Origin of the sequence: Novosphingobium sp. HR1a (genome assembly GCF_015594425.1) — a bacterium.
Classification (GTDB): Bacteria; Pseudomonadota; Alphaproteobacteria; order Sphingomonadales; family Sphingomonadaceae; genus Novosphingobium; species Novosphingobium resinovorum_A.
On sequence record NZ_JABXWS010000059.1, the window covers coordinates 164281 to 211199 of the forward strand.

Sequence of the window (46919 nt, forward strand, 5' to 3'; positions counted from 1 at the left end):
GCTCGAGCGTCGCGTACTCGTGGCTCCGCTCAGACGCGTGAGACAGAGCCGAGTGCAGGGTCTTTTCAAGGCTTTGGGCGAAACTTGGCATTTAGGCGACCTTCATCGTGAGGGACGGCTCTCCCGGGAGGTTCCCGGCCCGCAGGGGAGATTGGCGGGTCAGGGTTACGAGGTTGATATAGGGACGTTCAGGATGGTTGCGAGGGTGGCCATGGGGGTAAGCGCCCGAGGTCGCCCGAAGGCTGCCAGAGGAGGCTGCGATTCTCAAGATGATCGCGGCCTGAACAGGGCGTCCGCCGCGAGGCGGTGGGCCGATGATGCGTTCCGGTGCGCGCGGATGCGGGCGATCTCGATTTCGAGAAGCGCAACCCGCGCGTCGAGTTCGTCCAGCGAATAGCGATCGAGGCTTTCACCGGCGAGGTGGCTGGCGGCTCCGAAGTCGCCCTCGGATGACCGCCGCAGAGGTCGGTCTTCTTCGTCCATTGCGGTGCAGCATCGGACTGGAATGCGAGGCTGTCAATGGGTCCTTCGACTGGCCGGAGGATATGTGTTCCGGCGCGAGGCCGGGTTAAAACTCTGTCGTCATCCCAGCGAAGGCTGGGACCGCTGGCCGTCTGCTCTACGCTGCCGTGATGCCTGGCTGGACATACATCCTCACCAACAAGCCCCATGGCGTGCTGTACATCGGCGTCACGGCTGACCTGCCCGCGCGCATGATGCAGCATCGCGGCGGTGCGGGGTCGGCGTTCTGTCGGAAATACGGGCTCAAGCGGCTGGTGCTGATCGAGCCGCACGGCCGGATCGAGGATGCGATTCGGCGCGAAAAGGCGATGAAGGCGTGGAAGCGGGAATGGAAGATCCGGCTGGTCGAGGAAGCCAATCCGGAATGGGCGGATCTGTTCGAGCGTTTGTTGTGAGCGGGGGCGCCGTTCAAAGCGCCCGTTATCGTACAACCGCCCGCTACCCTACAGACACTCGCCATCCTAAAAACACCCGTCATCCCAGCGAAGGCTGGGACCGCTATGACCCTGTTGCGCACTGTCGTTCGCAAACCACTTGCCACAAAAGCCCCGCACGCCAGCGTTCAGCACGGCGGCCAGCGGTCCCAGCCTTCGCTGGGATGACGGGCGTGTTTGAGCGGGCGTTGCGTGTTTGCGCCCCGCTCTCCACCTACTACTTGCCGTCCACCCCCGGCTCCGCAATGCCCTTGCGCGCGCGGTATTCCGGGCTGTGCAGTGCATCCACTTCGGCCTGGCGACGCTTGAGGTAGAAATCGCGCGTGGCCACGTAAGGGTCGGCAGCGGCGCGGTTGGCCTTGATCTGCTCGTCGAAGGCGACTCGGTCGTTCATCGACTTCACGATGCCGGTGGAAAGCCCGTAGACCGGCTTGTTGAACGGCTTGCCGAACAGCGTGGGCAAGATCGACAGGTCGAGGACGCGTCCGACCAGATCGCGCGCCGTCGTCGGACCCAACACGGGCACGAACAGGTACGGCCCGTTGCCGATGCCGTGATAGGCGAAAGTGTTGGCGAATCCGTTCTCGCGGTAGGGCAGGCGGAACGGCTTGCGCTTGGCCATGTCGAACAGCCCGGCGACGCCGACCCGTACTGTTGATGACGAAGCGGCCTGCCGTCTCCATCGCCTTGCCCGGCTTGAACTGCAGCAGGTAGTTCACGAAGACGATCGGCTCCGCGAGGTTGATAAGGAAGTTGCGCAGGCCGTTGCGGATCGGCTTGGGCACGATCCGCTCGTACGTTCCCGCGACCGGGGCGACGACCACCTTGTCCACCGCCTCAACCACCGCGAAGCTGGCCGCATTGACGCCCGAGAACGGGTCGGCCTCTATCTGGCGGGGGCTGGAACTGACGATGATGACGTTCTCGTCCTCCGCCGCAGGCACGCTGCCGGGCGGGGGCGTTCCCGCAGGCGGGGCAGGAGCGTGAATGGTCGGCGCCACGTCCGGCCGAGGCTGCGCCGCCACTTCCGGCACGGGAGTCGTCACCGCACCTGGCGTCCCGATCGCCGGGTGATCCTGAAGGTTGGCTCCGCCGCCCGCCAACAGGACGGACAGAGCTATAGTCGACACGCCCACTTCCGTACTTCCTCTGATGAACCCATCCGCACGGTACGGCTGCGACCCGAAGTGGAGTGAACACCACTATCATCATAAAATCGAGAGACTTTGTCAGTGCGGCCGCAGGCACCGTCCCGCTTCGGGAGGCAGGGCCAAGAAAGGGAGTTCCCCACCCCCCGCATCCTGTGGCACAGGGAGGTTCATGTTAGCTGACCTTCCTGTCACCATGACCGCCGTTGGCTACGATGCACCCGGCGGCCCCGAAGTCCTGCGCCCTGAAACCGTCACGGTGCCCCGGCCCGGCCCCGGCGAGGTGCTGGTCAAGGTCGCCTTCGCGGGCGTCAATCGCCCCGACGTGGTGCAGCGGCTTGGCAATTATCCGCCGCCGCCGGGCGCCTCGCCGATTCCGGGGCTGGAGGTTTCCGGCACCATCGCGGCATTGGGCGAAGGTGTGAGTCAGTTTCTCCCCGGTCAGGAAGTCTGCGCGCTCGTTTCGGGCGGCGGCTATGCGCAGTACTGCATCGCCAAGGCCGGGCACTGCCTGCCGGTGCCCGAGGGCTTGTCCCTTGCGGAAGCCGCGGCGCTGCCGGAAACTCTTTTCACCGTTTGGCACAACGTCTTCGAGCGCGGCCTGGCGCGTGAGGGCGAGTGGCTGCTCGTCCACGGCGGCACCAGCGGCATCGGCACGATGGCGGCGATGCTGGGGCGGCACTTCGGGCTGACGGTGATCGTCACCTGCGGCTCGCCCGACAAGTGCGCGGCGGCACTGAAGATCGGCGCGCATCACGCGATCGACTACAAGGCCACCGATTTCGTCGAGGAAGTCGCGCGGATTACCGGAGGGCGCGGCGTCGACGTGGTGCTCGACATGGTCGCGGGCAGCTACGTCGCGCGCAACCTCAAGTGCCTCGCGCCCGATGGCCGCCACGTCACCATCGCGGTGCAGGGCGGCGCGAAGGCGGAGATCAACATGGCGGTGGTCATGACCCGGCGCTACACGCTGACCGGCTCGACCCTGCGCCCGCGCACGGACGCGTTCAAGGAAGCGGTTGCGCAGGAGATCCTCGAATGCGCCTGGCCGCTGGTCGAGGAAGGCCTGCTGCGCCCGGTGATGGACACGCGCTTCCCGCTCGCCGAAGCCGCCGCCGCGCATGCGCGGATGGAGGCCGGAGACCACGTCGGGAAGATCGTGCTGGAGGTGTGAAGGTGCACTTATGGTACCCTTGGGTGCCTTTGAGTGCCGTCAAATCATGACGAAATGCGCGTTTCACGTGAAACGCATCGACGGAATGACGCAATTTTCGGCCCCTTTTGCTTGCTCCTTCGGCAAAAATTCCCTAAATCGAAACCGTGAGGCCGCTCCGCGAAGGGGCGGCCCTTATTGTTTCCGCCGGAGATAGAGAATGAGCCAGCCCACTCCGCTGATGCCGCACGCGACCGCCTCGTGGCTGGTCGATGTTACCTCGCTGACTTTCGAGCAGATCGCAGAATTCTGCGGCCTGCACATGCTCGAAGTCCAGGCGATGGCCGACGATCTGGCATCCAGCAAGTATACCGGCCGCGACCCCGTTCGCTCGGGCGAGCTGACGATGGAAGAGATCGAGAAGGGGCAGGCCAACCCCGAGTACAAGCTGCGCATGCACAAGGTGCCGCTCGCGCAGAACCGTACCAAGGGCCCGCGCTACACCCCGGTGTCGAAGCGCCAGGACAAGCCGGACGGCATCGCCTGGATCCTGCGCAACCACCCCGAGGTTTCGGACGCGCAGATCGGCAAGCTGATCGGCACCACGCGCAACACCATCGCGGCGATCCGCGACCGTTCGCACTGGAACATCGCCAACATCACGCCCAAGGACCCGGTCACGCTGGGCCTGTGCTCGCAGCGCGAGCTGGACGCCCTCGTCGCCAAGGCCGCGAAGAAGGCGGGCATCCAGGATACTGGCGAGGGTGACGAGCGCCTGGTCGATGATCGCCAGGCCCTGATCGACGAACTGCGCGCAGAGCGTCAGGCGCAGGTCCAGGCCGCGTCGGAAGCCGCGCAGGAAGCCGAAGTTGCCGCCTGGCTCGAAGCCAAGCGCGCTGCCGAAGCCGCCGAGGCTCGCGGCGAGTAACTTCGCTTTGGCCTGACGGCTGAATCGAAAAGGGGACATGGGAGTCGATCCCATGTCCCCTTTTTCGTGTCCGCTCTCGGGGGGCTTCGACAAGCTCAGCCTGAGCGGGGTTTGAGGTTTACACTACTTCCGCTCACCCTGAGCTTGTCGAAGGGTCACGGCTGAGCCCTCACTCCGCCGCTGCGGAAAGCTCCTCTTCGTCTTCCTCGGCGATGACCTCGATCGGCGCCGAAGCGGGCAGGCGAGCGATTGACGGCGGCATCTGTCCGCCATTGGGCGACAGGCGCCCTTCGAGGCGCGCGCCCTGCTCGATGGTCAGCGTGTCGTAGGAAACATCGCCCTCGATCCGCGCGGTCTTGAGGATCACGACCTCGCGCGCCGAAACCGATCCGCGCACGAGTCCTGCGACGCGTACCGATTCGGCCCGCACCGCGCCGTTGATCTCGCTGCCTTCGCCCTGGATCAGGGCCTTGCAGGAAATGTCGCCGTTGACGCTGCCGTCGACATGCAGGTCGGCGCTTGCCGAAATGTCTCCGCTGATGACGGTGTCGCCGCCCAGCATCGAGAAGCTCGAACTGTTGATGCTCGCACGCGAGCTTATGAAGGCCTTGGCCATGTCAGTGGTTCTCCTCCTGGCCCCTGTTGCTGCTGTTGTTCGCCCCCTGAAGACGGGCCGCCTCGAGGAACGGACGCGGGTTGACCGGATGGTCGTTCACGCGAACCTCGAAGTGGAGATGCGGGCCGGTCGAGCGCCCGGTGCTGCCCATTGCACCGATCAGCGCCCCGGCGTCGACGTCCTGACCCACACGGGTGCGGAAGCCGGAAAGGTGCCCGTAGCGGGTCATCAGCCCGTTGCCGTGCGTCACCTCGATGCAGTTGCCGTAACCGGACTTCTGCCCGACGAACGTGACGCGCCCCTTGGCGGCGGCATAGATCGGCGAGCCCATCGGCCCCGGGAAGTCGAGGCCCGCGTGGAACGCGGCGCCGCCGGTGAAGGGGTCCGAACGATAGCCGTAGCTGGACGAGACGTAGGCGACATGCGCTGGGCTCACCTGCGGGATCGAGGCGAGGCCGTTCTCCAGCGCGTCCATGCGGGCAAGGCTCTTGCCCATCGTCAGGAAGCGCGGATCGACGCTGCCGTCGGCCCCGGTCGCCAGCTTCACCAGCGGACCACCCTCGGCCATGCGCGCGCGCGAAATCATCGCATTGGGATTGAGCCCCAGCTTGCGGATCGAGGCCATCGCGGCGTCCGAACGCTGGTCGGCGTAGCGGGTGAGACGATCGACCAGCGCCAGTTGCTTCGCCTTGATGTCGGCAAGGTTGCCGACGCCGGGAACGGCGGCGCTGACTTTCTTCGCGGTCGCTTCGGTCTGCGCGGTAGGTCGGGTATCTCCGGACTCCTCGGGAAGTTCCTGGATATGCGCATCGACCATCTGTTCGATGAACTGCTGTCGGCGGGCGAGGTCGGACGCGACCGAATCGACGTTGCGGCGGTACTGCGCGACGCTCTTCTCGGCCTTGGCGACATTGGCCGCGCGCTCGGCGAGGGCAGCGCTTTCGCTGCCGACGGATGCCTGCGAGAGCGCCAGAGCGCCGACCGATGCGGCCCACATGCCGAGCACGCCGACGGCCGCACCTGCGGCGATCTTCTGTGCCCGCGCGGAAACGCGGATGAAACGGACCTGTCCCTGCGACCGCATGATGAACTCGCGGTCGGGGAACGCCGTCCTGAGGCGCTGGATGAACGCCCCGGTTGACTTGGAAAGCAAAACGACCCCGCTTGAAATCTATGTCTCAGTCCCGGATCGCGCCGGTAGCAGGCGGTAGTTACCAAAGCGAATCGGCTTGGCCCGAACCTCTGCGGAATCGGGGCGAGTCGAAAACAGATAGCGGTGAGCCGAGGAACCTTACCTTGGCGCGACCGTGAGACGACATACGAATCGATTGCATGCGTGCATTTTGGCGGCTGCATTCCGGTGACAACTGCACGCTGGAATGATAGGCCGCGCCCATGACTTTGCAGAGCACTCTGATCGCCGAACCTGCAGCGCTTTCGCCCGAGGCGCTTGTCGAGCAACTGGCCCGCGACGGCCGGGCCGCGCAGCGCGTGCTGGCGAAGCTGACGGACGCCGATAAGGCCGCCGCCCTGCGCGCCGCCGCCACGGCGCTGCGCGAGGCGGAAGGGGAAATTCTCGAAGCCAACGCGAAGGACATCGCGGCTGGCGAGGCTAAGGGACTGTCAGGTGCGATGCTCGACCGCCTGCGGCTCGATGCGGCGCGGCTGGCAGGGATCGCCGATGCGGTCGATCAGGTCGCGGGCCTGCCCGACCCGGTGGGCGAGGTGATCGCTTCCAGCGAACGCCCCAACGGCCTCAAGCTGTCGCGCGTGCGCATTCCCATCGGCCTGATCGGCATCATCTACGAAAGCCGCCCGAACGTCACCGCCGACGCTGCCGCGCTGTGCCTGCGCTCGGGCAACGCGGTGCTGCTGCGCGGCGGCAGCGAGGCGATCCATTCCAACCATGCGATCCGTGCCGCCTTCGCCAAGGGTCTCGCCACCGTGGGTCTGCCCGAGGCGGCGATCCAGCTGGTCCCGACGCAGGACCGCGCGGTGGTCGGCGCGATGCTGACGGCGGCGGGCCTCATCGACATGATCGTGCCGCGCGGGGGCAAGAGCCTCGTCGCGCGGGTGCAGGCCGATGCGCGGGTGCCCGTGCTCGCCCACCTCGACGGCATCTGCCACACGTATGTCCATGCCTCGGCCGATGCCGGGATGGCGCGCGACCTGACGCTCAACGCCAAGATGCGCCGCACCGGCATCTGCGGGGCGATGGAGACGCTGCTGCTCGACACCCAGTTCCCCGAGAGCGAATCGGTCGTTGCCGGCCTGCTCGACGCAGGCTGCGAACTGCGCGGCGACGCCCGCGCGCAGGCGCTCGATCCGCGCGTGCTGCCTGCCAGCGAGGAGGACTGGGACACCGAATACCTCGACGCCGTTCTGGCGGTGGCCGTGGTCGACGGCATCGAACCGGCGCTTGAGCACATCGCTGCGCATTCTTCGCACCACACCGATGCGATCGTTACCGAAGACGCGGAATCGGCCGAGCGCTTCCTTGCCGAAGTCGACAGCGCGATCGTGATGGTCAATGCCTCCAGCCAGTTCGCCGACGGTGGCGAATTCGGCCTCGGCGCGGAGATCGGTATCGCCACCGGCCGCCTGCACGCGCGCGGTCCCGTGGCGCTGGAGGGCCTGACCACCTACAAGTGGCAGGTGCGCGGAACCGGGCAGGCCCGGCCCTGAATCTGGTTCTGAGGCGGACCCGAACCCGCCCCGGCCCCGTCACGGGCCTGCTCGGCGGCAGTTTCAACCCGGCCCACGGTGGACACCGCCGCGTCACCCTGTTCACCATCGAGGCACTGGCGCTCGACGAAGTGTGGTGGCTGGTCTCGCCAGGCAATCCGCTCAAGCCCAAGGCCGAGATGGCGCCGTTGGCCGCGCGGATGCGCTCGGCGCAGCAGCAGGCGCGGGGCGCCCGCATCCGGGCCACCGCGATCGAGCGCGAACTGGGCACCCGATACACCGTCGACACCCTCCGCGCACTCCTTCACCGTTACCCGAAACGGCGCTTCGTATGGCTGATGGGGGCGGACAACCTCGCCCAGTTGCACCGCTGGAAGGACTGGCGGACACTGTGCCGACTCATGCCGATTGCGGTAATCGCGCGTCCGGGGTATGATGGCGCTGCCCTCGCGAGCCCCGCGATGGCCTGGCTGGGGAAATTCCGGAGACCCCTGACCAGTCTTCGCGGTCCGGAAGAGTGGAGCGCACCCGCGCTGGTGACATTGCGATTCGACCCCGATACGCGGTCGGCAACGGCGATACGCCAGGCCGATCCGGACTGGGCACGAAGGTTCTCAGATCGACCTTCGCGTGACGCGGTCACGTACCACTTGATCCCCGGAACGGCGGAATGATCGGCTTTCAGGCCATCTTCCCGCATACCCGGCTTACACGGCAAACGATCGAACGCGGCAGGATGGCCTTCATCCTGCCCGGTCGGTTTTGAAAGGAGCAGAACCCAACCAAGATGCCACAGGCAGAACTACAGCCGGAATCAACCGGCGCCACCCCGCTTCCGGTCACGATCGAAAGCGATGATCCGTTGCTGAACCTCGTGCTCTCGTCGCTGGACGACGATCAGGCGCAGGAGCTGGTGACGATCGACCTCGACGGCAAATCGAGCATCGCCGACTTCATGGTGATCGCCTCGGGCCGTTCGACCCGCCAGGTTGCGTCCATGGCGCAGAAACTTGGCGAGCGACTGAAGCAGAACGGCTTCGGTCATCCGCGTATCGAGGGCCTTCCGGCGGCCGACTGGGTGCTCGTCGATGCGGGCAGCGTGGTCGTCCACCTGTTCCGTCCCGAAGTGCGCACGTTCTACAACCTCGAGCGGATGTGGGGCTTCGACGGCCCGTCCGGGGCAGCCTGACCGCTGCCTAGAGGATGATCCTCCGGTCGCGACGGTGACCGGAAAATCGCAAGGAAATCACGCGGGGGTCCTGCTCCGTCCCCGCGTTCCGGCCTGATTGCACCCTGAACCCATGCTGCTGCACATCATCGCTCGCGGAAAGATCGCCCGCTCGCCCGAGGGTGAGATGCTGGATCGCTACGCGAAGCGCATCACCTGGCCGTTCAGGCACAGCGAGCTGCCCGATGTCGGCGGCAAGGTGCCTCCTCCCGCCCATACCCCGGTCCGTGAAGTCCTGCTCGACGAGCGGGGCAAGCTGATGAGCTCGGAAGAGTTCGCCGCGCTGCTCGGCCGCTGGCGCGACGAGGGCGTGCGCGAATGCCGCTTCCTGATCGGCACCGCCGACGGCCACGGTGACGAGGCGCGGGCGCAGGCCGACCACCTTCTGTGCTTCGGCCGCATGACCTGGCCTCACCTGATGGTCCGCGCGATGCTCGCCGAACAGCTGTGGCGCGCCACCGCGATCCTGGCCGGGCATCCCTACCACCGCTCGGGCTGATGAAGCGCCTGAAGGTCTTCTTCGACGGCGGCTGCCGTCCGAATCCCGGCACCATCGAAGTCGCCGTGGTGATACGCGGGGTGGCGCATGTCTTTGAGGATTGCGGCTGCGGCACCAACAGCGATGCCGAGTGGCTGGCGCTGATCCATGCACTGGAACTCTGCCGGGAGCAGGGGCTGGAACAGGTCGAGCTGATCGGCGATGCGGTGGAGGTTGTGCGTCAGGCCAACCGGGCCTTGCGCGACGGGCATGGCCCGGGGCGGCACGCGGCGCGCTTCCTTGCGCTGGCGGCTCAGGTTCGTCCTGCGCGCATACGGTGGATCAAGCGTGAGCAGAACCTTGCCGGAATTGCGCTGGCCGCGCGCCATCCAAGGTGAAGGCATTTTATCCTCCCTGTTCCGCAGGAATGGGGAGGTGGCAGCGCGAAGCGCTGACGGAGGGGTCTTCTCCCCCTCCACCACCGACTTCGTCGGCGGTCCCCTCCCCATTCCTGCGGAACAGGGAGGATAAAGGCGCATTTCGTCTCTTCCCGCGTGACTCCGGCTGTCCTAACACGGCGCCGTGAAGCCCGCCCACCGCATTCTCCTGACCGTCGCCGCGCTCGGCTCCGTCGCGTTTGCCACGCAGGCGCTGACGCAGCAGGGCGGGCTTGCGGTGCTCGACCCGGCGGTCGATGCGCGGCAGGCGCAGGCGGACATGATCGCCGCCCGGCGCGAAGGTACAGCGGCTCGCAAGCGGGCGGAAAAGCTGGAGGCACGTGCCCGCGAAGTCACCGAGCAGGCCGAAACCACTGCGCGTGAGGCCGCCGCTATCGCCGCGCGGATTCAGGAAACCGATGCGCAGATCGCCGGGCAGCGCGCGCAGATCCGGCTGATCGCTTCGCAGCGGCAGGGCCTGAGGGCGCAGTTAGCGCAGAAGCAGGGGCCTCTGGCGCGACTCACCGGGTCGCTGCAGCGGCTGTCGCGGCGGCCTCCGTTGCTGGCCCTGCTGCGGCCGGGTTCGGTACGCGATGCGGTTTACATGCGGGCATTGCTCGACACGATGCTGCCCGAGGTGGAGGCGCGCACGGCGGGCCTGCGGGTAGCGATCGAGCGTGGGCGGGCGCTGGAGCAGCAGGCCAAGGCCGCTGCCGCCGGGCTCTCGCAGGCACAGGCGCAGATGCGCGAGCGACGCGGGCAACTCGCCGCCATCGAATCGCGCCAGCGGCTGGCCGGGCGCGAAGCCAGCGGTATCGCCGCGCGGGAAAGCGACCGGGCATTGGCGCTGGCGGAGAAGGCGCGCGATCTGGGCGATCTGGTGGTGCAGGTCGGCCGGCAAGGGGAACTGCGGGCGAGCCTCGCGGCGCTGCCGGGGCCGATCATGCGGCCCGCCCGGCCGGAGGATGCGCAAGTCATCGGCGCCGGGCAGTTCACGCCGCTGCCCGAGGGATTGTCCAGCTACATGCTGCCGGTGACCGGGCGACTGGTGACCGGATTCGGCGAGGATGCGCCGGGGCAGGCGCGCTCCAACGGGCTGGTCATGGCCCCGCGCGCGCATGCGCAGGCGGTCTCTCCGGCGCCGGGGCGAGTGGCTTTCGCCGGGCCGTATCGCGGCTTCCAGAGCATCGTCATCATCGAGCACGACGGCGGCTGGACCTCGCTTGTCACGGGCCTGGCGCGGCTGGACGTGGCAGTGGGCGCGCAAGTGGTCGCCGGGTCTCCCATCGGCGTGACCGGGCCGGGCGATCCGCGCGTGATGGTCGAGCTGCGGCAGGGCGGGGCGCCGGTCAATCCGCTTCAGTATATCCGGGCATTGTAAGGCGTCGTCCCGCATCAGGGCTGATCGTAGCCTTGTGCGCGGAAGGATTCGTCATTGCGAGCGAAGCGAAGCAATCCAGGGCGACGCGAGACTGCCCTGGATTGCTTCGCTTCGCTCGCAACGACGAAAGTAGAGGGTGGAGGACGACGATGCCGCTTTTTCGGGCAATTAGCCTGATGCCTCCTATATGAACGCAAATCCTGCCGTTCCGCTGGCGTTCACGGTCATCGGACGATAGGATGACGGTCATGAACCCCCGCCGGCCACCGCGCCGGACCGACGCATTGAAGAGGCATCACGCCCGATGAAGATTGCCCCGCTAATCCCCCAGCTGTTCAGGGCTACCCTGCTGGTTTCCGCCGTGGCCGTGCTGCCTGTGGCGACCTCTGGCCTGTCGGCGGTGGACACGCGCACCAGTCACGAGTTCGACAAGCTCTTCACGATCTACCAGATCGTGAAGGACAACTATGTCGACCAGGTGAGCGACGACAAGCTGCTCAAGGGCGCCATCGACGGCATGCTGGCCAGCCTCGACCCGCATTCGAACTACCTCGACGGCCAGTCGCTGCAGCGGCTGGAGACGATGATCGACGGCAAGTACACCGGCCTCGGCCTCTCGGTGGTCGAGGATGACGGCGCGGTGAAGATCGTCTCGCCGTTCAAGGGCAGCCCGGCGGAGAAGGCGGGGCTGAAAGCGGGCGACTACATCACCCACCTCGATGGCGTGCTCTATTACGAGCGCGATCTGGACGAGGCGGTATCGAAGATGCGCGGCGAGGCGGGCTCCTCGATCCGCCTGACGATCTTCCGTCCGGGCCGCGACGCGCCGTTCGACGTCACCGTGACCCGCGGCGTGATCGAGCTTGAGCCGGTCACCTGGGAATTCAAGGACAACGTCGGCGTGATCTCGGTCAACGAGTTCTCGCGCGATGTCGGCAACGACGTGAACAACGCCATCTCCGACCTCAAGAAGCAGGCGGCGGTGAAGGGCGGCAAGCTGACCGGCCTCGTGCTCGATCTGCGCTCCAACCCCGGCGGTTCGCTGGACGAGGCGGTGGCGCTGTCCGACCTGTTCCTCGACCATGGCGACATCGTCTCGCAGCGCGGGCGCAACGCGAACGAGAACCAGTTCTACCGCGCCGAATCGGTGTTCAAGGGCGACGTCGCCAAGGGCCTGCCGGTCGTCGTGCTGGTGGACGCGGGTTCGGCCTCGGCTTCGGAGATCGTCGCTGGCGCACTGCAGGACCAGCACCGCGCGGTGATCATGGGCGAGCGCACGTTCGGCAAGGGCTCTGTCCAGTCGTTCCTGCCGCTCGACCAGAACAGCGCGATCAAGATCACGACGGCGCGCTACTACACGCCTTCCGGCCACTCGGTGCAGGAGGGCGGCATCGCCCCCGACATCAAGGTTCCGCAGCTGTCCGATCCCGACGCCCGTGCCCGCGCCGAACGTGCGGTGCGCGAGTCCGACTTGCGCGGCCACCTCATCAACGAGGCGGCGCTCAAGGACAAGGATCTGGAAACCGACAAGCAGGATGATCCGCGCTTCAAGGTGACCGCCGCCGAACTGGAAAAGCAGGGCATCAAGGACTTCCAGCTGCACTACGCAATCTCCACGCTGCAGCGTACGGCGGGCAAGCCCGCGCTTGCCGCCGTTTCCAAGAACTGACGGCAGGGGCACGAAGGGCATGGCCGTTTCCGCCGCACCGTCTGTGCGCGCCGCGCGTATGCTGGCGCTTGGCATTCCCGTCATCGCCCTCGGCGGGGCGCTGGTGAGCCAGTACGTGTTCGGACTCAACCCTTGCGAGATGTGCTGGTGGCAGCGCTATCCGCACATGCTGGCCATCGTCTTCGCGCTGCTGGCGTTCTTCTGGCGGCCGGTGCGCCCGCTGGTGGCCGTCGCGGCGCTGGCGGTGCTGGTGTCCGGGCTGATCGGCGGCTTCCACGCCGGGGTCGAATATAAGTGGTGGGAAGGCGTGACCGCCTGCACCGCCAGCCCCTTCGCGGCAGGCGGCGATCCGCTCGACGCGATCATGAAGGAGCCGGTGATCCGCTGCGACGTGGCGCCGTGGAGCCTCTTCGGCATTTCGCTGGCGGGCTTCAACTTCCTGTTCTCGACGCTGGGCGCGCTGGCGGTCTTCGCCCTCATCGCCCGCAGCGACCGAAAGGCTTGAGATGAACGCGATGAGTAAGCGCAGCGAACGGATGTTGCGGGTCGATCAGGCGGGCGAATTCGGCGCCAACCGAATTTACGCGGGCCAACTGGCGGTGATGGGCACGCGCGGTCCGCACTCGACCGAGATCGCCGGCATGGCCGCGCAGGAGGCCGAGCATCAGGCGAAGTTCGACGCGATGATCGCGCAGCGCGGCGTGCGTCCGACGCTGCTGCAGCCGGTGTGGTCGGCCGCGGGCTTTGCGCTGGGCGCGGCGACGGCACTGATCGGGCCGGAGGCGGCGATGGCCTGCACCGCCGCGATCGAGACCGAGATCGACCGCCACTATACCGAGCAGCTCGAGGAACTGGGCGACGAAGACCCCGAACTTGGCGCCGCGATCCTGAAGTTCCGCGACGAGGAGCGCGAGCACCGTGATGCCGCGCTGGCGGCGGGCGCGGAGAAGGCCCCGGCCTATCCGCTGCTGTTCCACGCGATCCGCATGGGCTGCCGCGTGGCCATCAAGCTGTCGGAACGGATCTGACCTCTCGCGGGTTGTCTGGTTGTATTTGCCGCGTTTTCCGAGTCATCGGGCGTTTCCACCCGATTAGAAAACGCTCTTAAGCTGTCATTCAACCCGTAGCCTGCCTATATCGGGTGCGACCCGATCATGACGCCTCCGGGCCGATACCTGCTGGAGCCACCGATGACCCGCCTTCTCCTCACTGCTGCAGCTGCCGCTCTTTCGCTGGCCGTCGCGCCCGCCGCATTTGCACAGGACGCCGGGCTTACCGATCCGGGCGGGGAGAAGGTCAACCAGCTGATCATCTACGGCGACGATCCGTGCCCGCAATCGGCCTCGGGCGACATCACCGTCTGCGCGCGCAAGCCCGAGGAAGAACGCTACCGCATCCCCGAGCCGCTGCGCGGCATCGACCAGCCCCAGTCCGAGGCATGGGCGAACAAGGTCCAGGCATACGAAACCGTGGGTCGCTTCGGCACGCAGAGCTGTTCGCCGGCGGGTTCGGGCGGCTGGCTGGGCTGCACGCAGCAGCTCATCAACAGTGCCTATGCGGAAAAGGCGAACGGTTCCGAGGTCCGCTTCAGCGAACTGATTCAGGCCGAGCGTGAGAAGCGCCTCTCCACGATCGATGCCGATGCAGCCGCCGACCAGGCGCGGGTCGAGGAAGCGGAGAAGGCCTACTTCGAGCAGCGCCAGCGCCAGGAGGCGCAGCAGGATGCGGCTGCCGGCGCTACCCCGCCGCCGCCAAGCGTCAAGTAAAGCGCCACACCTTCGTCATTGCGAGCGTAGCGAAGCAATCCAGAGCGGTTTCATACTCCCCTGGTTTGCTTCGCTACGCTCGCAATGACGAGTTGAGGAGGGTTCCGGTTTTGCTGGGGCAGACGCCTCACAAGCCCCTCTTCACCCCCTGAAACCCGAATTCCGCTTGTCTTGGGCGGGCAAACCGGCTGGAACGGCGCCCGACAACATAAGCCAGGCAAGGATACGGGTTCGCGATGGGCGTGACGGGTTCGATCGATTTTTTCCATGCCATCGCGGGGCTGCTCGTCGGTCTGCTGGTCGGACTGACCGGGGTGGGCGGCGGCTCGCTGATGACGCCGCTGCTGGTGCTGCTGTTCGGCGTCAGCGCCAAGACGGCGGTGGGCACCGACCTGCTGTTCGCCGCCGTGACCAAGATCGCCGGATCGGCGGTCCACGGCTCGCGCGAGAGCGTGGAGTGGAAGATCGTGCGCCGCATGGCCATGGGCAGCGTGCCCGCCGCCGTGGTGACATTGCTGGTGATGGCCCGGATGGGTTCGGTCGGCAAGTCCACGGAGCACGTCATTCTCCTCTCGCTGGCCTGCCTTCTGGCGCTGACTTCGCTCGCGGTCATCGGGCGCAAGTGGCTGTTCCGCCATGCCCATGACGGTGCCGCGCAGCGTTCGCCGATGGTGGAACTTGGCGGCACGATCGCGCTGGGTGCGCTGATCGGTGTGGCCGTTTCGGTGTCCTCGGTGGGGGCGGGAGCGATCGGGGTCACCGTGCTCTTCGTCCTCTATCCCCGCCTGCCGGTGGCACGCATCGTCGGGTCGGACATTGCCCATGCCGTGCCGCTGACGCTGATCGCGGGCACCGGGCACTGGATCATGGGTGACGTCAACGGAACGCTGCTGACCAACCTGCTGATCGGCTCGATTCCGGGCGTGGTGGTGGGCAGCTACCTGTCCTCCCGCGCGCCGGACAAAGTGCTGCAGCCGCTGCTGGCGGCGGTGCTGGCGGTCTCGTCATGGCAACTGTTCGTGAAAGCCAACGCGCCGGAGAAGGTGAAGGTGGACGTCATTGCTCCGGCCAAGGCGGCGGAGGTTCGCTGAGACTTCGTCGTCCCGGACTTGATCCGGGACCGCTGGCCGAGACCGACCCGGCCCACGGCAGGGTGCCTTGCCTATCGCTTACTTCTAAAGACAGCCACCGGTCCCGGATCAAGTCCGGGACGACGAAAATGGAAAAGGCCGGAGCATCAGCTCCGGCCTTTTGTACTTCGGCAGTTCGAGAAGGCCCTCAGACCAGCGCGATATCCGGCGCGTCTTCCTGCTTCATGCCGACGAGGTGGTAACCCGAGTCCACATGATGCGTCTCGCCGGTCACGCCCGAGGACAAGTCCGACAGGAAGTACAGGCCCGAGCCGCCCACGTCCTCGATCGTGGTGTTGCGGCGCAGCGGCGAGTTCAGCTCGTTCCACTTGAGGATGTAGCGGAAGTCGCCGATGCCGCTGGCGGCCAGCGTCTTGATCGGGCCGGCCGAGATCGCATTGACGCGGATGCCTTGCGGGCCGAGGTCGTTGGCGAGGTACTTCACCGAGGCCTCGAGCGCCGCCTTGGCCACGCCCATGACGTTGTAGTGCGGCACGACCTTCTCGGCGCCGTAGTACGTCAGCGTCAGGATCGAGCCGCCATTCGGCATCATCGCCATCGCGCGCTTGGTCACGGCGACCAGCGAGTAGGCCGAGATGTTCATCGTCATCAGGAAGTTGTCGAGGCTGGTGTCGACATACTTGCCGCGCAGCTCGTTCTTGTCCGAGAAGCCGATGGCGTGGACCACGAAGTCGATCGTCTCCCAGCGCTCCGCCAGAGTGGCGAAGGCGGTGTCGATCGCGTCCATGTTCGACACGTCGCAGTCGATGAGGAAATCGGAGCCGAGGCTTTCCGCCAGCGGCCTCACCCGCTTGGCCAGCGCCTCGCCCTGATAGGCGAAGGCCAGTTCGGCCCCCTGTTCGTGCAGCTTCTTCGCGATACCCCAGGCCAGCGACTTGTCGTTGGCGAGGCCCATGATGAGCCCCCTCTTGCCGTGCATCAGACCGGTCATTCGTTTCTTCCTGTAACCACTTTAATCGTTGGGCCCGTTCGCCGGGCCGGAACCCGCGCCGAATTCCACGGGGACACCTGTACCCTCGTTCGCCTGCGCGAGCGCCGCGTTCAACTCCGCGCCTATGACCATCCCTAAGCCGACAAGCCAGAAAAAGAAAAGCGCGATCATCACTCCGGCGAGGCTTCCGTACGTCAAATCGTACATGAGGAAACTCTGCAACACTTTCGGCAGCGCCCAGGCGACCAGCAGCCACCATAGCGTGACGAACGCCGCTCCGGGCCATTTGCGGTAGCGCCGCTTCTGGTATGCCGAAGGGGTGAGCAGATAGAACAGCAGATAGATCGAGACGAAAATGCCGCCTCCGCTCATCGCCGTAGTGAGCGCCATTTGCTCGGAAAGCGTATCGAGCCGGGGGAACAGCGTCGCCAGCACCGTCTCGGCGGTCGAGAGCAGCACTTGCGAGGACAGCGAGATCAGCAGCAGCAGCACCGAGCCGAAGATCACCGCGCTCGACACCAGCCGGGATCGCCAGAAGCGGTGGCGCTTCTTCGCGTCGTAGGCGCGGTGGAGAATGTCGCGGATGGTCTCGATCAGGCTGCCAGAGGTCCACATGCCCAGGAACCCGCCGATCCACAGCAGCCAGCCGTGCCGGGCGGCGGCGACGTCGTGGGCCACCGGGCGCAGCACGTCGCCCACGCGCGGAGGCAGGGCGCGCAGGATGGTGTCGATCGAGGCGCCCATCTGGTCCTGCTCGCCCAGCGCCGAGAGGATCGCGGCCAGCGCGATGAAGAAGGGGAACAGCGACAGCAGGCTCATGTAGGCAAGGTTGCCCGCATGGATGAACCCGTCGTCCCAGGTGCCCGAGACGACGCGGCCCATTACGCGGAAGGTCCGGGTGCCCGGTCCCGCCTTGCGCCGCAGCTTCCTGCTCAGCGCTTCATGGTCAGGATCAGACGCCAAACTTCCCGCGCACGTCGCGGCTGTCATGCCAGCCTTCGAGGCGGGCGGCGAGGTCTGCATCGCCCTCGGGCAGCGTGATCTGCAGGGTGATCAACTGGTCGCCGCGCGTGCCGTCCTTGCGCGTCATCCCGCGTCCCTTGAGACGCAGCGCCTTGCCCGAGCTGGAGCCCGCCGGAACCGAGAGCATCACCGCTCCCGAAGGCGTCGGCGCCTTGACCTTGGCGCCGAGCAGCGCTTCGTCCAGCGTGATCGGCAGGTCGAGGCGCAAGTCGTCACCGTCGCGCCGGAAGAAGGCGTGCGGCTGGATGTGGACGGTGACGGTGGCATCGCCATTGCCGCCGGGGCCGGGCTCGCCCTTGCCCGCAAGGCGCATCTGGGTGCCGTCCTCGACGCCCGCGGGCAGCTTGAGGTCGATGGTCTTGCCGTCGGACAGGGTGATGCGCTGGGGCTTCAGTTCCGCCGCGTCGGTCAGCGGCACGGCAAGGCGGTAGTTCACGTTGGCGCCCTTGGGCGCGGCGCGGCCCCGGCCGCCTCCCATGCCGCCCATCCCGGCGCGGCCGCCGCCACCGAAGATGCCGCCGAAGATGTCTTCGAGGTCGATCCCTTCCTCGGCGCCGAAACCGCCGCCGAAGCCGCGCTGGCCGCCGGGTCCGCCGCCATAGCCGCCTCCGCCGAAGCCGCCGCCGAAGGGGCTGGCCGGGTTGCCCTCGGCGTCGATCTCGCCCCGGTCGAACTGGGCGCGCTTGGTCTTGTCGGACAGCAGGTCGTAGGCGCGCGTCACGTCGTTGAAGCGCGCGGCCGCCGCCGGGTTGTCCTTGTTGGTGTCGGGGTGGAGTTCCTTCGCCAGCTTGCGGTAGGCGGACTTGATGTCCTTTTCGCTCGCACCGCGGGGCACGCCAAGGGTGGTATAGGGATCTGCTGCCATGATGCCCCTAGCTAGGTTGCGTGGCGGGTTTGGACAAGCGCTCTCGCAGGTTGCGCGGAACGTTTGCGTTCCCTAGTTCGCACAGGAGACTTGTCCGCGATCAAGGCCATCTCCCGTGCAACCGGGCATCCGCGCAAGGGTTCCCATCTCGAAACGCAGGAATTCGCACAGTGACCATAGCGCATCCTTCCGAAACCGACGCCCGCGAGGTTATCCCGCATGGCGATCCCTTCGCGCTGTTCACGCAGTGGTACGATGAAGCGCGCGAAACGGAACCCAACGATTCCAACGCAATGGCACTCGCCACCGCGACGCCGGACGGCCAGCCCTCGGTGCGCATGGTGCTGCTCAAGGGCTACGACAGCTCCGGCTTCGTGTTCTACACCAATGGCCACAGCCGCAAGGGGCAGGAGATCGCCGCCAACCCCCATGTCGCGCTGCTGTTCCACTGGAAGAGCCTGCGCCGCCAGATCCGCATCGAAGGCACCCTTTCGCCCGTCAGCGAGGCCGAGGCCGAGGCCTATTTCCATTCGCGCGCCCGCGATTCGCAGCTGGGCGCCGTGGCGTCCGACCAGTCCGCCCCGCTCGATTCGCGTGAAACCTTCCTCGCTCGTTATGAGGACGTGCGTGCCCGCTTCGAGGGCGGCGAGGTCGAGCGTCCCGCGCACTGGGGCGGCTGGCGCGTGCGCCCGCAGGCGATGGAGTTCTGGCACGACCGCCCCTATCGCCTCCACGAGCGCCGCCGCTTCGCGCACGGCCCGGAAGGCTGGGCCAGTTCGCTGCTCTATCCGTGAGCGACGCCTCGGCCTCTTGGGGCGCTCTGAACCGCAGCGCAGCCTTCGCCAGCATCGGCGCGGCAACGTTGCTGATCGCGATCAAGGGCTGGGCGGCATGGTCCACCGGCTCCACCGCGATGCTGGGGAGCCTGGCCGACACCGCGCTCGACCTTGTCGCCAGCGTGGCGACCTTGCTGGGCGTGTGGATCGCCGCGCACCCGCCCGACGACAAGCACCGCTTCGGTCATGGCAAGGCAGAAGCGATCGCGGCGCTGTTCCAGATCGTGCTGATCTCGATCTCGGCGCTGGGCATCGCCGCGCGCGCGGTGGAGGATTTCTTCGCGGGCGCAAGGGTCGAGGCGGCGGGCACCGGCATCGGCGTCTCGCTAGCGGCGATCGTTGTGACGTTCGCGCTGATCGCCTGGCAGCGCCATGTGATCCGCCGGACCGGCAGCCTCGCGATCGCGACCGACAGCGTGCATTACCAGTCGGACCTGCTGCTCAACGTCGCGGTGATCGCGGCGCTGGTGATCGACCAGTACCTCGGCGTTTCGGGCGCGGACCCATTGTTCGGCCTCGGCATCGCGCTGTGGCTGGCCTGGGGCGCCTGGAAGGCGTCCGAGGAGGTGCTCGACCAACTGATGGACCACGAGTGGCCTGCCGAAAAGAAGCAGCGCTTCCTCGAAGTGCTCGCCCGCAATCCCGACATCACCGGCGTCCACGACTTGCGCACGCGCACGTCGGGTAACCGCGATTTCGTGCAGTTCCACGTCTGGGTCGACGCGAACATGACCGTGCGCGAGGCGCATAAGGTGATGGATGCGCTGGAAGCGCGGCTGAAGGCGGAATTTCCCGGCACCGAGATCCTGATCCACCCGGACCCCGAAGGACTGGTCGACGAGGCCGGCGATGCGGGTCTGGACGTGCTGCCGCCGATCCGGGTGGGGTGAGGAGCACAGGAACGGGAGGTTTTTGCGTCTGTCCCGCCTGTTATTACAACTCGTTCATTACCTTGTATTTTCGGATTTTCTGATGCACCCGATGACCGCCTGCAACCCGCAGGCGGACGGGGGATTTCATGAAGATCGTGTACTGGGGCGCGGCGATTGCTGCGGCCGCCATGGTGGGTGCGTGCGGCGGTGACGATGGCAATGGCAACGGAGGCCCTCCGCCCCTGGCGACGTTGAACGTCACGATGGCAGCCCCGACGCTGAACGTCAGCTCCGCCGAAGGCCAGACCGGCCATTTCGAGATCGGCGCCAGCTACACCGGATCGTCTTCGGGCAATGTCGTGGCCGACGTGAAGTTCTCCGACCGGCGCTTCGCCCTCGATGGTGCGCCGGTCGCCGCGGGGCAGGGCTACACCGTGAAGTTCGCCACCGTCGATCTTCCGGCGGGCGGCAAGACCTCTACCGAGGTGACCTTCCGCCTCTGCACCGATGCGACATGCGGGACCGTCTATCCGGGTTCTACTCAGACCTTCACCGTCAACCTCGACGTGCCGCTGCAGGCGTGGGGCACCTTCCAGCGCAACGGTGCGCATACCGGCTATGTGCCGGTGAATTACAAGGTCGCGGACTTCGTGAAGGCCTGGGAATACGCGGGGCAGTCGATCCAGGCCCCGGCCGCGACGGCCGACATGGTGGCTATTACGACCGTCGAGCCGTCGACCGGCGGGACCTGGCAGTATCGGGGCACGGTGCGCGGCCTCAATGCTGCGGACGGCGCCGAGAAGTGGAACTACGATCTGGGCTCGCAGATCTACGCCTCCGGCTATCTCAGCGGGCCTGCGATCTCCGACGGGCTGGTGCACGTGACCTCAATGGAGAGTTCGAGCGGCACGAACCCGCAATGGGTGTTCGACCTCGCTACCGGCGCGTTCAAGCAGCAGATGCACTTCGCGTCGCAATGGTCGACATTCAACCAGCCGGTCGCTTCGGCGGGCTCCGTCTACATGTCGGCGGGGTACTACGGCAACGTCGTCTACGGCTTCGATGCCTTGTCCGGCGCCAAGCGCTGGGAGACGTTCGGGAGCTACGGCGTGTGGGCGGGAGAAAGCCCGGCGGTCGATGACAACTATGTCTATTACTATTCGGGCCGCGCGCTGGACGTCATCGACCGGGGCACCGGCGTACTCGTGCGCAGCGTCGCCGATTCCGGATACCAGCAGCAGAGCTACGACTGGTTCAGCGCGCCGGTCCTGGGATCGGGCGGCAAGGTCTTTCTCTATTCGGCGAACCGGACATTCTATACGGCCAGCCAGCTGATCGCGCTGGACCTGAATACCGAGACGACATCGTGGCGCTCGATCGCGCGGTACACGACGGCCTTCGCCTATGCCGGCGATACGATCTACGCCGTGCGGGACGATGCCCACGTGCTGAGCGCGATCAATGCGGCAACGGGCGAGGTCAAGTGGTCGACTTCGATTCCCACTTCGGACACGTTCGCGGGCAATGTCGTGGCCACCGGAAGCCATGTCTTCGTCTCGACCGAGAATGAGACCTGGGCGATCGACCTCAAGGATGCCGGGCACAAGATCGTCTGGACGGCGCCGACCGGCGGCCGTCTGGCGATCACGCCGGGCAATCTGCTGCTGACGGCGCAGCGTGCCAAGCTGACCGCCTACAAGCTGTTCTGAGCGGGCATGGGCCGATGGGCGTTTTTTGCCCGTCGGCCCTTACTTGCCCCTCAGCGCCGCGACGCAGGCGGCCCGGTCCACGTTCTGCCCGTCCGAGGAACGCCGCGTTTCCACGTACGTGGCGTGCGGCTCCTTCGAGCTGGTGCTGGGATAGAGGAACACGTCGAGCACGCAGGCGGTGCCGGTGAACTGCAGCTTGCGCGCGTCGCCTTCCCACACGTCCAGGCGGGGCTCCCCGAACATGCGGGTGAGCTGGCCCTGGTTGGCGCCGATCACGCCTTCGAGGCCCGGCGCCATCTGCACGGCGGCGTCGCGCGGTGCGGCGCGGGTCGGCTGGCGGGTGACGGGGACGCCCTTGATCCGTTTGCCGGGTGGCGGCGCGGGCGTGCTCGCCACGTTGCCGCCGGTCGATGAACAGGCCGACAGGGCAAGCGCCAGCGCAGCCGCACCAAGCGGAAGAAGGAAGCGGGGCTGCAGGGGAACTCTCCCGGAAGACGTAGTGCTCATGATTGCAGGCGGCATCGCCCGAGGGCGCGGCCGAGTCAACGGGCCATCGCCCGAAGCCCATGCGCCTGCGGGGAACGGCGGGTTTCCTACAGACGCGGCGGCGGGGTATTCTGGTGCCATGTTCCGGATCACCCGTTTCCCAGACCTGTCAACTTGCGCCGCGCGCAAGGTTACACTTTGCGCCTGCAAGGTGACACATCGCCTGCACAAGGTGACACCTTTGCGGCACAAGGTGACACATCAGGGCTTACAAGGTGACACTTTCGGGCCCGAAATGGCTCAAAATCGCCGCAAGGTGACACCTTTTCCCTCTGGACCGTGTCAACCGTGTAAACCTGCGTCACCTTGCAGCGCATCCGGCCGCGCGCTAGTCGCTCGGGCAATCGAAATTCCCGGACCTGTTTCCGGCCTCCACTGAAGGACTTACCCACCCCATGACGCAACCCCGTCTGGACGTCATCGCCATCGGCAACGCCATCATCGACGTCATCGGCAACTGCTCGGACGCGCAGATCGAGGAACTCGGCCTGGTGCGCGGCGGCATGCAGCTGATCGACGGCGATCAGGCCCGCACCCTCTATGACGCGATGGGCCCGGCCCGCGAAGTCTCGGGCGGGTCGGCCGCCAACACGCTGGCGGGCCTCGCCGCGCTGGGCGCCAAGTGCGGCTTCATCGGCCAGGTCGCGGACGATCAGCTGGGCGAGGTCTTCACCCATGACATCCGCGCCGGCGGCATCGAGTTCGACGTTCCCGCCCGCGCCGGCGAGACGCCGACCGCGCGTTGCCTGATCTTCGTCACCGCCGATGGCCAGCGCACGATGAACACCTTCCTCGGCGCCTCGCACCTGCTGTCCGCCGACATGGTGGCCGACGCGACGATCGCCGAGGCGGCCGTGCTCTACCTCGAAGGCTACCTGTGGGACCCGGTCGAGCCGCGCGCGGCGATGCGCAAGGCGATCGCGGCGGCGCGCGCCGCCGGCCGCAAGATCGCCTTCACGCCGTCGGAATCGTTCATCATCGATATGCACCGCGGCGATTTCCTGTCGCTGATCGACGATGGCCTGATCGACCTCCTCTTCTGCAACGAGACCGAGCTGGCGACGCTGACCGGCCTGTCTTCGTTCGAGGACGGCATCGCGATGCTGGCGGCCAAGGTTGCGGTGCTGGTCGTCACCAAGGGCGCCGAGGGCGCCGTGGCGCTCTCGGGCGGCGAGCGTGCCGAAGTTGCCGCGCAGCCGATCGAGCGCGTGGTCGACACCACCGGCGCCGGCGATCTGTTCGCGGCGGGCTTCCTCTACGGCCACGTGCGCGGCAAGGGGCTTGAGGAAAGCCTCAAGATGGGCGCAATCTGCGCGAGCGAGATCATCTCGCACTACGGCGCGCGTCCTGAGTGTGACCTCGCGGACTTCGTCGCTGCACGTATGTAAGGAGAGACCCGGTTTGAGCTGTCCCGCGCTGATCGACTTCGAAGCGAGCTGCCTGCCCGAATATGGGCAGTCCTATCCCATCGAAGTCGCGGTGGCGCGGATCGACGGCTCGAACCGGGCCTGGCTCATCAAACCTGCCGAGGTCTGGCGCTACTGGGACTGGTCGGACGAGGCGGAACAGCTTCACGGCATCACCCGGCAGATGCTCGACGACGAGGGCCTGCCACCCGCGCAGGTTCTGGCGGAAATGACCGAGTTCGTGGCCGGGTGCCCGGTCTATGCGGACGCCGATCTCGACGAATTCTGGCTCGAAGTGCTGTGTCAGGCGGTGGGGGCGAAGCTGCCGTTTCCGGTGCACTACCTCGGCGAGTTCCTCAAGGACGGCGGCTATTCGCGCCCGCAGGTGGTCGCCGCGCTGGAAGAGGCGAAGCGCCTGCTGCCCAAGGAACATCTGGCGCGCGAGGATGCCAAGCGGCTGGCGATGGTGGTCAAGCTGCTGGTGGACGGCGAGGTGGAACCGTCGTCCCGGACTTGATCCGGGACCGGTGGCTGTCTTTAGGCTAGCGCCATCGCCGAGGCGCCTTGACGATGGCAAGGCTGTTCACGACCAGCGGACCCAGCATTCGCTGGGACGACGTTTTATTGCCCGCCCCGCTGCGCGCTCTGCAATTGCGCTGCGCACTGCGCCTTCCTCTGATCCCGCGCCGCTGACAGCGACTGCGCCGCCTGCGAAGGCAGCGCGCAGTCCTGCGCCGGGCGGATCGGGTGCTTGGCGAGGCAGCCGCTGCGGGTGCTGAACAGGTCGTCGGCGCAGTCGTCGAAGGCGGCCTGGTCGGCGTCGTGCATCGCCTGGCACGCCTGCGTCCAGCGCTGACGATAGGCACTTTCGGAGGAATCGGTGCACTGTCCGTAGGCTGCCTGCGCCTCCTGTTCACGCCGGGCGCGTTCGGCCAGCGCGCGCGATTGCTCGGCGGCCCTGGACTGCTTCTCCGCCATCGCGAGCGTCTGCTGGTGGATGTCCTGCGCGGGCAGGTAGATGCCATAGTAATACCCCACGCCCGCCCCGCCCATCAGGGCGCCGAGCGCGAGGCACAGCTTCAGGATCGGGTCGGCGTGCTTAAGCATGGCTCTTTTCGCGCGCCACTTCGCGCCAGCCGATGTCGCGGCGGGTGAAGCCGGTGGAGAAGTCGATGACATCGACGGCAGCATACGCCTTGGCCTGCGCCTCGGTCACGCTGCCCGCACGGGCGGTGACTGCCAGCACGCGCCCGCCGCTGGCGACTAGTTCGCCGTCCTTCAGCGCGGTGCCCGCGTGGAAGACTTTGGCGCCCTCCGCCTCGGCTTCGGCCACGTTGCGGATCGCGCCGCCCTTGGCCGGGGTGCCGGGATAGCCGTCGGCGGCCATCACCACCGTCAGCGCGACGTCGTCGGAGAAGCGCGGCGGCTCGATCGCGGCAAGGCGGTTCTCGGCGCAGGCGTGGAGCAGTTCGACGAGGTCCGATTCGAGCCGCATCATGATGACCTGGCATTCCGGGTCGCCGAAGCGGCAGTTGTACTCGATCAGCTGCGGCCCCTTGGCGGTCAGCATCAGGCCGAGGAACAGGACGCCGGAATAGGGCATGCCCTCGTTGGCGAGGGTGCGCACGGTCGGCGCGATGATCTTCGTCATCGCCTCGGCCTGCAGTTCGGGGGTGAGCACCTTGGCCGGGCTGTAGGCGCCCATGCCGCCGGTGTTGGGGCCGGTATCGCCGTCGCCGACGCGCTTGTGGTCCTGCGCCGAGGCGAAGGGGACGATGGTGGAGCCGTCGGTCAGCGCGAAGAAGCTGGCTTCCTCGCCCTCGAGGAATTCCTCGATCACCGCTTCCGCGCCTGCTTCACCGAAGCGCCCGGCGAAGATGTCGCGTAACGCGGCTTCGGCCTCGTCCATGGTCATCGCCACGGTGACGCCCTTGCCGGCGGCAAGACCATCGGCCTTGATGACGACGGGGGCGCCGAACTTCGCCAGTGCGGCCATTGCGGCCGCTTCGCTGGAGACGCGCTCGTAGCCGCCGGTCGGGATATTGGCGCGGGCGCACAAGTCCTTGGTAAAGCCCTTGGAGCCTTCGAGCTGCGCCGCTGCCTTGCTGGGGCCGAACACCGCGAAGCCCTCACCCCGCAGCGAGTCGGCAAGGCCGTCCACCAGCGGCGCCTCGGGGCCGATGACGACGAGGCCGATGACGTTCGCCTCGCAGAAGGCCAGCACGGCGGCGTGGTCGGTCGCGTCGAGGTCGATGCACGTCGCGAGGTTCGAAATGCCGGGGTTGCCGGGGGCGGCCCACAGGGTATCGCAGCGCGGGGATTGCGCCAGCTTCCAGGCCAGCGCATGTTCGCGGCCGCCCGAGCCCAGTAGCAGGATGTTCATTTCCCGTGCCTTCCGATCAATTCTACGACGATGATTACAACGACGGTCGTTCGGGGGGGCTGGTAGCGAAGGAGTCGGCCGGGGACAACGCCGCGCCGCTCTCGATCAGCGAGATTTCGAATCTCCTCAAGCGCACGGTGGAGGACCGCTTCGGCTTCGTGCGCCTGCGCGGCGAACTGTCGGGCGTGAAGCGCGCGGCCTCCGGGCACCTTTACTGCGCGCTCAAGGACGACAAAGCGGTGATCGACGGGGTGATGTGGAAAGGCGGCGCCCAGCGCCTTGCCTTCCGCCCCGAGGACGGCGTCGAGGTCATCGCCACCGGCAAGCTGACGACCTATCCCGGCCGCTCGAAGTACCAGATCGTCATCGAGACGATGGAGATCGCGGGCGAAGGCGCGCTGCTGGCGCTGCTCGAAAAACTGCGCGCCCGCCTCGCCGCCGAGGGCCTGTTCGCACCCGAGCGCAAGCGCGCGCTGCCCTACCTGCCGCAAGTCATCGGCGTGGTGACCTCGCCCACCGGCGCGGTGATCCGCGACATCCTCCACCGCCTTGCCGACCGCTTCCCCAGCCGGGTGCTGGTCTGGCCGGTGCTGGTGCAGGGCGAGGGCGCGGCGGCGCAAGTGGCGAATGCGGTGCGCGGCTTCTCGGCCATCCAGCCCGGCGGGTCGGTTCCCCGCCCCGACCTCGTCATCGTCGCGCGCGGCGGTGGTTCGATCGAGGACTTGTGGAGCTTCAACGAGGAGATCGTCGTGCGCGCCGTCGCCGATTCGACGATCCCCGTGATCTCAGCGGTCGGGCACGAGACCGACACGACTTTGTGCGACCATGCCGCCGACCGCCGCGCGCCGACGCCCACTGCCGCAGCCGAGATGGCGGTGCCGGTGCGTGCCGAGCTGGTGAACCAGATCGATGAGATGGGCTTGCGGATGCGCCGCTGCGCGCTGCGCCCCGTCGCGCTCGGCCGCGAGCGGCTGGAGGCGCGCGTCCAGCGCCTGCCCAAGCCCGAGGCGATCCTCGCCGCCAAGGCCCAGAAGCTGGACGAACTCTCCGAACGCCTGCGCCGGGGCCTGCAGGACCGGGCCACCACCAAAGGCCGTGCGCTGCAACAGGTCGCGGGCCGTCTGTCGCTGCCGCTGCTGCGGCACCGCGTGCAGGTCTGCGACGAGCGGCTGGTGCGCATCGGTTTGACGCCGCGCCTGCTGGAACGACGCTGGGCGCTGGCGCGCGACGCGCTCGCCCCGGTCAACCGGGTGCTGCCGCAGCTTGACCCGCGCCTGCCCCTCCAGCGCGGTTATGCGCTGGTGAAGTCGCCCTCCGGGGCCGCGCTGACAACGCGCGAGGCGGCGGAGCGCGAAGGCAATCTGGTGATCGAGTTCCGCGACGGCGAACTGCCGGTCACGACGGGCGACGGCGCTCCTTCCGTCACTGCGCCCGTCAAGCCCGCGCGACCGGCCCCGGCCCCGCGACAGTCTTCGGGCTTGTCGCGACAGGGTGATTTGTTCTGAGGCGGCGGCTCTGCTAGGATCATGGCCATGTTGATGTCCTCCGCAGACCGCCCCGCCAAGCTCGCTTACGGCCCGAACGGCTTTCGCGTGCTCAGCCCGGGCCACTACGTCGCGTGCGCCGTGACCGGCGAGCAGATTTCGCTCGAGACCCTCCGCTACTGGAGTGTCGAGCGCCAGGAAGCCTACGCGACCGCCGAGATCGCGACGAAACGTCTCCTCGGACAGGTCTGAGCCCGCCACCATGACGCGCCGCGTGAAGGGGCTCGTATCGCTGGCGGTGATCGCGGCCGCTGCGGCCGTGTCGCTGCCGCTTGTGGCCCTGCGCGCCGCGCAACCCGTCGCCCCGGTGGCCCCGGCCGCACCGCCGCGACCCGTGACGCTCCCTTTCGTTGGCGAGTTGACGCAAGGCGGCTGGCTGCGCGGGACTTTGCCCGGTGGAGTGCGCTCGCTCTCGCTGGATGGCAATCCAGTGAAGGTGGCGCCTGATGGCGGATGGTTCGTCGCCTTCGACCGCGATGCCGGGGCGCAGGCGGTGCTGCGCATATCCTATTCCAACGGCACGCTCGGTGAGCAGCGTCTCTCCGTCACGCCGCGCGCGTGGCAGATCGAGAACGTCGATATCCCCCGCAAGCCCGGCGGCCCGTCCGAGGCGTTCATGGCGCTGCGTCGCCCCGAGCTTGCGCGGATCGAGGCGGCGCGCATCCTTACGACCGATGCGCAAGGCTGGCGGCAACGCTTCGTCTGGCCGATCAAGGCGCGCATTTCCGGCCGCTTCGGCTCACAGCGCATCTATCGCGGCGAGCCGGGCGCCTACCATTCCGGGCTGGACCTCGCACCCGGCGGCAGCGGCGCCACCTTCGTCGCTCCGGCTGACGGCGTGGTCATCCTCGCGGCGGAGAAACCCTTCACGCTGGAAGGCAACCTGCTGATGCTCGACCACGGCATGGGTCTCAACAGCGCATTCCTGCACTGCTCGCAAATTCTCGTGAGGGAAGGCGAGCACGTGCGGCAGGGGCAGGTCATCGGCCGCATCGGTATGACCGGGCGAGCCACCGGGCCGCATCTGCACTGGTCGATCAAATGGAATGACGCGCGGCTCGATCCGCTGCTTTTCCTTCCCGCCAACTGACTTTGCGCCAAGCGGGGTTGCCAATCGGGCAAGGCTCCCTATTCAGCGCTTGTGCGCCGCAGCATTGCTCTTCTCCTCGCCGTTTCTCCGCTGCTCTGGATGACGTGGGGGCGGTCGCCTCGCCATGAGCCGGCCAAGGACCTGCCGGTCATCGATGCCGTCGTGCCGGAAGACCTGCCCGATCGACGAAAGCTGGCCGAGTATCTTGGACCGTTCAGGTTGGAGGGAGCGTGGCAGATCAAGTCGAGGCACACGATGGTGTTCGGCTATTCCGCGCTGGTGCCGGAGCCCGACGGCAGACTGACGGCGTTCAACGATTCGGGCGATATCCTGCGCTTTGCGCCTCCCGGCGTTCCGGGCCTGCCGCCACGACCCAATTGGGTGCGCTTCGAACGCGAGGCGGCGACCAAGGCAGCACGCGACGTCGAGTCGGCGACTCGGGATCCCGCTTCGGGCGGCTACTGGCTAGGTCTTGAGGGCCGGAACTCGATTGTGAAGGTAGACGGCAAGTTCAGGGCGACCGGGGAAGTCACGCCCCGGGCCATGAGCGGCTGGGGCGTCAATACCGGCCCCGAAGCGCTGGCGCGCCTGTCGGACGGCCGCTTCGTAACGATACGCGAGGTTACACCGTCCTGGAGGGAGTCGCGTCTGCACGATGCGCTGATATTCTCGGGTGATCCCATCAGCCATCCGCATCCCCAGCGGTTCCGCTTCGATGGGCCGGACAATTTTTCGGTCGTGGACATGGCGGTATTGCCTGACGGGCGCGCGCTCATCCTCATGCGGCGCTTGCTCTGGCCGCTGCCGATGCGATTCGTAGGGCGGATCGTAATCGCCGATACCGCGCGGATGAGGCCGGGCAAGGTTTGGCACTCGGCGCCGCTAGCCTCGCTGGCTTCCGTGCTTCCGGTCGACAATTTCGAGGCGATCGCTGCCGTGCCACAACCGAATGGACGCATTACCGTATGGCTGATGTCGGACGACAACGCGATGCGAGTGCTGCAGCGCACCTTGCTGTGGAAGCTGACGGTCGATCCGAAGCAGTTGCCCTGGCCGAAATAACAGGGACAAAGCGAACGCGAAAAAGCGCGCGAAGCTGATGCTTCGCACGCTTTTCAAAACCCGTATTCCCGATGCGCTCCCCCGTCAGGAGGAGCAGGCAATCAGGCGGCCTGGGTCTTCTTGAGGTCGCGCTTCACCTTGGCGGCGCGCGGCGACAGCTTGGCGTCCGAGGTCTTCAGCAGCCAGTTGTCGAGGCCACCGTTGTGCTCGACCGAACGCAGGCCGTGCGTCGAGACGCGGAACTTGAAGCTGCGGTCCAGACCTTCCGACATCAGGGTGACGTTCTGGAGGTTGGGCAGGAAGACGCGCTTGGTCTTGTTGTTCGCGTGGCTGACGTTGCAGCCAACCTGGCGGCCCTTGCCAGTCAGTTCGCAGATGCGGGACATAGTCTTTCTCGCTCGAAAATTGCTTGCCGTTAAGTACGGGAAGGCGCGCCCTTACCGATTCCCCCACCCAAGGTCAAGTTGCACACAGGTTTTTGAAGGGCTAGCGCGGACGAATGACTCGCTGGCCTCTTCCCGAACCCATGGCGCTTGCCCTGCAGGAGGCGCAGGCCGCCGCCGATTCCGGCGAAGTGCCCATCGGCGCGGTGATCGTCAAGGATGGCCGTGTAATCGCCACCGGCCGCAACGCCCCGCGCGAACGTCACGACCCCACCAGCCACGCCGAGATCGAGGCGATTCGCGCGGCTGCCAGGCTTCTCGGTAACGAACGGCTGGAAGGGTGCGAGCTATGGGTGACGCTGGAGCCCTGCGCGATGTGCGCAGGCGCCATTGCCCATGCGCGAATCGCCCGGGTCTATTACGCGGCCTCCGATCCCAAGGGTGGCGCGGTGGAGCATGGCGCACGGGTCTTCGAGCACCCGCAGTGCCTGCACCGGCCCGAGGTCTATGCGGGGATCGGCGAGGCGCAGGCGGCGGAGATGCTGCGCGGGTTCTTCCGGGCCAAACGATAACGTCGTCCGGGACGACGATTATAACCCGCGCCAGATCTTCAGCGGTGTCGAATCGCTCGGGCCAAACTGGCGCGCCTCGCACCGCGCAGGGCGGAAGTCCTTGCCGTAGCAAAGCTGCACTTCGCGCAGCCATCCGGTGCGGCTGATCTGCACCCCCACCGCCTCGCGCGGCCAGCCCCGATTCGCCGCGACGAATTCCTCGCGCAGATCGCCCACCGTGAGGTCGCGCTTGCGGGAAAGGCGATCGGCGTCGGGCCAGTGGATCGAGCGCCACAGGATCGCACTGACGCGGAAATACTTCTGCGGGCTGGCGACCATGCAACTGCCGTGCTTGGCCCACTCATGCGCGAGCAGGCCGGGCGAGGGGGTCATGCACAGGTTCTCGCGCAGGACCTGCGGCGAGGGCACGGTCTGCGCGCCGCACCACTGCGGCGAGGGGCCACGCGCCGCTTCGGGCCACAGGCCATGCAGGATGAAGCCGAAGCGGCCACTGGCGCGGTTACACTGCATCGAGCGGGTATCGCCGCTGGTCTTGCAGTAGTCGGGGGACCAACTGGCGGACAGCGTGTAGCCCGCGATCGCCGTGCGCCGTACCGGGCCGTCGGGTGTCAGTGGCCTTACCGGCGCGATCTGGCGCGGGACGGAGCATTGGTAGGCCTGTGCCAGCGCCGGAGCCGGAAGCACGGCCAAAGCCGCTATGATAGCGGCGGCCAGCCTCACAGCGGCGTGAAGTCCAGCCCGATGTCGGCGGCCGGGGCGCTCTGCGTCAGGCGCCCCACCGAGACGTACGTGACGCCGCTGGCGGCGATGGCGCCGATGGTCCCCAGGTTGACGCCGCCCGAAGCCTCGGTCGGCACCCGGCCCGCTACCACCGCGACGGCCTCGCGCAGCACGTCCGGTTTCATGTTGTCGAGCAGCAGGTGATGGGCGCCCGCCGCGATGGCCGGTTCGATCTGGTCGAGGTGATCGACCTCGCAGATGATCTGCGCCACGCCCGCCGCCTTCGCCCGGACCACCGCCGGGCCGACACCGCCGGCGACAAGGACGTGATTGTCCTTGATCATCGCCGCGTCCCACAGGCCCATGCGGTGGTTCTGCGCGCCGCCCATGCGGGTTGCGTACTTCTCCAAATGGCGCAGGCCGGGGATCGTCTTGCGGGTGTCGAGCAGGGTCGCGTGCCCGGCCATGGCGTCCACGTACTCGCGGGTCATCGTGGCGATGCCCGACAGGTGCTGCACGGTGTTGAGGGCGCTGCGCTCCCCCGTCAGCATGGCGCGGGCATTGCCGGTTAGGCGCATCAGCTGCGTTCCGGGAGCGACCTGCGCGCCTTCCTCGATGAGAATCTCGATCTCCATCGCCGGGTCGAGCTGGCGGAAGAACGCCGCCGCGATCGGCAGGCCCGCGACGGTGATCGGATCGCGCGAATCCATAACGCCGGAGAACCTCGCGTCGGCGTCGATCACGCTTTCCGAAGTGACGTCACGGCCGCCGCCGGGAAGACCTTCGCCAAGGTCTTCGGCCAAAGTGGCGGTGACGAATGCGGTGAGGTCGAAAGCCGGAAGCGAGAACTGGGTCATGGCCGGGTTATTTGCGCTTTATCTGCGGGTTGTCGAGTGAAGAAAAGGGCGAAGTCCTGGGGCCATTGCCCCAGACCCCGGAACTGTCGTCGTCGCGCGTGCAGCGGCGTCTGGGGTGATGGATGGGAGATCACATAGCCTGCGGCGCCTCCAACTCATTTCGTCATTGCGAGCGTAGCGAAGCAATCCAGAGCAGTTGAAGGCCGCCCTGGATTGCTTCGCTACGCTCGCAATGACGAAGGTTGAGGTCAGCACCCCACGAAGCGGCGCGCACGACGACGACGGTACTGGGGGTGCAGGGGGGCTATGCTCCCCTGCTTCTACCCTTCACAATTCTTAGTGAACGAACCGCGCGATCACGTCCCGATATGAACGCGAAACCTTCACCTGCGCGCCCGAATCGAGCACGAGGAAGCATTCGCCGTTCGTATGCGGCTTCACCTGACGCACCTGATTGAGGTTCACGATCGTCGAACGATGCACGCGCTGGAACACGCGCGGGTCGAGGCGGCGTTCGAGGTCCTTCATCGTCTCGCGCAGGATCAGCGAGTTGTCGGCGGTGCGGATGCACATGTAGTCGCCGGCAGCCTCGATGTGCTCGATCGAGTCGACGTCGATCCGGAAAATCTGGCCGCGGTCCTTGATATTGATGAGCTTTTCGTAGCGGTCCGAGTTCGGGTCCGTCTCCTCGGGCATGTGATCCACCGCGTCGGGGGCGACTTCGGCGAGGACCGTCTTGAGCTTCTCCGCTTCTTCGGAACTGCGCTTCTCGGACAGGCGCTGGCGCACGCGGGCGAGGGTGTCGTCCAGCTTGCTCTCGTCCACCGGCTTCATCAGGTAGTTCACCGCGTTTGCCTCGAAGGCGCGGACGGCGTGTTCCTGGTAGGCGGTGACGAAGACGAACAGCGGCGGTTCGATCTCCATCACGCCCTTGACGACGGAAAAGCCGTCGAAGCCGGGCATCTGGATGTCGAGGAAGACGAGGTCGGGCTTTTCCGTCTTGATCTTGCGGATCGCCTCGCGCCCGTTCGCGCAAGTGTCGATGATCTCGACGTCGGGGTACTTTTCGAGCCGCAGTTGCAGGCCCTGAATTGCGAGTTTCTCATCGTCGACGAGAATCGTGCGAATGGTCATAGGTATGTGTCTCCGGTGCGGCTAACGCGCACGGGGCAGGATTGTTTCATCGCGCCATCTGAACGGGCTGACGCGCGGGTTCGGACATGTCCTCGGTGGTTTCGCGGCGCTCGAAAGGGAGTTCTATCACGACTGCGAAGCCGCCTTCCAGCGGTTCGATCGTTTCGAAGCGGTGGTTCTCGCCATAGGCCTGCGACAGGCGGTCGCGGATGTTGGACAATCCCACGCCGGTGGAAACCGGCTCCCCTCCATCGTAGGTCATGCCCGATAGCCTGTTGTCGGTCGTGGGACTTTGCAAGCCCGGCCCGGTGTCCGAGACGGTGATGCGAAGCATCGGCCCGATGAGTTGCGTGGCGACGGTGATCTCGGCCCCGGCTTCCTGCTGGCTGACGGCGTACTTGATGGCGTTCTCGACCAACGGCTGGAGCAGCAGCGAGGGCAGCAACCCGGCTTCGGTGGCGGGATCGATGGTGAAGGTGGTGCGCAGCCGTTCCTCGAAGCGCATGCGCTCGATGTCGAGGTAGAGCTGGAGGGTCTCGACCTCCTGCTCCACGGTGACGCGCGCGGAGGGCTTGTTGATGAGCGTATAGCGCAGGAACGAGGACAGGCGGCTGAGCATCGCGTTGGCGGGCTCTGTCTGTTTCAGCAGCACCAGCGTCGAGATCGAGTTCAGCGTGTTGAACAGGAAGTGCGGGTTGAGCTGGTAGCGCAGCATCGCCAGCTGGGCACTGGTGGCCTGGGTCTCCAGCCGGATCAGCTGGTCGTTCTGCTCCTCCACCTGCAGGTAGAAGTTCACCATGTAGTAGAGGGCGGTCCACGCACCCAGCAGCGTCGCGTCGAAGTAGAAGACGCCGAGGAACAGCTGCGCGAAGCTGTCCCCCTCGCCGCGCCAGAGCGAGATGACCCAGGCGTCTATGAACGCGTGCAGCGCCACCGCGACCGGCAGCATCAGCGCGGTCAGGCCCCAGGTGACGATCGGCCGGCGCTTGATCAGCGCGCGATAGATCACTGAGAGCACCAGCGAGACGGAGAAGCCCGTGATCGTGGCGATGACGACCAGGACAAGCGAGGCCGAGGACTGGTTGTTCGCCAGCGTCGACATCGTGCGCAGCACCATGGCGCCGCCCCAGCCGATGAACTGCAGGCGCCAGAACGCGCGGTCCTTGTCGGCGAAGAAGGGAATGGGCTGGATAGGCAGGACGCTCATGCGGACAAACCTAGACGATCTTGCAAAGGTTTCAAATCATGCGCCACGTGCGGCCTTCACGGCTTCCGACAACTGGTCGAAGCCGACCGCGCCGGGAATGAGCTTGTCGCCCGCGATCCAGCTGGGGGTGCCGGAGAAGCCGAGGCGCTGGGCCATTTCCATGCTGCGGCCAAGCTCGGCCTCCACCGTCGGGCTGGCGGCGATGCGGCGGGCGCGGTCCATGTCGAGGCCGATGGACTTGGCGACTGCCTCGATGGTGGGGGCATCGACCTGCCCGGCCTTGTACATGGCGTCGTGGAACTGGGCGTACTTGCCTTGCTCGGCGGCGGCCAGGGCCATCTTGGCGGCATCCGGGCTGTGCGGGCTGATGATCGGCAGTTCGCGCACGACGATGCGCAAGTCGGGGTTCTTCGCGATCAGCTGGGCGACGTCGGGCAGGCTCTGGCGGCAGTAACCGCAGGCATAGTCGGAGAACTCGACCAGCGTGACCTTGCCGTTCGGATTGCCGAGCACGGCGCCGGGGAACGGCGTCTCCACCGCCTGACGGACCCCGCCGAGCGCCTTGGCGGCTTCGCGGCGGCGCAGTTCGTCCATCGCCTGCGGCAGTATCTCAGGGTTTTCGAGGATGTAGTCGTGGACCACGTGCTGCACGGCGATGCGGCCGCCGTACCAGCCTGCGCCGCCGACGACGGCCAGTCCCACGATCCCCATTGCGAACTTGCCGGCTGTACTCATGACGTTGATAAATACCTGTCTTGATTGGCGTTTTGCGGACGCTTTAGCGCCGCTTCTTGTCGCGTTCCAGTTCGGCACGCGCCTGCATCTCGATGTCCTGCGCGCGGATCCAGTCCGGTGAGCCTTGCGCCAGCCCCGCCTCTGCCGCCTGGGCGCTGCGCAGGGCTTCCTCCATGCGGCCGGAGAGCACCTGCTGCTCGGCGCTGGCGAGGTAGGCGCGGGGCATGTCGCCGTTGGCGGCGTAGATCATGCCCAGCTGATACCAGGTGAAGGGGTTCTCCCGGTCGCGCGCGGCGGCGGTCTTGAGGACTTCCTGCGCTTCCTTGTAGTTCGCCGGGTCCTCGGTCGCCATCAGCGCGTGGCCGAAGAGGGTGGCGATCAGCGGCGTGTTGCCGGAAATCGCGTTGGCCTTGCGCAGCATCGGCAGCGCTTCGGCAGGCTTGCCCGCTTCCAGCAGGATCTGGCCGTCGAGCTCCAGGAAATAGGGATCGTTCGGATCGGTGGCGATCAGCGCCTCGGTCTCGGCGCGGGCCTCGGCGAATTTCGATTCGCGGTGGAAGGCATAGGCGCGGGCATAGCGGGCGGGGACCGAGTTGTCGGTCATCGGGTACTTGCGCAGGACCTGATAAGGCTCGGCAAGGAAGCCGAAGAGCTTGGCCTTGGCACGCAGGAAGCGTTTCTGGATCGCCGCGTCGTCCGGCTTTTCCCAGGCGGCGTCCTTCTCGTAGGTGTCCTTGAGCGTGGCGATGCGGTCGCCGGTCAGGGGGTGGCTGGAGTAGAACTCGTCCCCGTCCTTGGGGCGGTAGCCGTAGCGGAACTCCATGTTCTGGAGCTTCTCGAAGAAGGCGATGGAGCCGCGCCCGCTGATCCCGGCCTTCGACAGATACTGCGCGCCGGCCGCGTCGGCCGAGGCTTCCTGCGAGCGGTTATAGGCGAGATACTTGCCCATCGCCGCCTGCTGCCCGGCCATGATGACGCCCATCGCCGCCTCGCCGCCGCCCGCAGCCGCCGCCGCCGCGCCGAGCAGGAGCGAGAGCAGCGAGATATTGGTCGCGCCCTTGCCGCCCATGTTGAGCACCGCATGGCCGCCGGTCACGTGGCCGAGTTCGTGCGCGACGACGCCCTGCACTTCGGCGGCGGTGTCCGCCTCGTCGATGAGCCCGGAATTGACGTAGACCGCCTGCCCGCCCGCGACGAAGGCGTTGACCGAGGAGTCGTTGACGAGGACGATGTCGACGTCGCCGGGCCTCAGGCCCGTGGCCTTGACCAGCGGCGCGGCCATGTCGCGCAGCAGCGCTTCGGTTTCGGCATCGCGCAGGATCGACTGGGCCGAAGCGGGAGCGGCGCAGGCCCCGAGCAGCGCGGGAATCGCGAACAGCAGGGCAGGTAGTCGCAGCTTGGGCATCGGCTCTCTTGGGGACCCCGGGGGCTTAACCGGCGATGAAGCCGCATGCATGCACGGTTGGGGTGGAGGTGTCGAGGGTGATGGGTGAGAGGTGAGGCAAGGAGGCCCACCCCCGACCCCTCCCGCAAGCGGGAGGGGGGAAGAAAGGTCATGCCCTCCCGCATGCGGGAGGGCCGGGAGGCTTGGCAGCTTGCTGCCTAGCCGGACGGGGTGGGCGCCTGAACCTCAGCCCAGCAGCCGCCGCGCCGCACGCTGCAGCAGCGTTTCGTCGTCGCTGACTTCGCCGACCAGCACGACCTCGCCACCCGGCAGCCGCCGTGCGACGAGCACGGTGAATTCCTCGCCTGTGGCATCGAGTTCTGCCAGCGGGCGTGCCTCGATCGCGCGCAGTTCGCTGGCGAGGCATTCACGGGCATTCGCGGGCACCGTGCCGGCTTCCTCGCGGCGCAGGCGGCGTTCCTCGCGGACCAGCGCCTTCACGCCGCCGGGCGTCGCCGCGAGATGCGCGGAGAGCGCGCCGACCGCAAGGCCGATCCGTCCGGCATGAGCGATGACGGTGGCGAACTCGGTCAGGCGGGTCTTGTCGTAGTCGGCACCGAAGACGAGCTTGACCAGCGGCAACAGCGGCGCGCGTTCCTGCGCTTTCAGCCCTGCGTCCTCGATCAGTTCGGCGAGGTCTTCCGGGGCGTCCTGCGCCGCCAGCGCGAAGTCGTGGGCGCGGCCGATCGCGTCGTAGAGCGCCTGATGCGAGCGCTCCTCGCTGCGCCGGGCCAGCAGCGCCAGTTCGCGCGCGGAGGCGAGCCAGTCGGCGAGGCCCATTGCGTGATCGACGAAGGAGGTCGGCTCGGCCTCGAAGGAGAAGCCGGGGCTCGGCAGTTCCATCGGGGTATAGGCGTCGATCGCGGGAAGCGAGAAGTCGCCACTGCCGAAATCCGCAGGCCCGTCCGCCCAGTCGGTCAGCGGTTCGGGCGCGCGCAGCATGGCCGGGCGCCCGTCCATGCCGTCGTCGGCCTCGCCCGGCTGGCGACGGGGAGGCAGCGGCTCGGCGCTCTCCTTCCAGTTGATCACGCCGTAGATGTAGTCGATCCGCTGCCCGTCGCGCGAAAAGGGCATCAGGATGCCGCGATAGAGCACCGTCATGCCCTGCGGGTTGACGTACTCGGCCTCGAACCCGATCGGCGCCTCATTGGCGAGGATCTGCATGTAGTGGTCGGTGATGCGGGAGAGCAGCGAGCCGCTGGGCACATCGGCAAGGCGACGGATCGTCCCTTGCGCGTCGCACTCCTGCACCAGCATCGCGCCGACATAGGCGATGGCGGGATCTTCGATCCCGTCCGTGAAGTCGAGCAGGACGCTGCGCGGGCCGAAATCGGGCAAGTTGGCGGGATCGAGGTCGGCGATGTCGGGGAAGGTCTTCTCGCCCAGCAGGCTTGCCCAGAAATTGTAGGCGCGCACCTGCATGCGGCGCTCGTCGTTGCCCGGCTTGGCGACCGGCGCAGCGACGGTGACGTCTTCCCCTTCGGAATCGCCTTCACCCGAAAACTCGCCGTGCAAACTGTCCATGTCGAATCCCGACTCGCCCCTGTAGAGGGCCGGTTCTGGCGCAACTTGGTGTAATAAGGATTAAGTTGCGCCCGTGGAGCTTGCCGGAATCATCAGGCCTGCTTGATGATTCCCTCGCCCGGCTTGGGCAGCGGGGCAAGGATGCGTAAGGCCACGAAGGAGACGATCAGGAAGATCGATCCGGCATGCAGCGCGAAGGGCAGGTCCTTCCAGTCGGCCAGCATGCCCCAGGTCCACGATCCCAGCGCCATGCCGCCGAAGGTCACCGCCTGGTATATCGACAGGCAGCGGCCGAGGATCGCGTCCGGGGAACGCAGCTGCACTGCCGTATTCAGCGTGGTGAGGATCATCACCCAGGCCATGCCCGATACGAAGGCGGCGGGCAGGGCGTAGGCGATGCGGTCCACCTCGGCGATCAGCGACAGCGAGAACACGAACATCGCCGCGCCCATCGCGAGAATGCCCTCGAGCCCGATCCTGCGGCGGATCGGCCCGGTCAGCGGGGCGGCGGTGATCGAGCCGATGCCGAACAGGCCGAGCATCAACCCGTAGTCCAGCTCATCGCCATGGATCGGGCCGTTCACCACGGTCGGCAGCAGCGACTGGTAGGCGGCAAGGCTGAACCCGAGCGCGAAGCAGCGCGCCAGAATGCGGCGTAGCTGCGGGTTGGTGGCGCAGTAACGGATGCCGACGCCCACGGCGGGCAGGATCGGGCGGCGCTCGATCTGGCGCGGCGGCGGCTTCCACCACAGCAGCACGCCGATCAGGCCGATGTAGCTTATCGCATTGAAAGCGAAGGCGAACGATACGTCCCAAATGGAAATCAGCAATCCGCCCAGCGCCGGGCCGACCGAACGGGCGATGTTGAAGGAGATCGAGTTGAGAGCGATCGCCTGCGGCAGCTCGCGCGGCTCCACCTGCTGGCGCACCGAGGCCTGCCATGCCGGTGAGTTCAGCGCAGTGCCGATGCCGACGCTCAGCGTGAAAGCCAGCAGCAGGAACGGCGTCAGCATGTGCGCGTAGGCCATCGCCGCCAGCGCGGCCGAGACCACCAGCATCCCCACTTGCGCGGTCAGCATGACGAGGCGGCGGTCATAGTTGTCGGCGATGGCGCCCGCGAAGACGCCGAACAGCATGATCGGCACCGTCGCCGATGCCTGCACCAGCGCGACGAGTTGGTGCGAGGCGGTAAGCTCGGTCATCATCCAGGCGGCCGCGACGCCCTGCAGCGTGCCGCCGAGGTTCGAGAACAAGTTGGCGGTCCAGATCGCGCGGAACACCGGGTAGCGGAACGGCGAGAACGCGCCCGTCGGCGGAGGCGGCACGAGGTCCGCCGTTGCCACCTCGACCGTCTTTTCGACGGCCTCCTCGATCCTGTCCTCTTCCCGTCTCACACTTCAGGCGTAAGGCGCGGCGGTGGCGGGGGCAAGTCGGTCAGAGCAGATATCGCATCCGGATCGCCAGGCGGACAGGTTCGCCGCCCACCTCGAAGGCGGCCTGCGCAAATTTCGGCGGCCCCATGCGGACCGGGGCGTCGCGCGAAAAGCCGTAGCCTTCGCGCGGGATCATCAGCCGGGTATCGAGCTTGCCGTTGCCGTTCTCGTCATGGATCAGCGACACCGCATAGCGGCCCTGCGGCACTGCGCCGAAGTCCAGATGGAGGTCGCTTGCCGCCGGGACCGTCAGCTTGCGGGCCTGCGGGTCCTTCTCGCAATCGGGAAAGGCATCGGGCCGCGTCGTCAGGCAGGCCAGCACCTGCCCCTTCGCCGAACGCATGTCCGTCACCGAAACCGACACGTCCGTGTTCTGCGGCGCCGTCGCCCCGGCCAGCACTACGACCAGGCTTAGGGCCGCGAGAACGCCTGTGACAGCCCGGCATCGGTGCCGCACAGATGGTCCCAGTGGCGGAAATAGAGGCCGTAGTTGCATCGATAGCTTTCATGGTGCCGCTGGTGATGGCTGGCGGTAATGAGCCAGCGCCCGAGCGGCGAATGAACGAGGGCACGGGGAAACATCTCCCAGCCCATGTGATTGGTGATCCCCATCACCGTCATGATTGTCAGCACGATCCCCAGCGCGCCGACGTGGATCGGCACCAGCAGCACCAGCGCCGGGATCACCACGGCCCCGGTCAGCGCTTCGGTCGGATGGAAGCTCATCGCCGCCCACGCCGTAGGCGGGCGGCTGGCGTGGTGGACGGCATGGGCGATGCGGAATACTCGTGGCCGGTGCATCCAGCGATGGGTCCAATAGAACCACGTGTCGTGGAGCAAAAGGTAGACGAGTACCGAAACGGGCAGCCACCAGAGCGGCCGGTCATGCACATCGGTATAGATGCGCGTCCAGCCATGCTCGCGCCAGCCCCATGCGACGACGCCTGAGGGAATGCCGTAGATCGCGGCCGAGGCGAGCGACCATGCGATCTCGCTGCGGATCTGGCGGTCGAGCCCCTTGTAATGGCCCGGAAGTACACGCGCGGTGATCCAGGCGAACAGGCCGGACGTGAGGAGATAACGGACGCCCACGATCGTCGTCATGGCAAAGGCGGAAACAAGCACCGCAACAAGGGGAGCGTCGAGCGCCATGGGCGCGGGGAGTATGCCCTCAGGAGTGGAAGGGGAAGATAAAAAGAGGAAACCCGGGGCCAAAGGCCCCAGACCCCCATACAACCCTGGTCACGCGCGCAGCTTCGCGGTGCTGCCCATTGCAGGGAGCGCGCTAGGTAGCTGCGCGAACAACGACGACAGTAACGGGGTCTGGGGCAATGGCCCCAGATTCCGTTTATTTCATCTTACCCTGCGCGCTTCACCGCACCCTTGTGCGCGCCCAGCCCCTTGGGGCCGCGCGGACGGAAGCGACGCTTGCGCTCGCCTTCGGCCTCTCCGCCTTCACGACGCTCGCCTTGCGGACGGTCGCTGCGCGCACCATCCCTCTGGCCATCGCGGCGCGGCTGGCCGCCACGGCCGCCGCCGTTGCCGCCGCGCTGTCCGCCGCCGCCCTGGCGGCGCTCGCCCTGCGGCTGCTCCACCTTGCGCGAGGGTGCGGGCAGGCGTGCGGCCTGGTTCTGGAAGTCTTCCGGCAGCGCCAGCGGGTCGAGCTTCACGCGGGTCAGGCGTTCGATGTCGCGGATGTAGGGCTTTTCGTCCGGCGCGACGTAGCTGATGGCGACGCCGGTGGCGCCGGCGCGCGCGGTGCGGCCGATGCGGTGGACGTACTGTTCGGCGACGTTCGGGATCTCGAAGTTATAGACGTGCGAAACGCCCGAGACGTCGATGCCGCGCGCGGCGATGTCGGTGGCGACGAGGACGCGCACGGTGCCCTGGCGGAAGCCGCCGAGGGCGGCGGTGCGCTGGGCCTGGCTCTTGTTGCCGTGGATCGCGGCGGCCGGGATGCCGGCGGCGACGAGGTGGCGCACGACGCGGTCGGCGCCGTGCTTGGTGCGGGTGAACACCAGGGCGCGGTCGATGGCGCCGTGCGATGCCTTCTCCTCGGCATCAGGCGCAAGGCCCGCGCGCAGCGAGAGGGTCAGCAGCGCCTGCTTCTCGGCCTGGTTGATGTGGGTGGCGAACTGTTCGACGCGCTCGGCGGTGGTCGACTGCGGCGCCACTTCGACCTTGACCGGGTCGTTGATGAACTGGCGGCCGAGGTCGGCGATCGCCTGCGGCATGGTGGCCGAGAAGAACAGGCTCTGGCGCGTCTTGGGCAGCAGCGCGGCGACGCGCTTGAGCGGAACGATGAAGCCGAGGTCCATCATCTGGTCGGCTTCGTCGAGGACGAAGATCTCGACGTGGCGCAGCGTCAGCGCGCGCTGGTCGATCAGGTCGAGCAGGCGGCCAGGGGTGGCGACGAGGATGTCGACGCCGCGCTCCAGCGCGCGGGCCTGCTTGCCCACGGGCACGCCGCCGAAGATGCACTGGACCGTCAGATTCAGGAACTTCGCGTAGCCGCGCATGTTCTCGGCGATCTGCGCGGCGAGTTCACGGGTGGGCGAGAGCACCAGCATGCGGCAGCCGGCGTTCTGGCGCGGCTTGGGGTCCTGCGCGAGGCGGTGGAGCGAAGGCAGCGAGAACGCGGCGGTCTTGCCGGTGCCGGTCTGCGCGATGCCGAGGAGGTCACGGCCTTCGAGCAGCGAGGGGATCGCCTTGCGCTGGATAGGCGAGGGATCGGTGTAACCCTTGACGGCGAGCGCGCGGAGGATCGGCTCGGCGAGGCCAAGTTCGGAGAAATAGGACATGCGTCACTTTCAAAAGTGCGGGGCGCGCAAGGCTTTTGAAAAAAGGCGCGCGCACAGCGAGGTGTCGTTGCGGCGACCCTGCGTGAGGAAGGAAGCTAGTTGGTCGCAACCGCCAGTCCGGGCCGGTCTTGGCTGGATGCCGCGACCTCACGCTGCTCTCGGATTGCGGCGGGGCGGACCCCGCACGCCGGTTGCTGGCGGGTCACTTAGTGTGAATTACGGCAAAGCGCAAGAAAATTGCGGATAAGTTGCAGAAGTGCCCGGCTGTGGCGGATAGCCTGGCGTGGTGCCCACCCCGCTGCGGCTAGGCACTTCCCTGCGGTCAGGACCAAGTCTCGCTCCCCTCCCGCATGCGGGAGGGGTTGGGGGTGGGCTCTCTTAGCCCTCGCTCCCCCACTGCAGCGTATGCGGATCGCCTAGCGTCACCAGCCGCCGCAGCGAGGCGCGCGCCAGACGCTCCGTCTCCACCTTGCGCCGGGCGGCGGCAAGCTGGCGCAGGGGAGCGGGGCGCAGGATTTCCGCGTCGTAGCCATCGGCCACGATCACCCCGCAACTGTCGGGCAGGAACGCCTCGCTCTCAAGCGGGCTGCGGTCCAGCAAAGGAGAGAGCCCCCAGTAGAACCGGTCGCAGTAGTCGAGATAGTCGGTCCACTTGCCGTCGCCGAGCAGGTCCGCGCGCGCCACCTTGATCTCGACGATGATGACGTGCCCCTTGGCGTCGATCCCCATGAGATCGGCCCGCCGCCCACAGCGCAGCGGCATTTCCGGCATGCACCAGATGCCGTTGCGGGCGAACAGCCGGGCGATCCCGCGAGCCACGTCCACGGCGGTATGCCCATGCGAAGGGGCGAGGGAGAGCGAATCAGCTTCGGCCATGATCGCCATCATAGGAACATATCAAGAACTGACAAGTCATCGCATTTGGCGCTGGCAAGCCCCGCTTCCGTCTGCTAACCGCGCTGGCACTGCACCCGTAGCTCAGCTGGATAGAGCGCTGCCCTCCGAAGGCAGAGGCCACAGGTTCGAATCCTGTCGGGTGCACCATATCCCCACATTGACGTCTCATCGCCCCGCGCAGTTCATCGCGTCCGCGGCGCCGTCTGCCGTTAACATGCGTTAACCCCTGCATCTTGCGCGTGCGTTGCCGCGTTGCGGCAGGCAGTATCAGCAAGTCATGAGCCGCACATTGTCCAATGTTCAACGTGCCCATTTCTGGGGCATCAAGGCCGCGCAGGCCGGTATTCCGCTTTCCAGCAATCCTTACGCCAGTCCCCAGCAGAGAGCCGCATGGGAAGCCGGCTATCGCCACGATCCGTTTGCGCAGGATCGGCGACATTCACTGCCCAATTGAGGCGGAATTTCTCTATTTCAGCTTGAGCGGCAGCCCCGCAGCGACGAATTCGACTTCATCGACCGTCGCGGCGATGGTCTGGTTCAGGCGTCCCGCTTCGTCGCGAAAGCGCCGGGCGAGGGCGTTCTCGGGGACGATGCTCAGGCCCACCTCGTTGGATACCAGCGCCAGCGGGACCGGGCAGCGGCGGATCGCCTCCTGCAAAGCCGTGACCGGCCCGTCCAGCGGCAGGTCTGCCAACATCAGGTTCGATAGCCACAGCGTCAGGCAGTCGACGAGCACCGCATCCGCTTCCCGCGCGGCCCTGTCGATGGCGCCTGCCAGATCGAGCGGTTCCTCCAGCGTGGTCCAGCGCGGCCCGCGATCCTCGCGGTGGCGGGCGATGCGTTCGGTCATTTCACCGTCGAATGCCTGCCCGGTGGCGATGTAGCAAAGGTGGCCGGACTGAGACTCGATGCGCGCCTGCGCATGGCGGCTCTTGCCCGAACGGGCGCCGCCCAGGACCAGAAGGCTGCGCATCATAAGGTAACTCCTGCCAGGGCGAGCAGCCCGTCGATGTCCAGATGGCGCTCCATCGCCTCGGCCAGCGCATCGAGTGCGGCATCGACGCGGGCGTCGTTGTCGAAGCCGTCCGACTGCGCGCCGATGCGGGCGAGCAGGGCGCTGCGAAGGCCCGGCTTGGCGAGCAGGCCGTGGCAGTAGGTGCCGAAAGTCCGCCCGTCTCGCCCGATGGCGCCGTCCGCGCGGCCCTGCGCCAGTCGCGCGAAAGGCCGCGTGGCGTCAGGCCCCTCGGTCACGCCCATGTGCATCTCGTAGCCGGTGAACGGGGCGTCCATCGCCGTGCCCTCGACCTGCTGCAGCGTCTTGCGGCCCGCCAGCACCGTCGTCACGTCGAGCAGGCCGAGCCCGGCGACTTCGCCCGGCGGCCCCTCGATGCCGTGTGGGTCCGCAATATTGCGGCCGAGCATCTGGTAGCCGCCGCAGATGCCCAGTACCGCCCCGCCGCGCCGGTGATGGGCGAGGACGTCGATGTCCCAGCCCTGTGTCCGAAGGAAGGCCATGTCGGCGATCGTCGCCTTGGAGCCAGGCAGGACGATCAGCGCCGCCTCGGCCGGGATCGGGGTGCCGGGCGGGATCATCGCGACGTCCACGCCGCTCTCCTGCCGCAGCGGGTCGAGGTCGTCGAAGTTGGCGATGCGCGGCAGGATCGGGCAGGCGACCAGCAGCTTGCCGGGCTTCGCGCCGAGCCCGCGTTCGAGGATCACGGCGTCTTCGCTCGGCAGCTGCGCGACGGCGGGCTCCCACGGCAGGACGCCGAAGCCGCGCCAGCCGGAGAGGCGCTCGATCGCCTCGTAGCCGTCGGTGAAGAGGGCGGGATCGCCGCGGAACTTGTTGATGATGAAGCCGTGGATCATCGCCGCGTCCTCGGGATCGATCACCGCGCGGGTGCCGACCACGGCGGCGATGACGCCGCCTCGGTCGATGTCGCCCGCCAGCACCACCGGCACCCCGGCCGCGCGTGCGAAGCCCATGTTGGCGATGTCGCCGCTGCGCAAGTTGATCTCGGCGGGCGAGCCCGCCCCCTCGACGAGGACGAGGTCGCAGCGGGCCTCCAGCCGGCGGTAGCTTTCGAGCACTTCGCCGAGCAGCGGGCGGCGCGCCTCGCGGAAGTTGGCGGCGCCCAGCGTGCCGCGTACTTGGCCGTGGACGATCAGCTGCGAGGTGCGGTCGGCCTGGGGCTTCAGGAGCACCGGGTTCATGTCGACATGGAGCGGCGCGCGCGCGGCGATGGCCTGCAGCGCCTGCGCGCGGCCGATCTCGCCGCCCTCGGGCGTGACGGCTGCGTTGTTCGACATGTTCTGCGGCTTGAACGGCAGGACGGTGAGCCCCCGGTTGGCGGCGGCGCGGCAGAGCCCTGCGACCAGCACCGACTTGCCGACGTCGGAGCCGGTTCCCTGCAGCATCAGGCCAGCCATGCGATTCCCATAGCGATGATCCCCAATATCAGGCCCAGTATCAGGCAGGCGCGCCGGTAGATCGTCAGCGCGCGGGAGAGGTGGTGCGGTGCCGCGATGCCGCCTTCACCGATCCACGGCTTGTCGGCAAGCACGCCGTCGTAGGCGATCGGACCGGCGAGGCGGATGCCCAGCGCGCCCGCCATCGCCGCCTCGGGCCAGCCCGCGTTAGGCGAGGCGTGGCGGGCGTGGTCGCGGGCCATCACGCGCCAGCCCCTGAGCCCGGCCCCCATGCCCGCAACGCACAGCAGCATTCCGGCGAGGCGGGCGGGTATCAGCATGACGAGATCGTCGAGGCGGGCGGCGGCCCAGCCGTAAGGGCCGTAAGGCTCCTCGCGGTGGCCGATCATGCTGTCGGCGGTGTTGATCGCCTTGAGTATCCACGCGCCCGGCAGGCCCAGCAGGAGCAGCCAGAACAGCGGCGCGACGACGCCGTCGCAGAAGCTCTCGGCCAGACTCTCGATGGCGGCGCGGGCGGTGGCGGGGGCGTCGAGGTGCCGGGTGTCGCGGCCGACGATCATGCCGACGGTGCGGCGCGCTTCGGGGAGGTCACCGCGCAGCAGGGCGTCGCGGATGGGGCGGACGTGGTCGTCGAGGCTGCGGGCGGCTATGGCGGGCCATGCCAGCACGGCGAGGATCGGCCAGGCCCATGCGCCTGCGAAGGCGTGGACGGCGATCTCGATCGCGAGAGTGAGGCCGCCGGTGAGGGCGACGAGCAGCGCGGTGGCGAGCATGCCCGCGAGGCGGCGCCGTGCGGGCGAGGCGTCGCGGCGGTTGAGGCGGCGCTCGCAGGCGCGGATGATCCGGGCGAAGAGGCCGACCGGGTGGCCGGTCAGGGCGTGGAGCCGCGCGGGCCAGCCGAGCACGGCCGTCGATCGCC

General features: G+C 67.2%; 52 protein-coding genes, 1 tRNA gene and 1 pseudogene (1 of these 54 running past the window's edge). 26 read left to right on the plus strand and 28 right to left on the minus strand.

Features of this window, described 5'->3' with window-relative positions:
- Together clpA and HWN72_RS16695 are read right to left on the minus strand one after the other, a co-directional pair.
- On the minus strand, positions 1-91 hold the 5' portion of the coding sequence (gene clpA, locus HWN72_RS16690; RefSeq protein ID WP_036525608.1) for an ATP-dependent Clp protease ATP-binding subunit ClpA. Its footprint begins 2282 nt before the window's first position; 91 of the gene's 2373 nt are visible here — the first part of the coding sequence; the start codon lies at positions 89-91; the stop codon falls past the left edge of the window.
- Between the two features lie 173 nt (positions 92-264).
- Positions 265-483: a DUF1192 domain-containing protein gene (locus HWN72_RS16695; RefSeq protein WP_036525606.1), complete on the minus strand. Its 219-nt coding sequence runs from the start codon at positions 481-483 to the stop codon at positions 265-267.
- A gap of 149 nt (positions 484-632) precedes the next feature.
- On the opposite strand from HWN72_RS16695, the gene HWN72_RS16700 reads away from it, so the two are divergent.
- Positions 633-917, plus strand: a complete 285-nt coding sequence (locus tag HWN72_RS16700) for a GIY-YIG nuclease family protein (protein ID WP_211150759.1) — start codon at positions 633-635, stop codon at positions 915-917.
- Positions 918-1173: 256 nt separating this feature from the next.
- Here the strand turns inward: HWN72_RS16700 and HWN72_RS31595 are convergent, their stop codons facing one another.
- Together HWN72_RS31595 and HWN72_RS31825 are read right to left on the minus strand one after the other, a co-directional pair.
- Complete coding sequence (locus tag HWN72_RS31595) at positions 1174-1578, minus strand: MlaA family lipoprotein (RefSeq protein WP_256434587.1); 405 nt, start codon at positions 1576-1578, stop codon at positions 1174-1176.
- Positions 1579-1663: 85 nt separating this feature from the next.
- A pseudogene (locus HWN72_RS31825) lies at positions 1664-1789 on the minus strand (MlaA family lipoprotein); the annotation flags it as partial.
- A 487-nt stretch (positions 1790-2276) separates the two neighbouring features.
- Between HWN72_RS31825 and HWN72_RS16710 the strand changes: the two are divergent.
- Together HWN72_RS16710 and HWN72_RS16715 are read left to right on the plus strand one after the other, a co-directional pair.
- A complete protein-coding gene (locus HWN72_RS16710) occupies positions 2277-3278 on the plus strand; it encodes an NAD(P)H-quinone oxidoreductase (protein WP_036525603.1) in 1002 nt (333 codons plus the stop codon).
- Between the two features lie 199 nt (positions 3279-3477).
- Positions 3478-4185, plus strand: a complete 708-nt coding sequence (locus HWN72_RS16715; protein WP_036525601.1) for a DUF1013 domain-containing protein — start codon at positions 3478-3480, stop codon at positions 4183-4185.
- 169 nt (positions 4186-4354) lie between these two features.
- Here HWN72_RS16715 and HWN72_RS16720 read toward each other — a convergent pair whose 3' ends face one another.
- Together HWN72_RS16720 and HWN72_RS16725 are read right to left on the minus strand one after the other, a co-directional pair.
- Positions 4355-4801, minus strand: coding sequence for a polymer-forming cytoskeletal protein (locus tag HWN72_RS16720; protein ID WP_008831387.1), 447 nt, complete (start codon positions 4799-4801; stop codon positions 4355-4357).
- A gap of 1 nt (position 4802) precedes the next feature.
- The gene (locus HWN72_RS16725; RefSeq protein ID WP_211150760.1) at positions 4803-5954 is read right to left on the minus strand and encodes a M23 family metallopeptidase; all 1152 of its coding nucleotides are present in this window, start codon (positions 5952-5954) and stop codon (positions 4803-4805) included.
- Between the two features lie 242 nt (positions 5955-6196).
- Between HWN72_RS16725 and HWN72_RS16730 the strand changes: the two genes are divergently transcribed.
- The 11 genes from HWN72_RS16730 (at position 6197) to HWN72_RS16780 (ending at position 15536) form a co-directional block, all read left to right on the plus strand.
- On the plus strand, positions 6197-7486 hold the full coding sequence (locus HWN72_RS16730; protein ID WP_008831385.1) for a glutamate-5-semialdehyde dehydrogenase: 1290 nt from the start codon (positions 6197-6199) through the stop codon (positions 7484-7486).
- Positions 7450-8160 carry a nicotinate-nucleotide adenylyltransferase gene (locus HWN72_RS16735; RefSeq protein WP_375154526.1) on the plus strand — a complete coding sequence of 237 codons (711 nt, stop codon included), beginning with the start codon at positions 7450-7452 and terminating at the stop codon, positions 8158-8160. Before HWN72_RS16730 ends, HWN72_RS16735 begins: the two co-directional genes overlap by 37 nt.
- Positions 8161-8273: 113 nt before the next feature.
- A complete protein-coding gene (gene rsfS, locus HWN72_RS16740) occupies positions 8274-8675 on the plus strand; it encodes a ribosome silencing factor (protein ID WP_008831383.1) in 402 nt (133 codons plus the stop codon).
- A 112-nt stretch (positions 8676-8787) separates the two neighbouring features.
- Positions 8788-9213 carry a 23S rRNA (pseudouridine(1915)-N(3))-methyltransferase RlmH gene (locus tag HWN72_RS16745; RefSeq protein WP_211150761.1) on the plus strand — a complete coding sequence of 142 codons (426 nt, stop codon included), beginning with the start codon at positions 8788-8790 and terminating at the stop codon, positions 9211-9213.
- Positions 9213-9590 carry a ribonuclease HI gene (locus HWN72_RS16750; protein WP_211150762.1) on the plus strand — a complete coding sequence of 126 codons (378 nt, stop codon included), beginning with the start codon at positions 9213-9215 and terminating at the stop codon, positions 9588-9590. Before HWN72_RS16745 ends, HWN72_RS16750 begins: the two co-directional genes overlap by 1 nt.
- A gap of 184 nt (positions 9591-9774) precedes the next feature.
- On the plus strand, positions 9775-11010 hold the full coding sequence (locus HWN72_RS16755; RefSeq protein ID WP_211150763.1) for a murein hydrolase activator EnvC: 1236 nt from the start codon (positions 9775-9777) through the stop codon (positions 11008-11010).
- Positions 11011-11314: 304 nt separating this feature from the next.
- Positions 11315-12679, plus strand: coding sequence for a S41 family peptidase (locus HWN72_RS16760; protein ID WP_036525598.1), 1365 nt, complete (start codon positions 11315-11317; stop codon positions 12677-12679).
- Between the two features lie 19 nt (positions 12680-12698).
- Positions 12699-13184 (plus strand): disulfide bond formation protein B, encoded by a 486-nt coding sequence (locus tag HWN72_RS16765; protein ID WP_211150764.1) that lies wholly within the window; start codon positions 12699-12701, stop codon positions 13182-13184.
- A 1-nt stretch (position 13185) separates the two neighbouring features.
- A complete protein-coding gene (locus tag HWN72_RS16770; RefSeq protein WP_036525597.1) occupies positions 13186-13707 on the plus strand; it encodes a demethoxyubiquinone hydroxylase family protein in 522 nt (173 codons plus the stop codon).
- A 162-nt stretch (positions 13708-13869) separates the two neighbouring features.
- Complete coding sequence (locus HWN72_RS16775) at positions 13870-14445, plus strand: hypothetical protein (RefSeq protein WP_036525596.1); 576 nt, start codon at positions 13870-13872, stop codon at positions 14443-14445.
- 236 nt (positions 14446-14681) lie between these two features.
- Positions 14682-15536 (plus strand): sulfite exporter TauE/SafE family protein, encoded by an 855-nt coding sequence (locus HWN72_RS16780; protein WP_211150765.1) that lies wholly within the window; start codon positions 14682-14684, stop codon positions 15534-15536.
- A 187-nt stretch (positions 15537-15723) separates the two neighbouring features.
- On the opposite strand, the gene fabI is transcribed toward HWN72_RS16780, so the two are convergent.
- The 3 genes from fabI to HWN72_RS16795 are packed head-to-tail and all read right to left on the minus strand — an operon-like array spanning position 15724 to position 18415.
- Entirely contained in the window at positions 15724-16527 is an 804-nt protein-coding gene (fabI, locus tag HWN72_RS16785; RefSeq protein WP_008829650.1) for an enoyl-ACP reductase FabI, read from the minus strand.
- A gap of 21 nt (positions 16528-16548) precedes the next feature.
- Positions 16549-17490, minus strand: coding sequence for a YihY/virulence factor BrkB family protein (locus HWN72_RS16790; RefSeq protein ID WP_036525593.1), 942 nt, complete (start codon positions 17488-17490; stop codon positions 16549-16551).
- Entirely contained in the window at positions 17480-18415 is a 936-nt protein-coding gene (locus tag HWN72_RS16795; protein ID WP_036525592.1) for a DnaJ C-terminal domain-containing protein, read from the minus strand. The genes HWN72_RS16790 and HWN72_RS16795 overlap by 11 nt, the downstream gene beginning before the upstream one ends.
- A 170-nt stretch (positions 18416-18585) precedes the next feature.
- On the opposite strand from HWN72_RS16795, the gene pdxH reads away from it, so the two are divergent.
- From pdxH to HWN72_RS16810, 3 genes are all read left to right on the plus strand, one after another.
- On the plus strand, positions 18586-19209 hold the full coding sequence (gene pdxH, locus HWN72_RS16800; protein WP_211150766.1) for a pyridoxamine 5'-phosphate oxidase: 624 nt from the start codon (positions 18586-18588) through the stop codon (positions 19207-19209).
- The gene (locus tag HWN72_RS16805; protein WP_036525591.1) at positions 19206-20141 is read left to right on the plus strand and encodes a cation diffusion facilitator family transporter; all 936 of its coding nucleotides are present in this window, start codon (positions 19206-19208) and stop codon (positions 20139-20141) included. Before pdxH ends, HWN72_RS16805 begins: the two co-directional genes overlap by 4 nt.
- A 128-nt stretch (positions 20142-20269) precedes the next feature.
- Positions 20270-21832: a PQQ-binding-like beta-propeller repeat protein gene (locus HWN72_RS16810; RefSeq protein ID WP_008829655.1), complete on the plus strand. Its 1563-nt coding sequence runs from the start codon at positions 20270-20272 to the stop codon at positions 21830-21832.
- A 39-nt stretch (positions 21833-21871) separates the two neighbouring features.
- Here HWN72_RS16810 and HWN72_RS16815 read toward each other — a convergent pair whose 3' ends face one another.
- A complete protein-coding gene (locus tag HWN72_RS16815; protein WP_211150767.1) occupies positions 21872-22339 on the minus strand; it encodes a hypothetical protein in 468 nt (155 codons plus the stop codon).
- A 434-nt stretch (positions 22340-22773) separates the two neighbouring features.
- Here HWN72_RS16815 and HWN72_RS16820 point away from each other — a divergent pair, with 434 nt between their 5' ends.
- Positions 22774-23766, plus strand: a complete 993-nt coding sequence (locus HWN72_RS16820; protein ID WP_008830882.1) for an adenosine kinase — start codon at positions 22774-22776, stop codon at positions 23764-23766.
- 13 nt (positions 23767-23779) lie between these two features.
- A complete protein-coding gene (locus HWN72_RS16825; RefSeq protein ID WP_008830883.1) occupies positions 23780-24301 on the plus strand; it encodes a hypothetical protein in 522 nt (173 codons plus the stop codon).
- A gap of 104 nt (positions 24302-24405) precedes the next feature.
- On the opposite strand, the gene HWN72_RS16830 is transcribed toward HWN72_RS16825, so the two are convergent.
- Both HWN72_RS16830 and purD read right to left on the minus strand, forming a co-directional pair.
- On the minus strand, positions 24406-24891 hold the full coding sequence (locus HWN72_RS16830) for a hypothetical protein (RefSeq protein ID WP_008830884.1): 486 nt from the start codon (positions 24889-24891) through the stop codon (positions 24406-24408).
- The gene (gene purD / locus HWN72_RS16835; RefSeq protein WP_211150768.1) at positions 24884-26167 is read right to left on the minus strand and encodes a phosphoribosylamine--glycine ligase; all 1284 of its coding nucleotides are present in this window, start codon (positions 26165-26167) and stop codon (positions 24884-24886) included. The genes HWN72_RS16830 and purD overlap by 8 nt, the downstream gene beginning before the upstream one ends.
- A gap of 5 nt (positions 26168-26172) precedes the next feature.
- Here purD and xseA point away from each other — a divergent pair, with 5 nt between their 5' ends.
- The 4 genes from xseA to HWN72_RS16855 all read left to right on the plus strand — a co-directional run bounded on the left by xseA (position 26173) and on the right by HWN72_RS16855 (position 29863).
- Positions 26173-27672, plus strand: coding sequence for an exodeoxyribonuclease VII large subunit (gene xseA / locus HWN72_RS16840; protein ID WP_211150769.1), 1500 nt, complete (start codon positions 26173-26175; stop codon positions 27670-27672).
- A 27-nt stretch (positions 27673-27699) separates the two neighbouring features.
- Entirely contained in the window at positions 27700-27903 is a 204-nt protein-coding gene (locus HWN72_RS16845) for a DUF2093 domain-containing protein (protein ID WP_211150770.1), read from the plus strand.
- 10 nt (positions 27904-27913) lie between these two features.
- Complete coding sequence (locus HWN72_RS16850) at positions 27914-28801, plus strand: M23 family metallopeptidase (protein ID WP_211150771.1); 888 nt, start codon at positions 27914-27916, stop codon at positions 28799-28801.
- Positions 28802-28900: 99 nt separating this feature from the next.
- On the plus strand, positions 28901-29863 hold the full coding sequence (locus HWN72_RS16855) for an esterase-like activity of phytase family protein (RefSeq protein ID WP_248006053.1): 963 nt from the start codon (positions 28901-28903) through the stop codon (positions 29861-29863).
- 101 nt (positions 29864-29964) lie between these two features.
- On the opposite strand, the gene rpmB is transcribed toward HWN72_RS16855, so the two are convergent.
- Positions 29965-30249: a 50S ribosomal protein L28 gene (gene rpmB / locus HWN72_RS16860; protein ID WP_008831830.1), complete on the minus strand. Its 285-nt coding sequence runs from the start codon at positions 30247-30249 to the stop codon at positions 29965-29967.
- A 113-nt stretch (positions 30250-30362) separates the two neighbouring features.
- Here rpmB and HWN72_RS16865 point away from each other — a divergent pair, with 113 nt between their 5' ends.
- On the plus strand, positions 30363-30818 hold the full coding sequence (locus HWN72_RS16865; RefSeq protein ID WP_211150773.1) for a nucleoside deaminase: 456 nt from the start codon (positions 30363-30365) through the stop codon (positions 30816-30818).
- A gap of 18 nt (positions 30819-30836) precedes the next feature.
- On the opposite strand, the gene HWN72_RS16870 is transcribed toward HWN72_RS16865, so the two are convergent.
- From HWN72_RS16870 to HWN72_RS16925, 12 genes are all read right to left on the minus strand, one after another.
- Entirely contained in the window at positions 30837-31502 is a 666-nt protein-coding gene (locus tag HWN72_RS16870; protein ID WP_211150774.1) for a ribonuclease T, read from the minus strand.
- A 32-nt stretch (positions 31503-31534) separates the two neighbouring features.
- Positions 31535-32395 carry a carboxylating nicotinate-nucleotide diphosphorylase gene (gene nadC, locus HWN72_RS16875; protein ID WP_211150775.1) on the minus strand — a complete coding sequence of 287 codons (861 nt, stop codon included), beginning with the start codon at positions 32393-32395 and terminating at the stop codon, positions 31535-31537.
- Between the two features lie 336 nt (positions 32396-32731).
- Positions 32732-33529 carry a LytTR family DNA-binding domain-containing protein gene (locus HWN72_RS16880; RefSeq protein WP_008831834.1) on the minus strand — a complete coding sequence of 266 codons (798 nt, stop codon included), beginning with the start codon at positions 33527-33529 and terminating at the stop codon, positions 32732-32734.
- A 46-nt stretch (positions 33530-33575) separates the two neighbouring features.
- A complete protein-coding gene (locus tag HWN72_RS16885; protein WP_036525575.1) occupies positions 33576-34736 on the minus strand; it encodes a sensor histidine kinase in 1161 nt (386 codons plus the stop codon).
- A 36-nt stretch (positions 34737-34772) separates the two neighbouring features.
- On the minus strand, positions 34773-35471 hold the full coding sequence (locus HWN72_RS16890; RefSeq protein ID WP_248006054.1) for a DsbA family protein: 699 nt from the start codon (positions 35469-35471) through the stop codon (positions 34773-34775).
- A 43-nt stretch (positions 35472-35514) separates the two neighbouring features.
- Positions 35515-36876, minus strand: coding sequence for a M48 family metalloprotease (locus tag HWN72_RS16895; RefSeq protein WP_211150776.1), 1362 nt, complete (start codon positions 36874-36876; stop codon positions 35515-35517).
- A 225-nt stretch (positions 36877-37101) separates the two neighbouring features.
- Complete coding sequence (locus HWN72_RS16900; RefSeq protein WP_211150777.1) at positions 37102-38439, minus strand: hypothetical protein; 1338 nt, start codon at positions 38437-38439, stop codon at positions 37102-37104.
- Between the two features lie 92 nt (positions 38440-38531).
- Positions 38532-39833 carry an MFS transporter gene (locus HWN72_RS16905; protein ID WP_211150778.1) on the minus strand — a complete coding sequence of 434 codons (1302 nt, stop codon included), beginning with the start codon at positions 39831-39833 and terminating at the stop codon, positions 38532-38534.
- A 40-nt stretch (positions 39834-39873) separates the two neighbouring features.
- Positions 39874-40272, minus strand: coding sequence for a DUF2141 domain-containing protein (locus HWN72_RS16910; protein ID WP_211150779.1), 399 nt, complete (start codon positions 40270-40272; stop codon positions 39874-39876).
- 11 nt (positions 40273-40283) lie between these two features.
- On the minus strand, positions 40284-41024 hold the full coding sequence (locus tag HWN72_RS16915) for a sterol desaturase family protein (protein WP_211150780.1): 741 nt from the start codon (positions 41022-41024) through the stop codon (positions 40284-40286).
- A gap of 206 nt (positions 41025-41230) precedes the next feature.
- Positions 41231-42673 (minus strand): DEAD/DEAH box helicase, encoded by a 1443-nt coding sequence (locus tag HWN72_RS16920; RefSeq protein ID WP_211150781.1) that lies wholly within the window; start codon positions 42671-42673, stop codon positions 41231-41233.
- 378 nt (positions 42674-43051) lie between these two features.
- Entirely contained in the window at positions 43052-43549 is a 498-nt protein-coding gene (locus HWN72_RS16925) for an MmcB family DNA repair protein (protein WP_036525822.1), read from the minus strand.
- A gap of 91 nt (positions 43550-43640) precedes the next feature.
- On the opposite strand from HWN72_RS16925, the gene HWN72_RS16930 reads away from it, so the two are divergent.
- Positions 43641-43717, plus strand: a tRNA-Arg gene (locus HWN72_RS16930).
- Between the two features lie 130 nt (positions 43718-43847).
- Complete coding sequence (locus HWN72_RS16935) at positions 43848-44024, plus strand: hypothetical protein (RefSeq protein WP_155986223.1); 177 nt, start codon at positions 43848-43850, stop codon at positions 44022-44024.
- A gap of 12 nt (positions 44025-44036) precedes the next feature.
- On the opposite strand, the gene cobU is transcribed toward HWN72_RS16935, so the two are convergent.
- Genes cobU through cbiB form a run of 3 tightly spaced genes read right to left on the minus strand, consistent with a single transcriptional unit; the run spans position 44037 to position 46905 of the window.
- Positions 44037-44543 (minus strand): bifunctional adenosylcobinamide kinase/adenosylcobinamide-phosphate guanylyltransferase, encoded by a 507-nt coding sequence (cobU, locus tag HWN72_RS16940; protein WP_211150788.1) that lies wholly within the window; start codon positions 44541-44543, stop codon positions 44037-44039.
- On the minus strand, positions 44543-46000 hold the full coding sequence (locus tag HWN72_RS16945) for a cobyric acid synthase (RefSeq protein WP_211150782.1): 1458 nt from the start codon (positions 45998-46000) through the stop codon (positions 44543-44545). The genes cobU and HWN72_RS16945 overlap by 1 nt, the downstream gene beginning before the upstream one ends.
- Complete coding sequence (gene cbiB / locus HWN72_RS16950) at positions 45988-46905, minus strand: adenosylcobinamide-phosphate synthase CbiB (protein ID WP_211150789.1); 918 nt, start codon at positions 46903-46905, stop codon at positions 45988-45990. Before cbiB ends, HWN72_RS16945 begins: the two co-directional genes overlap by 13 nt.
- Between the last annotated feature and the right edge of the window lie 14 nt (positions 46906-46919).

Coding starts and splice junctions, on each gene's coding strand:
- HWN72_RS16695 (WP_036525606.1), bottom strand. CDS start 483: ATGGACGAAGAAGACCGACCTCTGCGGCGGTCATCCGAGGGCGACTTC.
- HWN72_RS16700 (WP_211150759.1), top strand. CDS start 633: ATGCCTGGCTGGACATACATCCTCACCAACAAGCCCCATGGCGTGCTG.
- HWN72_RS31595 (WP_256434587.1), bottom strand. CDS start 1,578: ATGGCCAAGCGCAAGCCGTTCCGCCTGCCCTACCGCGAGAACGGATTC.
- HWN72_RS16710 (WP_036525603.1), top strand. CDS start 2,277: ATGTTAGCTGACCTTCCTGTCACCATGACCGCCGTTGGCTACGATGCA.
- HWN72_RS16715 (WP_036525601.1), top strand. CDS start 3,478: ATGAGCCAGCCCACTCCGCTGATGCCGCACGCGACCGCCTCGTGGCTG.
- HWN72_RS16720 (WP_008831387.1), bottom strand. CDS start 4,801: ATGGCCAAGGCCTTCATAAGCTCGCGTGCGAGCATCAACAGTTCGAGC.
- HWN72_RS16730 (WP_008831385.1), top strand. CDS start 6,197: ATGACTTTGCAGAGCACTCTGATCGCCGAACCTGCAGCGCTTTCGCCC.
- rsfS (WP_008831383.1), top strand. CDS start 8,274: ATGCCACAGGCAGAACTACAGCCGGAATCAACCGGCGCCACCCCGCTT.
- HWN72_RS16745 (WP_211150761.1), top strand. CDS start 8,788: ATGCTGCTGCACATCATCGCTCGCGGAAAGATCGCCCGCTCGCCCGAG.
- HWN72_RS16750 (WP_211150762.1), top strand. CDS start 9,213: ATGAAGCGCCTGAAGGTCTTCTTCGACGGCGGCTGCCGTCCGAATCCC.
- HWN72_RS16760 (WP_036525598.1), top strand. CDS start 11,315: ATGAAGATTGCCCCGCTAATCCCCCAGCTGTTCAGGGCTACCCTGCTG.
- HWN72_RS16765 (WP_211150764.1), top strand. CDS start 12,699: ATGGCCGTTTCCGCCGCACCGTCTGTGCGCGCCGCGCGTATGCTGGCG.
- HWN72_RS16770 (WP_036525597.1), top strand. CDS start 13,186: ATGAACGCGATGAGTAAGCGCAGCGAACGGATGTTGCGGGTCGATCAG.
- HWN72_RS16775 (WP_036525596.1), top strand. CDS start 13,870: ATGACCCGCCTTCTCCTCACTGCTGCAGCTGCCGCTCTTTCGCTGGCC.
- HWN72_RS16780 (WP_211150765.1), top strand. CDS start 14,682: ATGGGCGTGACGGGTTCGATCGATTTTTTCCATGCCATCGCGGGGCTG.
- fabI (WP_008829650.1), bottom strand. CDS start 16,527: ATGACCGGTCTGATGCACGGCAAGAGGGGGCTCATCATGGGCCTCGCC.
- HWN72_RS16795 (WP_036525592.1), bottom strand. CDS start 18,415: ATGGCAGCAGATCCCTATACCACCCTTGGCGTGCCCCGCGGTGCGAGC.
- HWN72_RS16810 (WP_008829655.1), top strand. CDS start 20,270: ATGAAGATCGTGTACTGGGGCGCGGCGATTGCTGCGGCCGCCATGGTG.
- HWN72_RS16815 (WP_211150767.1), bottom strand. CDS start 22,339: ATGAGCACTACGTCTTCCGGGAGAGTTCCCCTGCAGCCCCGCTTCCTT.
- HWN72_RS16820 (WP_008830882.1), top strand. CDS start 22,774: ATGACGCAACCCCGTCTGGACGTCATCGCCATCGGCAACGCCATCATC.
- HWN72_RS16830 (WP_008830884.1), bottom strand. CDS start 24,891: ATGCTTAAGCACGCCGACCCGATCCTGAAGCTGTGCCTCGCGCTCGGC.
- purD (WP_211150768.1), bottom strand. CDS start 26,167: ATGAACATCCTGCTACTGGGCTCGGGCGGCCGCGAACATGCGCTGGCC.
- HWN72_RS16845 (WP_211150770.1), top strand. CDS start 27,700: ATGTTGATGTCCTCCGCAGACCGCCCCGCCAAGCTCGCTTACGGCCCG.
- HWN72_RS16850 (WP_211150771.1), top strand. CDS start 27,914: ATGACGCGCCGCGTGAAGGGGCTCGTATCGCTGGCGGTGATCGCGGCC.
- HWN72_RS16855 (WP_248006053.1), top strand. CDS start 28,901: ATGACGTGGGGGCGGTCGCCTCGCCATGAGCCGGCCAAGGACCTGCCG.
- rpmB (WP_008831830.1), bottom strand. CDS start 30,249: ATGTCCCGCATCTGCGAACTGACTGGCAAGGGCCGCCAGGTTGGCTGC.
- HWN72_RS16865 (WP_211150773.1), top strand. CDS start 30,363: ATGACTCGCTGGCCTCTTCCCGAACCCATGGCGCTTGCCCTGCAGGAG.
- nadC (WP_211150775.1), bottom strand. CDS start 32,395: ATGACCCAGTTCTCGCTTCCGGCTTTCGACCTCACCGCATTCGTCACC.
- HWN72_RS16880 (WP_008831834.1), bottom strand. CDS start 33,529: ATGACCATTCGCACGATTCTCGTCGACGATGAGAAACTCGCAATTCAG.
- HWN72_RS16885 (WP_036525575.1), bottom strand. CDS start 34,736: ATGAGCGTCCTGCCTATCCAGCCCATTCCCTTCTTCGCCGACAAGGAC.
- HWN72_RS16890 (WP_248006054.1), bottom strand. CDS start 35,471: ATGAGTACAGCCGGCAAGTTCGCAATGGGGATCGTGGGACTGGCCGTC.
- HWN72_RS16895 (WP_211150776.1), bottom strand. CDS start 36,876: ATGCCCAAGCTGCGACTACCTGCCCTGCTGTTCGCGATTCCCGCGCTG.
- HWN72_RS16900 (WP_211150777.1), bottom strand. CDS start 38,439: ATGGACAGTTTGCACGGCGAGTTTTCGGGTGAAGGCGATTCCGAAGGG.
- HWN72_RS16915 (WP_211150780.1), bottom strand. CDS start 41,024: ATGGCGCTCGACGCTCCCCTTGTTGCGGTGCTTGTTTCCGCCTTTGCC.
- HWN72_RS16920 (WP_211150781.1), bottom strand. CDS start 42,673: ATGTCCTATTTCTCCGAACTTGGCCTCGCCGAGCCGATCCTCCGCGCG.
- HWN72_RS16925 (WP_036525822.1), bottom strand. CDS start 43,549: ATGGCCGAAGCTGATTCGCTCTCCCTCGCCCCTTCGCATGGGCATACC.
- HWN72_RS16935 (WP_155986223.1), top strand. CDS start 43,848: ATGAGCCGCACATTGTCCAATGTTCAACGTGCCCATTTCTGGGGCATC.
- cobU (WP_211150788.1), bottom strand. CDS start 44,543: ATGCGCAGCCTTCTGGTCCTGGGCGGCGCCCGTTCGGGCAAGAGCCGC.
- HWN72_RS16945 (WP_211150782.1), bottom strand. CDS start 46,000: ATGGCTGGCCTGATGCTGCAGGGAACCGGCTCCGACGTCGGCAAGTCG.